57 protein-coding genes, 1 tRNA gene and 1 other RNA gene (2 of these 59 only partly in view) are annotated in these 57,671 nt (G+C 49.1%); 42 read left to right on the plus strand and 17 right to left on the minus strand.

Features of this window, described 5'->3' with window-relative positions:
- Both WC764_03385 and WC764_03390 read right to left on the minus strand, forming a co-directional pair.
- Window positions 1–715, minus strand: the start of a protein-coding gene (locus tag WC764_03385) for a fibronectin type III domain-containing protein (GenBank protein ID MFA6006739.1). The gene continues 1,592 nt to the left of window position 1, outside the view; only the first 715 of its 2,307 coding nucleotides appear in the window; its start codon is at window positions 713–715; the stop codon falls past the left edge of the window.
- A gap of 1 nt (window position 716) precedes the next feature.
- On the minus strand, window positions 717–1,325 hold the full coding sequence (locus WC764_03390) for a hypothetical protein (protein ID MFA6006740.1): 609 nt from the start codon (window positions 1,323–1,325) through the stop codon (window positions 717–719).
- 531 nt (window positions 1,326–1,856) lie between these two features.
- On the opposite strand from WC764_03390, the gene WC764_03395 reads away from it, so the two are divergent.
- The 8 genes from WC764_03395 to WC764_03430 all read left to right on the plus strand — a co-directional run bounded on the left by WC764_03395 (window position 1,857) and on the right by WC764_03430 (window position 7,820).
- The gene (locus tag WC764_03395; GenBank protein MFA6006741.1) at window positions 1,857–1,991 is read left to right on the plus strand and encodes a hypothetical protein; all 135 of its coding nucleotides are present in this window, start codon (window positions 1,857–1,859) and stop codon (window positions 1,989–1,991) included.
- A gap of 66 nt (window positions 1,992–2,057) precedes the next feature.
- Window positions 2,058–2,417: a phosphomannose isomerase type II C-terminal cupin domain gene (locus tag WC764_03400; GenBank protein MFA6006742.1), complete on the plus strand. Its 360-nt coding sequence runs from the start codon at window positions 2,058–2,060 to the stop codon at window positions 2,415–2,417.
- Window positions 2,398–3,519 (plus strand): hypothetical protein, encoded by a 1,122-nt coding sequence (locus tag WC764_03405; GenBank protein MFA6006743.1) that lies wholly within the window; start codon window positions 2,398–2,400, stop codon window positions 3,517–3,519. Before WC764_03400 ends, WC764_03405 begins: the two co-directional genes overlap by 20 nt.
- 64 nt (window positions 3,520–3,583) lie before the next feature.
- Window positions 3,584–4,357 (plus strand): nucleotidyltransferase domain-containing protein, encoded by a 774-nt coding sequence (locus WC764_03410; protein ID MFA6006744.1) that lies wholly within the window; start codon window positions 3,584–3,586, stop codon window positions 4,355–4,357.
- 46 nt (window positions 4,358–4,403) lie between these two features.
- Window positions 4,404–5,315, plus strand: a complete 912-nt coding sequence (locus tag WC764_03415) for an EamA family transporter (protein MFA6006745.1) — start codon at window positions 4,404–4,406, stop codon at window positions 5,313–5,315.
- A gap of 48 nt (window positions 5,316–5,363) precedes the next feature.
- Window positions 5,364–5,753, plus strand: coding sequence for an S-adenosylmethionine decarboxylase (locus WC764_03420; GenBank protein ID MFA6006746.1), 390 nt, complete (start codon window positions 5,364–5,366; stop codon window positions 5,751–5,753).
- Window positions 5,750–6,682 (plus strand): phosphatidylglycerol lysyltransferase domain-containing protein, encoded by a 933-nt coding sequence (locus tag WC764_03425; GenBank protein MFA6006747.1) that lies wholly within the window; start codon window positions 5,750–5,752, stop codon window positions 6,680–6,682. The genes WC764_03420 and WC764_03425 overlap by 4 nt, the downstream gene beginning before the upstream one ends.
- 25 nt (window positions 6,683–6,707) lie before the next feature.
- Window positions 6,708–7,820, plus strand: coding sequence for a hypothetical protein (locus tag WC764_03430; GenBank protein MFA6006748.1), 1,113 nt, complete (start codon window positions 6,708–6,710; stop codon window positions 7,818–7,820).
- A 57-nt stretch (window positions 7,821–7,877) separates the two neighbouring features.
- On the opposite strand, the gene WC764_03435 is transcribed toward WC764_03430, so the two are convergent.
- Entirely contained in the window at window positions 7,878–9,134 is a 1,257-nt protein-coding gene (locus WC764_03435) for a radical SAM protein (protein MFA6006749.1), read from the minus strand.
- A gap of 488 nt (window positions 9,135–9,622) precedes the next feature.
- Between WC764_03435 and WC764_03440 the strand changes: the two genes are divergently transcribed.
- The 18 genes from WC764_03440 (at window position 9,623) to WC764_03525 (ending at window position 33,868) form a co-directional block, all read left to right on the plus strand.
- Window positions 9,623–10,576, plus strand: coding sequence for a 50S ribosomal protein L11 methyltransferase (locus WC764_03440; GenBank protein MFA6006750.1), 954 nt, complete (start codon window positions 9,623–9,625; stop codon window positions 10,574–10,576).
- The gene (locus tag WC764_03445) at window positions 10,569–12,278 is read left to right on the plus strand and encodes an ATP-binding protein (GenBank protein ID MFA6006751.1); all 1,710 of its coding nucleotides are present in this window, start codon (window positions 10,569–10,571) and stop codon (window positions 12,276–12,278) included. Before WC764_03440 ends, WC764_03445 begins: the two co-directional genes overlap by 8 nt.
- Window positions 12,279–12,338: 60 nt before the next feature.
- Window positions 12,339–14,255 (plus strand): hypothetical protein, encoded by a 1,917-nt coding sequence (locus WC764_03450; GenBank protein MFA6006752.1) that lies wholly within the window; start codon window positions 12,339–12,341, stop codon window positions 14,253–14,255.
- 7 nt (window positions 14,256–14,262) lie between these two features.
- Complete coding sequence (locus WC764_03455; protein ID MFA6006753.1) at window positions 14,263–15,009, plus strand: HAD-IIB family hydrolase; 747 nt, start codon at window positions 14,263–14,265, stop codon at window positions 15,007–15,009.
- Window positions 15,010–15,020: 11 nt separating this feature from the next.
- Entirely contained in the window at window positions 15,021–15,200 is a 180-nt protein-coding gene (locus WC764_03460) for a hypothetical protein (GenBank protein ID MFA6006754.1), read from the plus strand.
- Entirely contained in the window at window positions 15,200–15,589 is a 390-nt protein-coding gene (locus tag WC764_03465; GenBank protein ID MFA6006755.1) for a M48 family metallopeptidase, read from the plus strand. Before WC764_03460 ends, WC764_03465 begins: the two co-directional genes overlap by 1 nt.
- Before the next feature lie 31 nt (window positions 15,590–15,620).
- Window positions 15,621–16,319 (plus strand): peptidylprolyl isomerase, encoded by a 699-nt coding sequence (locus WC764_03470; protein ID MFA6006756.1) that lies wholly within the window; start codon window positions 15,621–15,623, stop codon window positions 16,317–16,319.
- Window positions 16,320–16,487: 168 nt separating this feature from the next.
- Complete coding sequence (locus tag WC764_03475; GenBank protein ID MFA6006757.1) at window positions 16,488–18,122, plus strand: AAA family ATPase; 1,635 nt, start codon at window positions 16,488–16,490, stop codon at window positions 18,120–18,122.
- 16 nt (window positions 18,123–18,138) lie between these two features.
- Window positions 18,139–19,050 (plus strand): D-alanyl-D-alanine carboxypeptidase family protein, encoded by a 912-nt coding sequence (locus WC764_03480; GenBank protein ID MFA6006758.1) that lies wholly within the window; start codon window positions 18,139–18,141, stop codon window positions 19,048–19,050.
- 18 nt (window positions 19,051–19,068) lie between these two features.
- Complete coding sequence (locus tag WC764_03485) at window positions 19,069–19,986, plus strand: M14 family metallopeptidase (GenBank protein MFA6006759.1); 918 nt, start codon at window positions 19,069–19,071, stop codon at window positions 19,984–19,986.
- Between the two features lie 3 nt (window positions 19,987–19,989).
- A complete protein-coding gene (locus WC764_03490) occupies window positions 19,990–20,949 on the plus strand; it encodes a M14 family metallopeptidase (protein ID MFA6006760.1) in 960 nt (319 codons plus the stop codon).
- Between the two features lie 9 nt (window positions 20,950–20,958).
- Window positions 20,959–22,800, plus strand: a complete 1,842-nt coding sequence (locus WC764_03495) for a cation-translocating P-type ATPase (protein ID MFA6006761.1) — start codon at window positions 20,959–20,961, stop codon at window positions 22,798–22,800.
- 9 nt (window positions 22,801–22,809) lie between these two features.
- Complete coding sequence (locus WC764_03500; GenBank protein MFA6006762.1) at window positions 22,810–23,526, plus strand: ribonuclease H-like domain-containing protein; 717 nt, start codon at window positions 22,810–22,812, stop codon at window positions 23,524–23,526.
- A gap of 55 nt (window positions 23,527–23,581) precedes the next feature.
- Complete coding sequence (locus WC764_03505) at window positions 23,582–24,655, plus strand: nucleoside monophosphate kinase (protein MFA6006763.1); 1,074 nt, start codon at window positions 23,582–23,584, stop codon at window positions 24,653–24,655.
- A 345-nt stretch (window positions 24,656–25,000) separates the two neighbouring features.
- Window positions 25,001–26,371: an MBL fold metallo-hydrolase gene (locus WC764_03510; protein ID MFA6006764.1), complete on the plus strand. Its 1,371-nt coding sequence runs from the start codon at window positions 25,001–25,003 to the stop codon at window positions 26,369–26,371.
- Between the two features lie 67 nt (window positions 26,372–26,438).
- Complete coding sequence (locus WC764_03515) at window positions 26,439–27,077, plus strand: hypothetical protein (GenBank protein MFA6006765.1); 639 nt, start codon at window positions 26,439–26,441, stop codon at window positions 27,075–27,077.
- A gap of 75 nt (window positions 27,078–27,152) precedes the next feature.
- On the plus strand, window positions 27,153–32,387 hold the full coding sequence (locus tag WC764_03520) for an immunoglobulin-like domain-containing protein (GenBank protein MFA6006766.1): 5,235 nt from the start codon (window positions 27,153–27,155) through the stop codon (window positions 32,385–32,387).
- Window positions 32,384–33,868 carry a LamG domain-containing protein gene (locus WC764_03525; protein MFA6006767.1) on the plus strand — a complete coding sequence of 495 codons (1,485 nt, stop codon included), beginning with the start codon at window positions 32,384–32,386 and terminating at the stop codon, window positions 33,866–33,868. The genes WC764_03520 and WC764_03525 overlap by 4 nt, the downstream gene beginning before the upstream one ends.
- 8 nt (window positions 33,869–33,876) lie before the next feature.
- Here the strand turns inward: WC764_03525 and WC764_03530 are convergent, their stop codons facing one another.
- The 6 genes from WC764_03530 to WC764_03555 form a co-directional block, all read right to left on the minus strand.
- Window positions 33,877–34,746: a deoxyribonuclease IV gene (locus WC764_03530; GenBank protein ID MFA6006768.1), complete on the minus strand. Its 870-nt coding sequence runs from the start codon at window positions 34,744–34,746 to the stop codon at window positions 33,877–33,879.
- A 175-nt stretch (window positions 34,747–34,921) separates the two neighbouring features.
- Window positions 34,922–35,407: a hypothetical protein gene (locus WC764_03535; GenBank protein ID MFA6006769.1), complete on the minus strand. Its 486-nt coding sequence runs from the start codon at window positions 35,405–35,407 to the stop codon at window positions 34,922–34,924.
- Window positions 35,408–35,499: 92 nt separating this feature from the next.
- A complete protein-coding gene (gene rplT / locus WC764_03540) occupies window positions 35,500–35,853 on the minus strand; it encodes a 50S ribosomal protein L20 (protein ID MFA6006770.1) in 354 nt (117 codons plus the stop codon).
- Between the two features lie 63 nt (window positions 35,854–35,916).
- Window positions 35,917–36,102: a 50S ribosomal protein L35 gene (locus WC764_03545; protein MFA6006771.1), complete on the minus strand. Its 186-nt coding sequence runs from the start codon at window positions 36,100–36,102 to the stop codon at window positions 35,917–35,919.
- Between the two features lie 2 nt (window positions 36,103–36,104).
- Complete coding sequence (gene infC, locus WC764_03550; protein ID MFA6006772.1) at window positions 36,105–36,617, minus strand: translation initiation factor IF-3; 513 nt, start codon at window positions 36,615–36,617, stop codon at window positions 36,105–36,107.
- A 60-nt stretch (window positions 36,618–36,677) separates the two neighbouring features.
- Window positions 36,678–37,406, minus strand: coding sequence for a hypothetical protein (locus WC764_03555; GenBank protein MFA6006773.1), 729 nt, complete (start codon window positions 37,404–37,406; stop codon window positions 36,678–36,680).
- Between the two features lie 119 nt (window positions 37,407–37,525).
- Here WC764_03555 and WC764_03560 point away from each other — a divergent pair, with 119 nt between their 5' ends.
- A complete protein-coding gene (locus WC764_03560; GenBank protein ID MFA6006774.1) occupies window positions 37,526–38,566 on the plus strand; it encodes a hypothetical protein in 1,041 nt (346 codons plus the stop codon).
- Between the two features lie 555 nt (window positions 38,567–39,121).
- Window positions 39,122–40,027 (plus strand): hypothetical protein, encoded by a 906-nt coding sequence (locus tag WC764_03565; protein ID MFA6006775.1) that lies wholly within the window; start codon window positions 39,122–39,124, stop codon window positions 40,025–40,027.
- 224 nt (window positions 40,028–40,251) lie between these two features.
- Here WC764_03565 and WC764_03570 read toward each other — a convergent pair whose 3' ends face one another.
- From WC764_03570 to WC764_03580, 3 genes are read right to left on the minus strand one after another with little or no spacing between them, the layout of a single operon-like run.
- Window positions 40,252–41,043, minus strand: coding sequence for an ABC-2 family transporter protein (locus tag WC764_03570; GenBank protein ID MFA6006776.1), 792 nt, complete (start codon window positions 41,041–41,043; stop codon window positions 40,252–40,254).
- A 9-nt stretch (window positions 41,044–41,052) separates the two neighbouring features.
- Entirely contained in the window at window positions 41,053–41,853 is an 801-nt protein-coding gene (locus tag WC764_03575; GenBank protein ID MFA6006777.1) for a hypothetical protein, read from the minus strand.
- Window positions 41,828–42,826 carry an ATP-binding cassette domain-containing protein gene (locus WC764_03580; GenBank protein MFA6006778.1) on the minus strand — a complete coding sequence of 333 codons (999 nt, stop codon included), beginning with the start codon at window positions 42,824–42,826 and terminating at the stop codon, window positions 41,828–41,830. The genes WC764_03575 and WC764_03580 overlap by 26 nt, the downstream gene beginning before the upstream one ends.
- A 26-nt stretch (window positions 42,827–42,852) precedes the next feature.
- Between WC764_03580 and smpB the strand changes: the two genes are divergently transcribed.
- From smpB to WC764_03595, 3 genes are all read left to right on the plus strand, one after another.
- Window positions 42,853–43,296, plus strand: a complete 444-nt coding sequence (gene smpB / locus WC764_03585) for an SsrA-binding protein SmpB (GenBank protein ID MFA6006779.1) — start codon at window positions 42,853–42,855, stop codon at window positions 43,294–43,296.
- 101 nt (window positions 43,297–43,397) lie between these two features.
- Window positions 43,398–43,828, plus strand: a transfer-messenger RNA (tmRNA) gene (gene ssrA, locus WC764_03590).
- Between the two features lie 100 nt (window positions 43,829–43,928).
- The gene (locus WC764_03595; protein MFA6006780.1) at window positions 43,929–44,201 is read left to right on the plus strand and encodes a GIY-YIG nuclease family protein; all 273 of its coding nucleotides are present in this window, start codon (window positions 43,929–43,931) and stop codon (window positions 44,199–44,201) included.
- Between the two features lie 41 nt (window positions 44,202–44,242).
- Here WC764_03595 and WC764_03600 read toward each other — a convergent pair whose 3' ends face one another.
- Window positions 44,243–44,653 carry a hypothetical protein gene (locus tag WC764_03600; GenBank protein ID MFA6006781.1) on the minus strand — a complete coding sequence of 137 codons (411 nt, stop codon included), beginning with the start codon at window positions 44,651–44,653 and terminating at the stop codon, window positions 44,243–44,245.
- Between the two features lie 176 nt (window positions 44,654–44,829).
- Here WC764_03600 and WC764_03605 point away from each other — a divergent pair, with 176 nt between their 5' ends.
- Window positions 44,830–45,084, plus strand: coding sequence for a hypothetical protein (locus WC764_03605; protein MFA6006782.1), 255 nt, complete (start codon window positions 44,830–44,832; stop codon window positions 45,082–45,084).
- Window positions 45,085–45,129: 45 nt separating this feature from the next.
- Here the strand turns inward: WC764_03605 and WC764_03610 are convergent, their stop codons facing one another.
- The gene (locus tag WC764_03610; GenBank protein ID MFA6006783.1) at window positions 45,130–45,522 is read right to left on the minus strand and encodes an adenylyltransferase/cytidyltransferase family protein; all 393 of its coding nucleotides are present in this window, start codon (window positions 45,520–45,522) and stop codon (window positions 45,130–45,132) included.
- A 118-nt stretch (window positions 45,523–45,640) separates the two neighbouring features.
- On the opposite strand from WC764_03610, the gene eno reads away from it, so the two are divergent.
- Entirely contained in the window at window positions 45,641–46,957 is a 1,317-nt protein-coding gene (eno, locus tag WC764_03615; GenBank protein ID MFA6006784.1) for a phosphopyruvate hydratase, read from the plus strand.
- Here the strand turns inward: eno and pyk are convergent.
- On the minus strand, window positions 46,938–48,353 hold the full coding sequence (pyk, locus tag WC764_03620) for a pyruvate kinase (GenBank protein MFA6006785.1): 1,416 nt from the start codon (window positions 48,351–48,353) through the stop codon (window positions 46,938–46,940). The genes eno and pyk overlap by 20 nt on opposite strands.
- Window positions 48,354–48,473: 120 nt before the next feature.
- Here pyk and WC764_03625 point away from each other — a divergent pair, with 120 nt between their 5' ends.
- The 6 genes from WC764_03625 to WC764_03650 all read left to right on the plus strand — a co-directional run bounded on the left by WC764_03625 (window position 48,474) and on the right by WC764_03650 (window position 53,407).
- Window positions 48,474–49,070 (plus strand): PH domain-containing protein, encoded by a 597-nt coding sequence (locus WC764_03625; GenBank protein MFA6006786.1) that lies wholly within the window; start codon window positions 48,474–48,476, stop codon window positions 49,068–49,070.
- 8 nt (window positions 49,071–49,078) lie between these two features.
- Window positions 49,079–51,016 (plus strand): ATP-dependent zinc metalloprotease FtsH, encoded by a 1,938-nt coding sequence (gene ftsH / locus WC764_03630; GenBank protein ID MFA6006787.1) that lies wholly within the window; start codon window positions 49,079–49,081, stop codon window positions 51,014–51,016.
- Window positions 51,017–51,020: 4 nt separating this feature from the next.
- Window positions 51,021–51,968, plus strand: a complete 948-nt coding sequence (locus WC764_03635; protein MFA6006788.1) for an N-acetylmuramoyl-L-alanine amidase — start codon at window positions 51,021–51,023, stop codon at window positions 51,966–51,968.
- Window positions 51,969–51,989: 21 nt separating this feature from the next.
- A tRNA-Ile gene (locus WC764_03640) sits at window positions 51,990–52,062 on the plus strand.
- Between the two features lie 16 nt (window positions 52,063–52,078).
- Window positions 52,079–52,663 (plus strand): alpha/beta hydrolase, encoded by a 585-nt coding sequence (locus tag WC764_03645; GenBank protein ID MFA6006789.1) that lies wholly within the window; start codon window positions 52,079–52,081, stop codon window positions 52,661–52,663.
- A gap of 6 nt (window positions 52,664–52,669) precedes the next feature.
- A complete protein-coding gene (locus WC764_03650; GenBank protein MFA6006790.1) occupies window positions 52,670–53,407 on the plus strand; it encodes an NTP transferase domain-containing protein in 738 nt (245 codons plus the stop codon).
- 7 nt (window positions 53,408–53,414) lie between these two features.
- Here WC764_03650 and WC764_03655 read toward each other — a convergent pair whose 3' ends face one another.
- Window positions 53,415–54,527, minus strand: coding sequence for a glycosyltransferase (locus tag WC764_03655; GenBank protein MFA6006791.1), 1,113 nt, complete (start codon window positions 54,525–54,527; stop codon window positions 53,415–53,417).
- 65 nt (window positions 54,528–54,592) lie between these two features.
- Between WC764_03655 and WC764_03660 the strand changes: the two genes are divergently transcribed.
- The 3 genes from WC764_03660 (at window position 54,593) to WC764_03670 (ending at window position 56,285) form a co-directional block, all read left to right on the plus strand.
- Entirely contained in the window at window positions 54,593–54,964 is a 372-nt protein-coding gene (locus WC764_03660) for a hypothetical protein (protein ID MFA6006792.1), read from the plus strand.
- Between the two features lie 62 nt (window positions 54,965–55,026).
- On the plus strand, window positions 55,027–55,698 hold the full coding sequence (locus WC764_03665; GenBank protein ID MFA6006793.1) for a transposase: 672 nt from the start codon (window positions 55,027–55,029) through the stop codon (window positions 55,696–55,698).
- A gap of 146 nt (window positions 55,699–55,844) precedes the next feature.
- Window positions 55,845–56,285 (plus strand): hypothetical protein, encoded by a 441-nt coding sequence (locus tag WC764_03670; GenBank protein MFA6006794.1) that lies wholly within the window; start codon window positions 55,845–55,847, stop codon window positions 56,283–56,285.
- Window positions 56,286–56,368: 83 nt separating this feature from the next.
- Here WC764_03670 and WC764_03675 read toward each other — a convergent pair whose 3' ends face one another.
- Window positions 56,369–57,671 carry the 3' portion of an ATP-dependent DNA helicase RecG gene (locus WC764_03675; protein MFA6006795.1) on the minus strand. 920 nt of this gene lie beyond the right edge of the window, so only the last 1,303 of its 2,223 coding nucleotides appear in the window; its start codon lies beyond the right edge, outside the window; its stop codon occupies window positions 56,369–56,371.

Below are 57,671 nucleotides of genomic sequence, written 5' to 3' on the forward strand. Positions count from 1 at the left end.
CCAAGGACTTCTGAATGGCCGAGACGATTTCTGCTCCGCGATATTTGAGATAGACAGTGGCGAAGCCGTGGCCGGTCTCGTCCCTCTCAAACTCGAGATCGATGTGCGTGTTGGGCGCCATTATAGTACGTGAAAGGGTAGAATTGACGATGCCTGCGATGACTTTATCGGTGTCGGAGGTGAGCCATTGCCCTCCGCCGGCTACGCGGGATGACGGCGTGGCAACACTGTACACGCCAATGGACTGTGGCGGAACATCCGGCCCCTCCCCAGCCCTCCCCGAAGGAGAGGGAGATGATGCCGTAACTTTGTCATAAAAGCTGTTGGCATAAAAATTGCCCTGTGAATGGGCAACGAGGAGGAGCTTTTGCGTTGTTACTTTCTGACTCGCGGAGTTCAGTATCTCCGTCAAGTCATAATCGCTCACGACCTCGTCGTCAAAGTACTTCTGATTTGCGGCATCCAAAATATCCTTAACCCCGGCAAGGTTGGTGTCGTTGAGGAGATATTGATAATCCAGACGTTCGTTTTTATAAGAAAGACCTAGAGTATCCCTAAGTGCTTTCATGTTTACTCTAGCTCCAGCGTCGTCTGTAAAAACACCGTTGACGGTTGCTACAGTGTATCCATCTTTCGTGCATTGGGTAACTACCGAGGCAAGAACAAAATTTGGTAGTAAACAGATACCTAAGATTAAGCCTGTTTTAACATTCATTTTAGTTAGGCAGTGTGGTTGGTTGTATGTCACACCCACCGTCAGATGGCCCCCCGCTTTGTAAATTATTGTTGATAAGGTCTTTAAGATATTTAGTTCTTGCTGTTGAGTTAAGCTGAAGTTTTTCAACAAAGCTTCTGTATTTATTTACATCAGCAATAAATTTTGTCATATCGGATCGCGAACTAAGACTCCACAAACATACATCTGCGTGGCCTTCTAAATCCTCAATTGTCGCCGAAACTGTTCCTCCGTTCACAAGCTGTAGCGTCATTTCGGTTTGTAATGCTAAGGCATACTGAAGAAGTGGAGAACGTATCTTGGCACTATCGGGATAGGTTTGGAATATTGCCAGTTCGACGTCGTCGCGGATGCCGTTTTTGTTGGCGTCTACGCCAGCAATAGTTGCATCCGGCGAGGCGGGGACAGGCGGCAAATTTTTACCCATTACATCATTCAGTGTAAGCTTGGTCGCATGGATGCGCGCAACTTGCACGGCTGTCTGCTTGGCTCGTTCGAGCACGTACATTCTGTAGAAGACCAACACCGCGAACAGCACAAAAATAACCGTCCCCGCTCGGGAAAGGTAAGTTGTAAGAGATTTTTTCATTTGCCGACACTATATACCTTTCATTCGATTTGCGCCACATTTTTATGCACCATAAAAGAGAACAAGCCCCGGAGTCTTGGGAGACTGGGGGCTTGTTCAGGTTGACGACGAATCTGATCATTCCAAGTTGGAGTGTCACCCGCCGAAGAGAAGAGAGAAGGCTTGCTAGCGTTCCTCCTCCTGTTTGCAGGCAGTGTTCTCGCTCTAACCGGTCGTTTCAAGTGCCAAGAACGACCGGGCTCACGTGTCGCCATGACGGGCGATTACACTGTTGACACTAGAACTCGGCCAGCAACCATCCTATTCTACTTCCGACCGCAATGGCTCGCTCAACGAGCACGCGCGGCGGTGGGGAGGGTGTTTTTTGCTGGTCTTATGACCATGCCCTGTTACGGGCAGATTCGTCTATTTCCTGAAAGAACGTAACCCGAAGATATTATACCCAAATTAACGTTCGGTCAAATCGCTTTTTGTGCTATTATATCCCCAGAATTTATTTATATATTAAGTACAAGTAATAATAAGAATAATATGTCAGAAGAAAATATGCCGGAGCCGGAGTTGGAGATAGTGCCGGAGCCCGAAAAAACACAAGTCCCTGCGCCCGTTATCTTCCCGGACATAGTGCCCAAAACAGACGAGCCGGAAAAGCCGACGATACACTAAATATTCTTAGCCTCGTTGTCCACTGTTTTATTTTGCGCGGCATACTCGGCGTTATATAATACAGGGATGGAAGGCTCACCGAAGCTCTATAAAGAGTCGCGCCCGTGGGGGAACTTCGAACGCTTCACCCTGAACGAACCGACGACAGTCAAGATAATCACGGTTAACCCCGATGAGGCCTTTAGTTTGCAAACACATGATCATCGCAACGAATTCTGGCGCGTGCTTAATGGCTCCGGCTTGGTGCAGATAGGGGAGGCGGAGCATGAGGCGCAGGAAGGCGATTCTTTCCTCATCAAGGCGCACGAGAAGCACCGCGCAACGGCCGGTACGAACGGGCTGGTTATGCTGGAAATTGCCTTCGGCGAGTTCGATGAAAAAGATCTTACTCGAATAGAAGATCGTTATGGGCGCGCTCAACAATAATCCTAATAATTTTTGGCCGGTCGTTTTATTCTTCCTCGCGATATTCGCCTTAGCCTTTTTCTATCATTGGCTCACACGCAAGAAAATTTCGGCGCCGGTCATACTCCTTCGCTTGCCCGAGAATCCCATCCTCTCGCCCGTCAAAGAACATTGGTGGGAGTCAGAGGCGGTCTTCAATCCCGCAGCGTTCGTGGATGACGGCAAAGTACACCTCTTCTATCGCGCCTTGGGCCGTGATGGCATTTCGCGCATTGGCTACGCCTGGAGTACGGACGGCTTGCACTTCGAGCGTTTGTCATACCCCGTATTCTCTGCCGAGAACGTGCAGGAAGTGAAGAGCCACTTCCCCTACACCTCGCCGGTGCGCTTGTCCTATGACACGGTCAACAATCCATCCGGTGGCGGCTGGGGAGGCTTAGAAGACCCGCGGGCTATAAAGATTGACGGCCGTATTTACCTTACCTTCAACGCTTTCAACGGCTGGGAGTCGATGCGCGTCGGCTTGACCTCGATAAGCGAAGAAGATTTTAAAAATAAGAATTGGAACTGGCGCAAGTTCGTCTACCTTACCGACGAACGCAACAAGAATTGGATGTTCTTCCCCGATAAAATTAACGACAAGTTCGCGCTCCTCCACAGTATCTACAGCGAGAATGGCGAACGCGTCCAGATTAAATATCTTGATAGCTTGCATATTCACGGCCCGCTCCAGAATCTCAAGTCCGCCGACCCGCACAGGCTTAAGGACCAGAAGATAGCCTGGCACTATCGCATCCGCAGTGCCGGCACGCCGCCGTTGCGCACCAAGTACGGCTGGCTGGTCTTGTACCACGCAATGGATCCGAATGAGCCGAGCCGGTACAAAGTCGGCGCCCTGCTCCTCGACCTCGCTTCGCCCACCAAGGTCATCGCGCGGAGCGACCATCCTATCCTCGAGCCGGACATGTGGTACGAGAACGATTGGAAGCCGGGGATAGTCTACGCCTCCGGTGCTGTAGTTCTCGGTGAAGATCTCATGGTCTACTACGGCGGCGGTGACAAATATGTCGCCGGCGCAAAAGTGAATTTGGAGTTGCTTATCAAGAGCCTAATGCGACAGTAGTTCTCGCCTAGGCCGGTCTGTCATACGGCGGCCTTTTTTGCTATACTGTCGTCGTCAGAATTATATGAAAAAGTGGGAAATAGTCGTGGAAAAGTTTCTTGATGAATGGCGGGACAAGCCGGAGGTTTTAGGCGCTATTGTCGGAGGCAGTCATGCGGTGGGGAATGAGACGGACCTTTCGGACATTGATCTTCAGGTGGTTTTGAAAAACGATATTCCGTGGAGAGACCGAGGGCTTACATGCATCGATGGAATTATTATTGAATATTTCCTTGTACCTATAGGAAACTATAAAATCTATTCCGAGCAGGGAATCAACAGAGACCAGATCAAAGTAGATGCCAGAATATTTTCGACCGGAAAGGTTGTATTAGACAAAGACGGCAGTATGGCAGAACTGGTCAAAGAAGCTTATGAGAAATTGAAGAAAGAATTTCCCGTCTATCCGGACGAGGCAAAAGCCTTGATGCAAAAACACCTTTGGGACACGCATGATCATTTGGAAGAATACACTAAATATCCCTCACCGATGTTCGGTATCCTATACGGCATTTTACTGAATGATATTCTAGAATTCTACGCGCGAGTTACTCGCACGGAAAGATTGCCTTTAGAAAGAGCCCATAAATTGATTACAAATGAAGTCTATAGAGAAAGATATGGATTCCCAAGAGTATCAGACAAAAAATTCGAGACACTTCTACTGTCGGCGATAGAAAAGCAAGATTTCGCAAATATTGATGCGCTCTATACCTATGCCCAAGAACTCGGTGGGGGCTTCGACCAGTGTAATTGGTATTTAAGACGGAAATCACTGGTGCAAGTGGTGAATAAATAATAATGATTGATATTGCGCCGGATTGCTAGTATTATGTCTGATATTCATGTCTTGGTTACTCATTGCCCTTATTGGGCCTATACTCTACGCTGTCGCTAATCATATCGATAAGCATGTTATCGAGCGATACTTGAAGGGAGGGGTCGCAGGCGCACTTATAATATTTTCATCCCTCTTCAGTATCGTGGCGTTGCCGGTGCTTACTTACTTCGAGCCGTCGGTACTTGATGTTACTCTTTTGCAGGGGGTTTACCTTGCTCTGAACGGCATGCTCGTCGTGTTTGCCTTCCTCGCTTATTTCTACGCGCTCACTTATGATGAAGCATCATATGTTGTCCCATGGTATCAGACCATACCGATCTTCGGATTCATTCTCGGCTATTTTATATTAGGCGAGAAAATTTCCCAGACTCAAGCTCTGGCGTCCGCATTCATTCTCGCCGGTGCAATAATTCTATCGCTCGACTTCGGCGGCAAAAAGATGCACTTTAAACGCGAGGTTGCTTTCCTTATGCTCGGCGCCTCGCTACTTTATGCAATCAATGGAGTTGTATTTAAAGTTATTGCAACCGACGCCGGTTTCTGGGTCAGCGTATTCTGGGGGCTCGTGGGCAAAGTTATCCTTGGCTTCGCCTTCCTCGCCTTCATTCCCTCATATCGCAATCAATATTTATACTTGTTACGACATAGCGGTTTGACAGTACTGGGCTTTAATTCTTTAAGCGAATTTCTCTCGATGATTGCAGAAGCGGCCATGCAATATGTGACCCTGCTTGTACCCGTCGGGATAGCGCTTCTTGCCAACTCGTTCCAGCCATTCTTCGTTCTTATTATCGGTAGTCTCATCGCATTCTTCTGGCCGAGCAAAGAGGCCGAATCGCTCCGAGCCGGCAAAATGACCCAAAAAGTTGTAGGCATAGCCATTATGGTCCTGGGGAGCTATCTGATCGGGGTATAAAAGATTTTATTTGCGATGATTTTTAAATCCTAGTATACTGTCCTCACTATGCATTTTGGCGAACATCTGATGATTGACGGTTATGGTGGCGACACGGAACTTTTGAATTCCGAGGCACTCGTCCGTAAAATTCTGACAGAATTACCAGTGCAGTTAGGGATGCAAACTTTGGCGGCACCCGTAATAATTTCTGCTCCCGACAACGATAAAAAAGACCCCGGTGGCTGGAGCGGCTTCGTCGTTATTGCCGAGAGTCATGTGAGTATTCATACTTTTCCCAAGCGCGGTTTCGTCAGTATCGATGTGTACACCTGTAGGAATGGACTCGATATTGAAACTATCAAAGCCTATTTCACCGGCTCATTCGCGCTCGCCGAACTCGAGACCAACTTCGTCTTACGCGGTAAGAAGTATCCGCAACAAAACATTCATGCATGACAGAGCTTCCAGCCTTTCCCGAATTTAAGCAGATAGAGCTGGCAGACCGATCGTCGGTAGAAAAACTGACAGAAAAATTTCCGCCATATTCAGACTTTCATTTCTCCAGTTTGTATTCTTGGGACATCAACAAAAAAATGGGATTATCCGTGCTGAACGGCAATCTGGTGGTTTTGTTCAATGATTATATTTCCGGAAGTTTTTTCCTGACATTTATTGGAGATTCAAAGATTTCTGAAACAGCCTCCATACTGCTAGATTTTTCAAAACAGAATGGTTATGAAAGCTCCCTAAAACTTATTCCCGAAGAAATGGCAAAAGTATTGTCGGAAACAGGATTCTCTGTAGAGCCCGATGCCGGAGCTCATGATTACATCTATTCGATTGAACGTCTCGCAAACATGGAAGAATGGAGTAAGAGCACACAAAAGAAGCAGATCAGAAAATTTATGGATACGAACCCTCAGTACTCCGCTCGGATATTACCCACTAAGGAATTAGACAAACGAGAATACCTCGAACTTTTTAAACAATGGGCAACCAACAAAAATCTCCTTGATCACACGGAGTTGAACGAGTATAAAGCCTTTAGCCGGCTTCTGGCCGAAAACAATGGCGATGTTGAAATGTTGTCTATATATAGCGACGAGTCGTGTAAAAAAATGATCGGATTTACATCGTTTGAAACGATATCCGATGACTACGCCATAGCGCATTTTTCTAAAGCCGATATTAAGCATCACGCCGCAATTTACTGCGTTTTGATATGGGAAGAGGCGAAATATCTTCAGAAAAAGGGTATAAAGCACTACAATTGGGAACAGGACCTGGATATACCTGGACTACGCACTTTCAAAATGTCCTACAAGCCGGAATTTTTCTTAAAGCAGTACACGGTGAGTTTACCTGTGTTGTCGTCACAATCGTAGCCAACCTCGTATTAAATAGCCCCAAATGATAATCATTGACCTGAAATTTCTTGTTAGAAAACGAGCGAATTTATTTTTTCTTATCGACAATCTCTCTTTTCCTATTGATTCAATGCACCGAGATTACAACCGTGAGTGGCTGGAGCTTTTCGGACAACTGTCGGATAGCGAGAATAATGCGCTCGAAAAATACAGGTTGTTTAAAAAGTCTATCTGGGACAGAGGGGGAGGCAAACTACTTACTCGTTTTGAATCTGCCTTTTATCAATTTTCAGAATTAGACCTGAGAGAAGAAAAATTATTACTAAATATTCTTACCGAAGAAGAGTCTGGCGAATTAGATAAAATCTTTAGCTATTTTCAAGGCAGGTTTGAACTAATGTGGGAAAATTATTGTCGGATTCTCTCGAATAATCTTATCTTTCTTGAAAACGATTTTGCTTCCGTTCAACAAGTGTTTAGTGAGACACTCTCTGTAATTGGCGGGTTGTATGGGGTTAATAATTTTAACGATCGAATCGAAGTCTTTCTTATGATGCGACCGGCCACCGGGTTTTCCGGAGGGAGAATGATTAGCCGAAAGCCCCCTATAGTAATGATCGAGAGCGGGATTTCTAAACCACAAGATCTTGACCAAATAAATCATCTGCGGCTATTACTTTTTCATGAGCTCACTCACGCCTGTTTTGAAAACGAACGTTTTTTAAAATTTCTCGGTGAATATATCGAAAAGAAAACTCCACTCACTCACTTTCTTGAGAAATACCCCTCAACAAAGACTCCAGCTTTGGCCACCCGCCGAGCAATGCGAGAAATGATTATTAACTCCATTGAATATAGTACGTACGTTCGAGGTCGGCTTGAACAAGGTTGTGAGATAAATTCCAATAATGGGGAAACTATTCTGAACGAAATTCGAAACAAAAAATCTTTTAAACTCGCGAAAGGCACCCAAGAGAAACGCTCTATTATTTTGACCAGCGGAGAGGATACTTACCGGTATGTCGCGTGGAAGCTAGAAGGAATTGTGCGACCATATCTTGATAATAAAAAGCGCATAGATGATGAATTCTTAGACGGTGTTTATGATGTCTTAAAAGCATTTCCGGATAACCTTCTTGATGATTTGAAATTGTGAACAAAAAGGCTGGCTCCCTAGAAACCCAGGAACCAGCCAAACTCCTCATCCTTTCTGTTAGTGATCAAGGATGTGTCTAAGGAGGTTCTTCGAAAATTCCCTGATTGCTTCGCATCGATAGCTCCTCTCTTTCCAGAAAGCTTCTGGTGAGACTTCGGCTTTATTGGCAGGGCAGTCTCCCTTACAACCAAATTGAGCGAAGCAGTTCTGGCAGTCGGGAATACTCCTGACATTGAATTGCCGGAGGTGTCTGTATCGGTCTGCATCGAACACGAAAGCCTGTTGTTTTGGATCGTACTGTCCGAAACAAAATAGCAAAGCAGCGTCGTTTGCGCCCACACCGGCCATTCTATGGCAGGAAACAACTCGGCCGTCATAGGTGATTGTGAAGTTCTTGCCAGCGGCTCCACAAAAAGCGCTACCCGTTGTCCGCCACGCCTGTGCAAGCGATGTTCTTATGCTAACGTTCAACGTTTTGGCAACTTCAGACGCCTCAGTGAATTTCCCTAAGAATAGGGAGTCCACTGGTGGTTGAGCAAGCGGATTGACTTTCGCTCTCCCCATCGCGAAAAGTGGTTCGTAGGTTTGGACGCAACCAGGGAATCGTTCCCCGAAAAATCTCACCATTTCAGTCAGACGGTGAACGCTTGCTGCGGAAATGGTGGAACGGAACCTTAGTTTGTGCGGTGCAATCTGATAGATTTCCGTTGCCGCATCGAACACGCGGTCGAAACTCTTGCCCCGTTGCGCATCGTGGATATCCTTGGGCCCATCCACGGATAGTAGTATGTTGTCCATGTTCTCGGCGAGCCACCTGGCCTTTTGAGACGACATACAACCGTTGGTAGTGATTCCTGCCGAGCTCTCGAGACCCTGTTCTGACGCTTGCGCGTGGAGGTACTGTACCGCTCCGACCAAGGTAGTCCAAGGTAGTGTCGGTTCACCGCCGAACATCCATGCACCGACCTTGCGCTTTCCTGAGTCTCTCGCAGATTTTATGAGATGGTCGACAGTAGCTCGGACAACCTCAGTCGGCATCGTTATGGTTTCTGTCGGCCGCGGGACGTAACCTCCAAAGCAGTAGATGCACCCAAGCTTGCACTGGTTAGTGAGCATCAAGGTTGCACCCGTAAAGAGGTAGTTCGGTTCTTCCGCTACCTCTTTTTGTATCGTCGAAGTCGGGGCGGTTACAAAATCTGGGATTGTTTCTGCAACATTCGCTTCGACCCGATACACCTTTCGCATTGTGGGAACGTAAATAATGACGCTATCTCCGTCTTGAATCTTGAAGAGTCGGTGTTGAACAAGTTCCATGGATAACCTCCGTTATTATGGATCGAGGGTGGAAGCTATACGCTTCCACCCTCGATCTTCTTCGAGTCAACGACAGTTAGTTGTTACTCGCCGCAGCTGTCTCCATCTCCCCAGCAACCGTCTTGGTCCGAGTCGCATGCACTGCAACTTCGTGACGTGTCGGATGGAAGCGATGCGCTTGCGCAGGCAAGCCCTTCCAGCTGCTCCAGGGTCAAAGTCGGCTCTCTCATAGGCACCTCCTTTCGTTGTCGAAGATCATTGTCAAGCTGATTCTACCCCCCCCCTATTGCAATTTGTCAAGTCCTTCGACTGAGCGAATTCCAAAGTGATTCCAAAACCTTAACTGTTAGACGGGCATGTACACCCGGATACTTACTAACCTACGCCATTGGGGATATATAGTCGATTTACCAACTTCTCTCTGTTAGGTTCTTGTGATACGATTAGTGTATGGATAGAATCTCAAAAGTGTTACTGGGTGCGATAGTATGCCTAGTTGTATCTTCGGTATTATATTCATTTTATTCGACAGTCGTTCGACAAGATTTTCAGGTGAGCGACACGACTCCCGCAACCGAATAATTACATATATTCCCATGCAATCAGATCAAAATCAATATTGGTCAATGACAGAAGGTGTCTTTAACTGTCTCATTGACACCGAGCGAACCGAAGCCTTTCAAAAAGCTATACGAAATACGGTAAAAAGGGGTGATATTGTTGTCGATCTCGGGTCTGGCTCCGGGGTCATGGCTATGTTCGCCGCCGACGCAGGTGCGGCAAAGGTATACGCCGTTGAAATAGATTTGCGCAATATAAAAACGCTCCGAGATACGTTTGCAAAAAATGGATATGCAGACGTGATTACAGTTATCGAGGGGGATGCCACAAGTGTTGTGTTGCCAGAAAAAGTTGATGTGATTATCGCAGAGATGGTTGCGACTGGCCTGATTGAAGAACTACAAATTCCAGCGATGAATAATGCGCTCATGTATAAAAAGGAGAGAACACGCGTTGTTCTAAGCCGAATTGATAACTATATTGATCTCGTTTTTAATAATCCTGTATTTTATAATCACACGTTCAATATCTTCCGTTACGAATATCCGGACATCGAGCAGCTACGATCAAATAGTTTTTCTGACAGGATTATATATTCTTCTATAGACTTCAACCATGTATGCAGTGAGAGGAATGTGGATGCAACATACGAAGTCTCGATTACTAACGACGGGGTGATTAATGCGCTCAGAATAAGCACCGACACTTTTTTTGCTGACAATTCAACACTTGGTCCTACCTATGCCTACGCATATCCGTTAATTCTCCCCATCCCCGAATCCAAGGTTAAAAAAGGAGATATTTTTTCGGTAAAAGTGTCCTACGAGCTCTGCGGAGGTTTCGATGGGTTCTCATACTCGGTAACTAAAAAAAATGTTTAGCAACTACTATTGCCCGGGAAATCTCTCCGTGCTCGGGGCCTTTGATTTCAGTTATGCCCCCACGCTCATTTTTTATGCTTACATACCAATAATTCTTGTCTCGATATTTTTCGGATTATTGCTTATTTTCAGAGATAAGTTTTCTATTCAGGGAAAGCTTATCTTTCTGCTTTCACTCTTCTTTTCGTTTTGGAATCTTAATGTTATTGCCGAGTGGATAACCGTCCCCGTCAACCTAAATCATTTTTTTTGGCAACTAACCATGCTGTTTGAGATGCCGATTCCGCTACTCGCGATATACCTCACTCTTGTTTTTATCTACAAAAAGGATATTTCGAGCAAGTTAAAAATATTACTGACTATATTTTTCCTGCCGGTCCCACTGCTTCTGGCGACCGTCTATAATATCGGCGTATTTGATGTGCAAAATTGTCAGCCAGCAGTCGGTTGGTTAACGTATTACGTCTATGCGATCGAGATTTTTTCCATTCTATGGATTGTTATAGCCGCGTATAGAAAATACCAGATCGAATCAAGCCCCTCCGAAAAAAAACAAATTCTTCTGATGGTTTCTGGTATATCACTATTTCTCCTTACCTTTTCTTTGTCGAATATTCTCGGCGAGTGGACTCAATTTTATCAAATCAACCTTATCGGTCCTATTGGTATGGTGGTGTTTCTGGCGCTCATGACTTACCTTATCGTCAAGTTCAAGACCTTCAATATCAAGCTTATTGGTACACAGGCTTTGGTGTGGGCGCTTATTATACTTATCGGGTCGGAGTTTTTCTTCATCCAAACAAACGTCAATAGAATTCTCACTGCCGTTACCCTTGTAATATCGGCTTGGATGGGTCTCATAATTGTGAGAAGCGTAAAGAAGGAAATTGAGGCTCGTGAGATTATCGAAGGTATGGCGAAGAAACTTGAGGGGGTTAACACCGAGCTCGAGGGTGCCAATGCCAAGCTCAAGGTACTTGACCAACAGAAGTCGGAGTTTGTCTCTATTGCTTCGCATCAGTTGCGGTCGCCGCTCACAGTCATTAAGGGCTATTTATCCATGATGATCGAGGGCGAGCCGGAGTTGGCCGACCTTAAGGCGGGGACTATCACGCCGAAGGGGGTGGAGGTCATGAACACGATGTTCCAATCGACCAACCGCTTGGCGCATATTATTGAAGACTTCTTGAACGTCTCGCGCATCGAGCAGGGCAAGATGAAATACGAGATGAGCGACTTCGACATCCGCCAGATGGCGCGGGAAGTGGTGGGTGAATTCCAAGCCGAGGTGGGCGAGAGGAAACTGACGCTTATCTGCACCGACAAGTCGCCAAACGCGAGCTATATGGTCTACGCCGACGCGGGCAAGCTCCGCCAAGTCATCGGCAATATTATTGACAACTCTATCAAGTACACGCCGCAGGGCGGGATCACTGTCTATCTTGAACGTCTGGCGGATAGTACTAGACTTTCGGTGAAGGACACCGGCATCGGCATCTCGGCCGAGAACCTTAAGAATTTGTTCCAGAAGTTCTCTCGCGCATCGAACGGCGGTAAGGTCAACGTGACAGGATCCGGCCTCGGCCTCTTCGTCGCTGTCGAAATTATGAAGGCGCATAAAGGCAAGCTGTGGGCAGAGTCGGATGGAGAAGGCAAGGGCTCAACTTTCGTGATAGAACTTCCAATTAAAAAACGGAATTAAAGAATTTGAGAATTAAAGAATCATTCCAAAATTCATAAATTCTAAGATTCCGTCCAAATTATGTATATCATCAAGCGCAGCACGCACAATCCGCTCATTGCACCATTGAATGACAAGCAGTGGGAGTCGCGCGCGACATTCAACCCTTGCCCCGTCCGGCAAGGCAAGACGACGCACATGCTCTATCGCGCCTTGAGCCGGCCGGATGCCTTGCGCGAGCCCGAAGGCTTATCAACGATCGGCAAGGCAATCACAATGGACGGTGAACACTTCCAGGCGCGCAGGGCGTTCATCGTGCCGGAGCAGCCGTGGGAGAAGTATGGCTGTGAAGACCCGCGCGTTACATTCTTCGAGGGGAATTATGTGACGTTCTATACTGCTCTGGGTGGGATGCCCTTTGGCCCCGGCAATATCAAGGTGGCAGTGGCGCTGTCTAAAGATATGGAGCGCATCGACGAGAAGCATCTGGTCACACCCTTTAATGCCAAGGCGATGGTGCTCTTCCCCGAGCGAGTCGGCGGCAAGGTTACGGCAATATTCAGCGCGCACACCGATGAGCCACCGGTCAAGACTGTAATCGTCCAGGCCGACAAGCTCGAAGACTTTTGGGATTTGAAATTTTGGGAAAAGTGGCACGCGGAAATTGACGAGCACATCGTTAATCCTTTGCGCTTCAGCCACGACCATATCGAGGTTGGGGCGCCGCCATTGCGTACCAAAGACGGCTGGCTCTTGTTCTATTCTTATATCCAGAATTATTTCGGCGGAGGGGAGCGCGTCTTCGGCATCGAGGCATTACTCCTCGACTTCGATGACCCGCGCCAGATAGTCGGCCGGACGAAGGGGCCGATCATGGTGCCGGAAGAAACTTACGAGAAGTACGGCATGGTGCCGAACATCGTCTTCCCCACGGGCGCGCTCCTGAACACGAACGGCCGCGTGGATATTTATTACGGTGCGGCGGATACTGTCTGTGCGCGAGCCTCGTTAAGTTTACAAGATTTACTCAGCGCTATGGTGCCGGAACGGCGCGCCCAACTCGCCGTGCGCGCGAAGGAGAATCCGATTCTTAAACCTGCTGAGGGCCACTCGTGGGAAAGCAAAGCGGTCTTCAACCCCGGGGCTATCGAGATAGACGACACTATCTATTTGCTTTACCGCGCGATGGGTAACGATAATAATTCTGTTCTCGGCTATGCATCGACCAAAAATGGCGTGAAGATAACAGAGCGTCTGGATCAGCCAGCCTATGTCCCGCGTGAAGACTTCGAGAAGAAAAGGGGTGGCAATACCTCGGGCTGTGAGGACCCGCGCCTGACCAGAATAGACAATACAATTTACTTGGCTTACACGGCGTTCAACGGCGTCGACCCATGGCACGCGGCACTCTCCTCGATATCCGTAAAAGATTTCTTGGCCAAGCGCTGGGATATGTGGGAGAAGCCTCAACGTGTTACTCCGCCCCAGATACAGGATAAAGACGCCTGCCTTCTGCCAGAGAAAGTTGCTGATCAATACATGATCTTCCATCGCATCGATCCGATGATTTGCGCCGACTTTGTTGACTCTCTCGACTTCGCTAAGACTCCGCTCACGCGTTGTATCGAGATAATGGGGCCGCGGCCGGGTATGTGGGATAGCGCTAAGATCGGTATCGCCGGCCCGCCTATAAAGACAGATGCCGGCTGGCTTTTGCTCTATCACGGCGTGTCCAAGACCTCTACATACAGACTCGGTGCTGTACTATTGGACTTGAAGAATCCCTCGATAGTGCTCTCGCGCTCTGTGGACACTATCTTCGAACCGCTTGAGGAGTACGAGCGCGTCGGCCAAGTACGCAATGCTGTGTTCTCGTGCGGGGCGGTGTTGCGCGGCAAGACCATCTATGTGTATTATGGCGGGGCGGATACGGTCGTGGGCGTAGCGAAGATAGCACTCGACAAGTTGCTCAAAATCCTGGCGCCGAAGAATTTATAAAACACACATGAATATACCGAAGCTCGTCGCTTTCGACCTCGACGGCACCATTGCACCAAGTAAACATCAGACGGAGGCCGACATGGGCTTGCTTCTCGCGAGCTTGCTGGCGAAGTTGCCTGTCGCTATAATGTCCGGCGCTTCGTTCCATCAGTTCGAACGGCAATTTTTGCCAGCCTTACCGGTTGACGCAAATTTTTCCAATTTATATTTATTCCCAACGAACGCGGCGGCCTGCTATGTGTACAAAGACGGCAAATGGCAGGAGCAATATAACGAGAAGTTTACCGATATTGAGCGTGAGAAAATTATGAATGCACTGAATGAGGCGATGACAGAAACTAATTTCCAATCTTTCGTGCCGCAAACTTGGGGTGAGCAGATAGAAGATCGCGGGGCGCAGATTACTCTCTCTGCCCTGGGCCAGCAAGCACCGCTTGAGGAGAAGCAGAAGTGGGACCCGACACGAGAGAAGCGCCAGCCGCTCTATGATTTGCTTTGTGAAAAATTACCTGATTTCTCCATCGGTTTGAACGCCACGACCTCAATAGATATTACGAAGAAGGGGGTGAACAAAGGCTACGGTGTGCTCAAGCTCGCAGAACTGACGAAAATTCCCGTAGGCGAGATGCTCTATGTTGGCGACGCACTCGGCCCGGGCGGTAACGATGCGATAGTTATCCCAACATGTATCCAGACGTATGCAGTAGCTGACCCGGAAGATACAAAAAAGTTTATTAAAAGCATAATTTAATTTTTATTATCATGACCGCGAATATTTTAAACGACGGGGAAGAGGATGTGCTCTCTGACGAGGCGGAGGAGGAGCTGACAGAGCTTATGGACGAATATAGCATTGACCGCGATAGAGCTTTGCGCGTAAAGAAGCTGATGGATCGCGAAGGTCTTGACTCCGACAAAGCCATTGAAGCTCTGGAGGACTAATGTTCTGGCGGATTATCCGAAGAAGATTGCGCCGGCGGCCGAAACGGCGGAAAGGTTCGACCAAGCACTATATAGCCCACAAGGAAAATGCTCGAGCGCTCGTGCATGAACGCTTAGCGCATTTTAATACGCGCTATAGTTTTGCGATCGGCCGAGTGGCGATACGCAACCAGAAGAGCCGATGGGGAAGCTGTTCGAAGAAAGGAAACTTAAATTTTAATTACAGAATTGTCTTGTTGCCGGCGCATCTCGCCGATTATGTGATTGTCCATGAGCTTTGCCACATCGGTGAGTTCAATCATTCACGCAAATTCTGGGTGCTCGTCGCGCAAGCCGCGCCCGATTGGCGGCGACACAGAGCGGAGCTTAAACGAGTGCGTTTGAAATAATTATGCAAATAATGCTATTATTGCAAAACATATGAGCATCCAATCAAAAGCCTATCTTTTAATTCTCGCTTGTATCGTCGGCGCGGGAATTTATTTTCTCCAAGAACCGCCAAAGGAGACTATTGCCGGCGACCAAGTTGCCCAAGTGTCGGCCATATCTCCTACACCAGATGCAAACGCATCAGCAACGACCACTAATCAAGAACAAATAACACAAAATAATCAAGAAAGTAATAAAGAAAAAGTCATGACCAAAGCAACATTAGAGACGAATTACGGGGAGATAGTTATAGAATTCCTGCCAGCGCAGGCGCCGAACACGGTCGCGAACTTCATTAAGCTGGCAGGGGCCGGCTTCTACGACGGCACACGCTTCCACCGCGTCATGAAAGATTTCATGATCCAGGGTGGCGACCCATTAAGCAAAGACGAGGCTCAGGCATCACGTTGGGGGACGGGCGGCCCGAACTATACCTTCGCCGACGAGATAAGCGCAAGCAACCACGATGTCGCCGGTACGATAGCGATGGCGAACGCCGGACCGAACACGAACGGCAGTCAGTTCTTCATTAACACCGCAGATAATAATTATCTGGACGGCAAGCATACTGTCTTCGGCAAAGTGACGGCCGGCATGGACGTTGTCGACGCAATCCAGAATGTGGAAGTCGACGACATCTCAAGTAGGCCGGTGAAAAGTGTGACTATAGAAAAAGTCGTGTTACAATAGTAGTGTTATTAAAGCCGACGTTTCAGTCGGCTCCCCGACCAGAGCGTCGGGGCTAAAAACTAATACAATGGCAAAAGGTAACAACCGCCAGCAGAAGAACAAGAAGAAGCCGAAGGCTGACAAGAAAAAATAGTCCAGAAGAAATAAATTTTGTGCTAGACTAGCCTGATGACACAGTCACAGGCGTTGGATATTTTAAAGACCGGAGCGAACGTGTTCCTCACAGGCGAGCCGGGCGCGGGCAAGACTCATACTATCAACGAGTACATCTGGTATCTGCGCAGTCGCGGGATAGAGACGGCCGTAACGGCTTCGACCGGCATTGCCGCGACGCATCTATCCGGCATGACGATACACTCATGGAGCGGTATAGGCATCAAGCCGAAACTTTCGCAGTATGATTTGGACAAACTCACAACCAATGAGTATTTGGTAAAGAGAATTGCGCGGGCGAAGGTCTTGATTATCGATGAAGTGTCGATGCTCGGGCCGGACACAGTGACGATGGTGGATCAAGTCTGTCGCGAGATACGGATGTCGGGTGAGCCCTTCGGCGGGTTGCAAGTGATATTTGTGGGTGATTTCTTCCAATTACCGCCAGTCGTTAAAGAAATGCCCAAAGCAAAAGCAGACGAATTTTCACAAGAAATACTTTTTGACGAGATGTCCGAGGTCTCGCCTCGGACAGATAGATTTGCTTACTCTTCTCCCGCATGGCAATCAGCTAACGTGATTACTTGCTATTTAACAGAGCAACATCGGCAGGATGATAACGATTTTCTAGAGCTACTTTCGGCGATACGGCATAACGAATTTACCGAAGATCATTTATTACATCTCGTAAAGCGCAAAGTTGATAGAGAGAAGATTCCGGCCGGGATCCCCAAATTATATTCGCACAATGTGAATGTCGACGCCGTGAACGACGGCACGCTTAAGAAAATAGAGGGCGATGAGAAGGTGTACGTGATGCAGACAGAGGGTAAAGAATGGCTTGTGGAGGCGCTTAAACGCGGTTGCCTATCGCCGGAGAAACTCGTGCTCAAGATCGGTGCTGAAGTGATGTTCACAAAAAATAAACCTAAAGATGGTTTCGTGAACGGCACACAGGGCGTGGTCGAGAAATTTTCCGAATTTACGAACAATCCGATTGTAAAAACGAAATCAGGCCAGCGTATCGAAGTTGAGCCGATGATGGGCTGGTCTATCGAGGAGAACGGCAAGGTCAAGGCGAGCTTGACCCAGTTACCTTTACGTCTGGCTTGGGCTATCACGGTGCACAAGAGCCAAGGTATGAGTATGGACGCGGCGGTCATGGACTTGGGCCAAGTCTTCGAATACGGCCAAGGGTACGTGGCGCTCTCTAGGGTGCGCCGGCTCGCCGGCGTGCACCTCCTCGGCTGGAACGAGCGCGCCTTCCAAGTTCACCCCGAAGTGCTGGCGCAAGACGAAGTTTTCCGCGCGTCGTCGGACGAAGCGGAAGAAGCCTTCACTAAACTAACGGCCGAAGAGCTCAAGAAGATGCACGATAACTTTATCATCTCATGCGGCGGAAAGGTGAATCGAAAGTTGAAAGTAGAAAGTAGAAAGTTGAAAGGGAATACCAAAACGAATACAGGCAAACTGGCAGAAATTAGAGAGAAGCATACCAATGCTTATAGACCGTGGGACAAGGCGCAAGAGAAGATGCTCAAAGAACTTTTCGAAAGTGAAGTGAAGATAAGCGCGATAGCAAAGCAACTTGGCCGCAAGCCGGGCGCCATCAGAATGCGGCTGGAGAGGTTGGGGCTGATTTCGAAATAATGATATACTGGTGACTATGATAAATGCTTTTGTCGGCCATATACGGCGTAATATTATTGTTCTCGCGCTTATCCTCGTTGTCGGCGGGTTTGTCGCGTATCAATATACGCAGATCAATAGCTTGACCGGCAAGCTTGCCTCGCTCCAGACGCAGGTCGCCTCGACGACAGCCGAGCAAACACAGAAGGCCGACGAACTCGCGCAGGGTATCTCGGGTCTGACATCACAAACGGCCGGGCTGTCGAACACCCTTAATAACGCCCAGCAAAATATCGACGCGGTCAAGTCGCAAGTCGGTGGCGTGGCGCAGACTGTCGGCGGTTTACAGAAGCTTGCAACGATTGACCCGCAGCTGCTGAAAAAATATTCCAAAGTTTATTTCTTGAACGACAACTACACACCGGCGCATCTCTATGGTGTCCCCAATGACTATCTCTACAGCAATAAAAAGCCCGAGCAGTACATCGTCGAGGCGTGGCCATTCCTCAAAGTGATGCTCGACACGGCGAAGGCGAACGGCATCACCATCTATATCAACTCCGCGTATCGTTCATTTGCCGAGCAGAAGTTGCTCAAGTCAACTTACAAGGTGGTCTACGGTGCCGGCACGGCCAACTCGTTCTCGGCCGACCAAGGATATTCCGAACATCAGCTCGGCACGGCGGTAGACCTCATTATGCCGGGCTCGGCCGGCGTGCTCGAGGGATTCGACAAGACGCCCGGTTATCAGTGGATGGTGGCGAACGCGTACCGCTTCGGTTTCGAATTGTCGTATCCTAAGGGTAATCAATATTATGTCTCCGAGCCATGGCACTGGCGCTTCGTCGGCGTCAAACTCGCGACCTATTTGCACGACAATAACAAGAATTTCTATGATATAGACCAGCGCGACATCGACCCGTACCTGATTAATATTTTTGATAATTAATTTAATAACAATATTATTATGAAAAATTGGATAATTGGCATTCTTGTTCTTGTTGTTGTCGGGGGTATCGGATATTTCTTAATGACCAACGGGTCAAAGAGTTCTGAACCTGTAAATCAGGAGCAGGCAACGAGCACAACCGGTGCGCAGACAGCGACAACTACAACAACAACGGCGGCACAAGAAAATTCAGGGCAGACTGTCATCGGTAAGTCGGTCGAAGGGCGCGATATCATTGCGTATCACTTCGGCACGGGCCCTGAAGAAATTCTTTTGATCGGTGGCATCCACGGCGGGTATGAATGGAATACTACCTACCTTGCAAATACACTCGTTGATTACTTTCCGAAAAACTCGAAGTTGATTCCTGGTAATCTAAATATCACAATTATCCCGACAATGAACATAGATGGCTTCGCTAAGATTGCTGATGGTCAATACCTTGGCGACGCCCCGATTTTCACTGCGGCCTCCTCCGCGCAGCTTACTGAGGCTCGCTTTAACGCCAATACCGTCGACTTGAACCGCAACTTCGATTGTAACTGGCAAGCATCCGGCGTTTGGCAGAATAAGAAAGTTAGCGGTGGCAGTGCGCCGTTCTCCGAACCGGAAAGTCAGGCTATTAAGAATTATATCGAAGCAAATCACCCGAAAGCAGTTGTCGTCTATTACAGCGCGGCAGGTGGGGTGTACTCGTCGAGTTGTGGTAACGGTATTTTACCCGAAACCAAGGCTCTCACCTCACTTTACGCTAAAGCATCCGGCTATAAAGCCTACGACAAGTTCGATGCCTACCAAACATCTGGCGACATGGTCGACTGGCTGGCGAAAATAAATATTCCGGCAATCAGTGTTTTGCTCACTAATCACACTGATATTGAACTTGATAAAAATCTCGCGGGAGTGAAAGCTGTTTTCGCAAAATACGCGAAATAAGTAATGACGAAGATTTTCCCACGGTGGGTCGTTATCACGATTATTGCAGTAGTGGCGCTTGGCCTAGGCTTCTCTGTTGTCGCATTATTACAAAAACAACCAACGCCGGCGCCGAACCCTGTCGCGCAAAAAGTTGAAAAGGCAAATCCCGAACGCAAAGTCATTGGCAAGTCTGTCGAAGGTCGTGATATCGAGGCGTTTACTTACCGTTCAAACCTCACCCCTGACCCCTCTCCGAAGGAGAGGGGAGGAATCAGTATTTCCCCCTCCCTTTCGGGGAGGGGGCCGGGGGGTGAGGTGCTTCTCTTCGTCGGCGGTATCCACGGCGGGTACGAATGGAATAGCGTCGTGCTCGCTTATGACTTGATGGACTACCTCGTCGCAAATCCAGACGCAATTCCCGCGAACGTGCATGTTACTGTGATTCCGAACGCCAACCCCGATGGCGTCTTCAAGGTCATCGGCAAAGAAGGGCGCTTCACAATTGCCGATGTGCCGGCTACTGGTGATCAAAGTATCGGCCGTTTGAACGCTGACGGCGTAGACTTGAACAGGAACTTCAATTGTAAGTGGAGCCCGAAGGGAGTGTGGAAGGGTAAGTCTGTCGGCACCGGCACCGGTCCTTTCTCGGAGCCGGAGGCGATGGCGCTCCGCAATTATATTTTAGAGAACAAGCCCAACGTCGCAGTTTTCTATCACAGTCAGGCCAACGCTGTTTACGCATCGCAGTGTGAGAAAGGCATCTTGCCAGAGACAACGAACATCATGAACACCTACGCCAAAGCGTCGGGTTACAAGGCCGTCCCGACCTTCGACAGCTACGCGGTCACGGGCGCGTCGGAGGATTGGCTCGCGTCGCAAAACATTCCCGCGATTACCGTAGAATTATCCTCGCATAAAAAAGTCGAATGGGAGAAAAATCTGCTTGGCATCACGGCAATCATCGATTATTATAGAAGGTAAGTTGCGACCATGAACCCCGCGAAAATCTTCGACCAGCCAATGCGCGAATACGTCATCATTGTGGCGGTTTTTATTGCGCTCACTTTTAACTTTTTCGTGCCCGGCACACAAATGTTTCTCATAATCGCGGCGGCTATCGGTGGCATACCTACCGCAGTGGCGGGCTTGCGCGGATTTTTAAAACTTTCCATCACCATCGAAGCTTTCAACTTGGTCGCGCTTGTTATTTCGTTTATGACCGGGGAGTATCAATCGGCGGCGTTCATTGTACTTATGCTCTCCTTCGCCAGTTTGCTCGAGTGGCGCACGCAGTCGCGGACGCGTAACGCGGTGGCCGAACTTCTCGCTCTCAAGCCACGCACGGCGACCGTCGAACATGATGGTGCGACAAGTGAAGTCGAGGCAGACACGCTCAAAGAGGGCGACATATTCATCCTCATGGCTGGCGCGCGCGTACCGGCAGACGGCGTTATTGTGCAAGGCAGTGTCTTCGTTAATGAAGCATCGGTAACCGGCGAATCGGTGCCGATAGTTAAGGATATTGGCGAATCGGTGCTCTCCGGCACATTGGGCGACTCCGGTGCCGCCAAAGTGCGCGTTACCCACATCGGCAAGGAGTCTACGCTCGAGCGTATGGCGGTACTTATCGAAGAGGCGCTTAAACATAAATCCAAGACCGAGCGATTGGCTGACAGGTTTGCCACAATATTTTTACCCGTCGTTTTGTTGCTTGGCGCGGGGACTTACTACTTCACCCACAACTTGATGATGGTGGCCTCAATCTTTCTCGTCGCTTGCGCTGATGATATGGCGGTGGCGATACCCTTGGCGGTTAGCGCGGCCATCGGTTCGGCAGCCAAGCGCGGAGTGGTCGTCAAAGGCGGGGAATGGCTCGACGCCTTGAGCCGAGTGAAGACAGTGGTGCTCGACAAAACAGGAACTCTCACCTACGGCAGCTTCAACGTCAGCACGGTTGCCATCGAGCCCGGCGTTAATGAAAAAGAATTTTGGACGCTCGTCGCCTCGGCGGAGAGATATTCCGAACATCCGGTCGCCCGCGCAATATTCAAAGAGGCGAAGGAGTGGGTGGAGAAGGTGCCGGACTACAGCGAACTCAAAACAATCAAAGGTTGCGGAGTCACGGCGAAGGTGCACGGACATGATGTGGCCGTGGGCGACGAAGGAATCTTAGAACTTTCGAAAGTCGTGAATGAAGACCGGGCGCGCACCGCGCTCGATGTCCTGGCGAAGAAAGCGGAGACTGCTGCCATCGTCGTCATTGATGGCAAATTCGCCGGGAGCTTCGGTATCTCGGATATGCCTAAGCCCGAAGCGCGTTTAAGCATCGACGCTCTGCGCCAAGCGGGTGTGGCGCACGTGGTGATGTTTACCGGTGACAACACGGCGGTGGCGAATGCGATGGCAGACGCTATGGGTATTACGGAAGTATCGTCGGCGATGTCACCCGCGGATAAATTAAATAAACTGGAATCTTTGCCAGGGCCTGTGGCGATGGTAGGCGACGGTATCAATGATGCACCCGCTTTGGCTCGCTCGGATGTCGGCATTGCCATGGGTATCGGCGGGACGGCAGTCTCCGTCGAGGCGGCGGACATCGTGGTGATGACAGATAACCTCTCGCGCATAAGTGAGATGATCGCCTTGGGTCGACGGACGCGATCGGTCGTGCACTGGGACGTTATAATCTGGGCGGTGACGAATGTCATCGGCTTCGTTTTAGTATTTACCGGTGTGCTCGGCCCAGCTCTCGCGGCATTCTATAATTTTATCACCGACTTCCTCCCGCTTATCAACTCCGCGCGATTATTTAGAGAAAAATCTAATGTATAATTTATTTTTATGCGCACAGTAATTTTCGATATCGAGACAATCGGCGAGGAGTACGGCAAAATGGATGAGTCAACACAGGAGCTTATCACGGCTTCGCTCAAAAAGTCGGCGGCGAGCGACGAAGAGTACGAGGCCGAGTTGGAACAGCTTAAAGACGGCTTGGGCTTCTCACCCCTTACCGGCGAAATTGTTGCCATCGGCGTGCATGATTTGGAACTGGAAAAAGGCGTCGTCTATTTTAATCCTGGAACTGGCCCGGCGAAAAATGATACAGAAGGCGCCTATCAGCTCAAACCGATGAACGAAAAAGAAATGCTCGAGGCGTTCTGGGACGGTCTCAAGCAATATGACGTCATCGTTGGCTTCAATAGTCGTGCCTTCGATGGGCCATTCATGATGATTCGTTCACTCGTGCACGGCGTCAGGCCAAGCAAAGATATTTTAGCAGGCAGATATTTGTACCAGCAATTTAAGTCCGGCATCACGCACATCGACCTGATGGACCAGCTCTCGTTCTACGGTGCCTCGCGCTTCAAGGGTAGCAGCTTGCATATGTTCTGCAGAGCGTTAGGCGTCGAGAGCCCAAAGGTAGGCGGTGTCACCGGCGACGACGTGACTGGCCTCTTCAAAGCCGGCAAATCTTTAGATATCGCCCGTTATAACACCAGAGACATCAAAGCCACGGCAGAATTATATAAAAAGTGGCGAGATACAATCGCGTTTTGATTTTTCGACATTTTCTGCTAGAGTGAGCGTTCTCTATTAAATAATTTTGAACATTATGGCGACTCTAGGATTCCCTGTTTTTAAGACTAAAAAGAGTGGCGGTGAGAAGAAATACGACCTTGGCGATCCGAAGGGGCGTCAGAAATACTTCGAGTTCAAGGCAGGGAAGGAGATTAAGGACTTGCGCAAATTTTTGAAGAAGAACACCTTCGTCGCCTTCATGATGGGCAAGAAGAACTCGGGCAAGGGGACTTACACCAAGCTCTTCGGCGAGCAAGTCGGCCATGAACACATCTTGCATTTATCTGTCGGCGATGTCGTCCGCGATGCGCACAAAGAACTCGCTTCACCGGCGAAGAAGAAAGCGCTCGTGAAGTGGCTGAAAGAAAATTATCGCGGTATGATGCCACTTACAACCGCCGTTGATGCGCTCGAAGGCCGCAGTACGACGACGCTCGTGCCGACCGAACTTATCTTGGCTCTCGTCGAACGCGCGATAGACTTGCAAGGCAAAAAGAAAGCGGTCTTTATTGACGGCTTCCCCCGCGGGCTCGACCAAATTTCCTACGCGCTCTACTTCCGTCACATTATGGGCTACCGCGACGACCCGGACTTCTTCGTCTTCATCGATGTGCCGACATCCGTCATCGCCGCACGCATGGACGGCCGAGTCATCTGCCCAATCTGTCACGTACCTCGCCATCCGCGACTCATGCGCACCAAGGAGATTGGATATGATACCGCAAAAAAAGAATTTTATCTGAAGTGTGACAACTCGTCCTGCAAAGGCGCGCGCATGGGTGCGAAGGAGGGTGACACACTCGGCATGGAAGCTATTAAAGGCCGGCTCGCGACCGATGAAAAAATTATGCGCGACCTACTTGTCTTGGAAGGTGTACCGAAGTTGTCTGTCAGGAACACCGTACCGGTCACCGATGCGAAGAAGATGGTGGACGATTACGAAATAACACCAGGCTACGAATATTCGCTTGACGCAAGTGGCAAAGTTGTGGTCGGAGAAGTACCTTGGACTGTCAAAGATGATGAGGGAATCGACTCATTTAGCCTCCTGCCGGCCGCGCCGGTGCTCGCTCTTATCAAGCAGATACACGCTATTTTGGGATTATAAATTCCGCTGGGGAAAACTTGTGAATAAGTGCTGGATAACTTCTGTATAACTTGGGGATGGATTAGCGCTACCGTGGCTAACATTTCTGTGGTCTGATTTGACACACATTTGACACGCGCCGTGCCGGGTCTACAATGGAGGCAGATCGTAAAGCTGCGTTGACTAGCATAAACATATTCAGGGAGCTCGCCAGTTGCACTGCGCCTTGGCGCATCGCACAGAGCACCCACTTAGAATTTCTAGTACAATGTAACTTGACGGTTCAACCCTAGACACAAACCTTCGCTCCGGCGGGGTTTGTGTTTTTTCAGTTTGTTTCGTTCGTTTCTGTGGTATAATTATTTTATGCAAAAGAAAAAAGCGACAATTTATTTTCACTCCGGAGCGGGGACAGTGACGGGCGCGAACTTTCGATTGGTAGGTGACGAAGGGACACAAATACTTTTAGACTGCGGGATGTTACAAGGCTCGAAAGTGGCAGACGACAAGAACTGGGACCCGTTCCCATATGAGCCGAAGGATATAACCGCGCTCTTTGTCAGCCATCCGCACATCGACCACGTTGGCCGTATCGCGCGCCTCGTGCGCATGGGCTTTACCGGCACTATTTATTCGACCGCACCATGCAAGGATATCGGCCTCCTTTTACTCGAAGATAGCTTGGGCGTCATTGAGAAAGAATGCGTTCATGATTGCAGATTAGAGCCTCTCTACGCCATAGAAGACGTGAAGAAAGCCGAGACGATGTGGAAGACTCTTGACTATCATCAGACTGTAAAAGTTGGGGATTATAATGTTCTATTTCGCGATGCCGGCCATGTGCTCGGCTCCGCCATGACGGAGGTGGAATGTAACGGTACGAAGCTTCTCTACACTGGTGATCTCGGCAATTCGCCGTCGCCCATCATGCACGACACCGAGATAGTGAAAGATGCTACGTACCTCATCATGGAGAGCACTTACGGCAATCGCAATCACGAGCACAAAGAAGAACGAGCAGAAAAATTAAAAGAGATAATACAGAGTACCATCAACTTGGGGGGCACTCTCATGATACCGGCCTTCTCTGTCGAGCGCACACAAGAGTTGCTTTATGAAGTGAACGAGATGTTCCGAGATAAAAAGCTCGCACCAGTCACGACCTATCTGGATTCTCCCCTCGCGATAAAGGTGACGGCGGTATATGAGAAGTATAAGAATATGTTTAACGACCAAGCGCGGGCAGATATTCTTAAGGGCGATATCTTTAAATTCCCCGGTCTCAAGATGACGATGACAACCGACGAGTCGCGCGCCATTTTGCATGACACTCGTCCCAAGATAATCATTGCCGGTTCCGGCATGAGCAACGGCGGGCGCATCATCCATCATGAACGCATTTATCTGCCCGACCCGAAGAACACACTTCTTCTTGTGAGTTATCAGTCTGCCGGGACACTTGGCCGTGTGATCCAAGACGGCGCCAAGGGCGTGCGTATATTGGGCGAGATGGTACCCGTGCGAGCTCAAGTCGTCTCTCTCCCGGGCTATTCTGCACACAAAGATTCCGACGGGCTCTTCAACTTCGTTGAGCAGTGCGACGGCAATTTGCAAAAAGTGTTCGTCGCACTTGGCGAGCCGGCCTCGGCGCTATTCATGGTCCAACGTATTCGCGATTATCTCGGCTATCAAGCCTACGCACCGTCAGCAGGAGAAAAAGCCGAATTAGAATTTTAAAAACTACCTGCCCGCCAAAGCCTGAGCTTCAGGCGATGGCAGGCGGGAAAACTACCAACTAAAAACTATGGAAAAAACTCCTCCCGCCTCCAAGCATATTCACGAGAAGATCAAGATAGCCATCTCCGGCGCGGCCAAAACCGACTTCCTCCCGCAAGGTGTGCTTGATAGTGTTGAAATAGTGGGTGGCGAGATAGCACGCCAAGGCGCCATCATGATTTCTGGCGCTACGACGGGTATCCCGCTCTGGGCGGCCAAGGGGTGCAAAGACGCTGGCGGTTTCTCGATAGGCATCTCGCCGGCCTTCAACGAGGCGGAGCATGTTGATTATTACGGTTTGCCTTTAGACTATCTAGACTTAACAATTTACACTGGCCTCGGCTATCCCGGCCGCGACATCCTGATGATACGTACAGCGGACGCCATAGTCATCGGCCCCGGCCGCGTGGGAACCCTGCACGAGTTTACCGTCGCCTTCGAAGATAATAAACCGATAGGCATTTTGACAAGCTCGGAATGGGAGACGGACGACATCATCAAGCTCATCATTGAGAAAAGCCATCGCGCCGAAGATAATAAAAAAGTGATCTATGATGCCGACCCCAAGAAGCTGGTCAAGCGTCTCATCGATCTCATAAAGATAGACAAAGCCGCCGTTCATGAGCCTGTCCCCGGCGCCTCCACCCAACCCGCGAAAGGGATGTAAATTTCTAACGGGACTTATCCCCAATATTCTTGAAAAAACGTTTCTAGCGAAGCGTTTTTTTAGTACAATATAACCATGGATTTATTAAAGCAACTCGCGGTGCTTGGGGCTTCGCTCTTGGCCTCTCTACCTGTTGTACCGACTGTGAATAATCCGCTTCCGACACGTACTGTGCAGGCGCCCGTCCTGACCGCCAGTGTCGTCCCGCCGGTCTACACACCGCCAGCGCCGGTGATTAACCCCGCACCCGCTCCTGCTCTTTCTCCTACTCTTGCGCCGGTTGCTCCGCTCGCGGCTGTTACCGTATTCAATCCGCTAAATTCTCTGTCGAAAAATCTCTCGGCCTTACAAAAGGCGATGAACCTTCTCACTTCCACTCTGGCGAAGCAGAAGACAATCACAAAGACTACTATTATTGCGAAAAGTCCGAGCACTATTTCCCAATACGATTTCCAAACCCAACTCAACCAGCTCGAGAATAAACTGACGGCGCAGATATTCGCCAACTCCAGATCAAGCAGTCTGCAGACGACTGCTATTTATCAGACCATCGGCCAGGCCACCAGAATAGACGCTTTGAACAGCGTTGATATTTCGGGCAGTACTATCACGAGCTCAAGCATTACAGGCTATCTGCCTACCGGCGGAGGCAGTCTCTCCGGGTTATTGTCTGCACCGTACGCAAGTACTACAATGATTACCGCCGAGACAGCCTCGACCACCAATCTCACAGTTTCGGGTTCAGCAACTTCAACATTCGCAAACGGCATCAGTATCGCAAGCGGTTGTTACAAATTGCCTGATGGTTCGTGCGCCGGCAGTGGGGGCTCATCCGCATCATCTACAATATTCTCTGTGGCGAACAGATTGTGGGTAGGCGGTACTGCCACCACGACCATCGATTCAACCGGGCTTCTGACCACACCAAATCTGCTCGCAACCGGTTCCACCACCCTCCAGAATTTCACCGCTGTTAATTCGACGACTACCAACGCGACTACGACGAATATGTATTCGTCTTCGCTCGTTGCGGGCAACGCAACAAGTACCAGCTTCTTCGCTACCAATTTCTGGGCCACGACCGCTTCCACCACCAATCTTACAGTTTCCGCCACCACCACCACTTCCGCCCTCGCCATCACCGGTAACTCTACCTCGACCGGCGCGAATGGTATTAATCTCTCGGCCGGATGCTTTGCGGTCAACGGCACTTGCGTTGGCGGGGGAGGTAGTGCAACGCCTGCCGGCTCCACGGGTCAGATACAATTTAACACCGCAGACGCTCTTGATGCTACATCGTCTCTGGTCTGGGACAACACGAACGGCCGTTTCGGCATCGGCACATCATCTCCGCTTCACGGCCTAGACGTAAACTACCGCACCACAGCCTTGAACTCCACAAACGATGGCGCGCTCGACGCTTGGAGGACGAATGGAACGGTCCTACCGAGCATAATCGAAGGGCATAGTGTGGTTGTGGCGAATGGTTATATATATTCGATTGGTGGCACTAATAATACCGACGTCATTTACGCCAAACTCAATAGTGATGGCAGTGTTGGGGTTTGGAGTACTACAACATTTTTACCGGAAGCGTTTTTAAACGGTGGTTCGGTCGTCGCAAACGGATACATCTATATAATAGATGGCACTGGCTCTGGTAACACCTATTATTCTAAGATTAACGGAGATGGCACACTTGGCGCGTGGAATGCGACGACCGTTCAGTCGGCAGGTAAATATGGTGTTTCTGCGGTATCGGTCAATGGTTATATTTTCGCCTTCGGTGGGTCTGATGCGATCTACTCGGCTAAAATAAATGGCGACGGCACTGTTGGAGCATGGGCGACCGGAGTAAATCTTCTGCCAGAGCCAATATCTTATCAAACATTCGTTACTGCAAACGGTTATATTTATGCTATTGGTGGTTGTGGAGATGTAAACTGTTCCTCGAATAAAGTTTATTACGCCAAGGCGAACAGTGATGGCACGACCGGCGCGTGGGCTACGGCAAGCGACTTGCCCGACACCGCAGATGGGTCTACAGCCGTTGTTGTTAACGGCTATCTATATGTCATGGGCGGGTATAGTGATATTGTCGGTACACCAGTGAGTACTGTGTACCGAGCAAAATTGAATGCCGGTGGCAGTGTCGGTGCGTGGAGTGTCGACACATCTATGCCAGGCACTTCCTACTACGGCGCTTCGGTTACTGCCAATGGATACATATATACTCTCGGAGGAGAAGACGTGGCATTCAATGCCGTCGACACCATATTCTACACCTCCACCGCTCGTACGCAGATTGCTGGGGCACTTGATTTGATAGGTCTCTCTGCCGCTTCAAGTACTCTGGCAGACGCAGGACTTGCGGCAAGCTCTATTTATGCCGGAGACATCTTCAGCACACACGACCTCTCTGTCGCCGGTAACACCTCGCTTTGGAACGGACTCTCGGTAAACGGCGTCAGCGCTATGGCTTCGACCTCTGTTACGGCGCTTACTGTTTCCGGCGCGGGCAACGGCGCTACCACTCAATGTTTGCAGGTTGATTCTGCGGGTGTCGTCTCCGGTTCAGGCAATATCTGCGGTGCCGGTACATTTATATTCAATCCGGTGCAGAACTTCGGTGTTAATGTCAACTCGACGTCAACTCCAATGTGGCTGACAGCCGGGATAATGGCATCGTCTACATCCTATTTTGGAGATGTTTCTGCCGCATACGCAACCTCATCCCATCTGGCTCTCACCAATGTCACCGATGGGCTCTCTTGGTTCCCGGACTCCAACAATCGTGCGCACCTTTCTCGCGACGGCCTCGGCACCATGAATTTCGATTTCTTTGAGTCTTTGGTCAGAATTGGCACTATCGGGGGTGCATATCCATTGGTTCTCAAGACTAACGATACGGAAGCATTGCGCATCGATAGCTCCCAGAATATCGGCATCGGCGGTGCGCCGTCGGCAGATAAATTAAGAGTTGTTGGCAACGAGACGGTAACCGGCATTTTGACAGTCTCCGGCGGAGCCGCTATAGGAACTGTTACCTCCGGTACATGGAACGGAACTGCTGTAAGTTACGCGAATGGTGGTACAGGTCAGACAAGCTGGACCAAGGGCCAGCTCCTCTATGCAAGCGCCGATAATGTACTCGACAAACTTGATATAGGGAGCTCGGGCAAGGTGCTTACCGCCTCCGTTGCCGGCGTGCCGGTGTGGGCGGACGGCATTGCTGGCGGGGATGCTATCGGCGGCGGTTGGTCTACGACAACAGATAATCTAATCGCTTATCCGACAGATCCGGGTGAAGTTATAGTTGTCGGCAACTCCGGTACGTCTACGCTCGGCACCGACCTTAGTGCCAGATTTGAATTGTTTGGCGGGTTAGCGCTATTCCATAAAAATATAATAATGACCGACAGTGCGATGATTGGTATTGGTACTTCCTCGCCCTACGCTCCTCTTTCTGTCTTGGGTCAGATAGTTTCATCATACTTCACCGCGACCACATCTACGGCTTCATTGTTCCCGTACGCGAGTACGACCATGTTCACCTTTGTAACAGCTTCGACCACCAACCTTGTTGTGTCAGGCACGGCGACCACAACCGGTCTCGCTGTTATCGGCAACGCCACCTCCACGTTCGCAAACGGCATCGATTTGGCTGCCGGATGTCTTCTTATGAACGGCGAATGTTTCGTCGGTGGAGCCACCCCAGCGGGCGTATCCGGCAACATCCAATTTAATTCCAGTAATGCCCTGGCGGCAAATTCTAATCTGACATGGAATAATACTGCCGGCATGCTCGGTATCGGTACCTCTACTCCATATGCTGCGCTCTCTGTTTGGGGCAACTCTACGACGACGGGCCGAGCCTTCGAGATATCGGACAGCGCATCCACCACTATTTTCTCCGTTGATAATTCCGGCACGACCACCATCAGCTTTTTGAATGTCGGTGCCGCTAGCTTCGAGGAAGATGCCGGCGCGGTTTCGTGGATAAATATGCCGACCTCGACGACCACGGCAAATATCCAGCTCTCATATTCTGCACAGATAGCGGATACAGACCTGCTCACGGTGTTTGCGAGCACGACCGTGACGGCTGGCTCGCCAACCAACTATAAGATTGTCGTTGGCACAACTTCGCCTGACATTCTGGGTATAAACAACAACGAAACCACACCTCTCATTGTGAGCAATGGCGGGCTGTGTATTGGATTCGGCAGTACCGATTGTGCGCGAGCGCTTACGGCGGGGGATATCTATTACAACAGCGCACATGCGAGTTATGGTGACGTCGCGGAGCGATATCCTTCGATGGGGAGCCCTGTGGCCGGAGAGATTGTCTCTCTTGACCCACTGCATCCCGCCTTTGTCGAGCGCGCGTCTAAGACCGCCAGTACCACACTACTTGGTATCGTGACAACAGCGCCCGGCATGGTTCTAGGTGGAAGGGATCTCGATACGAGCGGTGCTTCGACAACCGTCGGCGTAGCACTTTCCGGTCGCGTACCGACGAAGGTTAATCTTGAAGGCGGAGAGATTAAGATTGGCGACTACATAACTTTATCATCAGTAGCGGGCGTGGGTATGAAGGCGACAACTTCCGGTCAGACTGTCGGTATCGCGCTAGAAAATTATAACGGTAACGGTGGCAGTGATATTGGTAAAATCTTGGTATTCGTCAATCTCGGCTATCAGAAGCTTTCGCCTAATCTTGCCGATGGCAACTTGGACCTCGCCGGCCAAGCTATCACGAATGTTTCTAAGCTCACTTCAGTATCAGGCAATTGGAGTTTGGACGAGAACGGTAAACTTGTAATAAAAGATTTGACTGTTGGCTCATCAGCACGGCCGGCCGGCGTGACGCTCTTCGATAAAGCTACCGGCGCCGCTTACTGCTTCTATATAATGAACGGTGCGCCGGCGACTGCCTCTGGAGATTGCGCCACAGCGAATATTTCCAATTCTAATTCGACTCCGGCAGTTGAGCCTACTGCTTCGGGTACGTCATCTGCCGACACATCCGCCTCATCGGCGGACAATGAGGCTCCGGTTGTTACGATAACAGGTCTTAATCCTTCAACGATAGACGTAGGTTCAAGCTACAGCGATATGGGGGCGACAGTCACAGACAATGTAGATCACAATCTCGGCATAATTACAACGGGCGATCAGATAGACACCAGTATATTGGGCGCACATGAAGTTATGTATAATGCCACGGACTCGGCGGGGAATAAAGCAATAGAGCAGATACGAACGGTAAACGTAATAGATCCAAATGCAACTACAACCACACCATGAGACTCAAACTGGCAATTTTTCTCCCCCTTGTTTTCATGGCCTTGCCCGCTCACGCCGCATTTGTTATTTCACCTACGCTGGGCAACATCACCAGTGGGCTTGTTGGCTGGTGGACATTCGACTCAAGGGACATAACGAGTGGTACTGTCACGAACCGAGGAAGTCTTGGTGGAACCGGCACTCGTGTTGGCGGCACGGCTGGGGTGGGAAAGATTGCACAGGCTTTGAGTTTCGATGGTTCGACCGGTTACGTGGACGTCGGTAATAGTGGTAGTTACGATGCGGGTGCAAACTGGACGGTATCATCGTGGTTCACAAATACGCAAAGTTCTTCAGAGGAGCGATATATTGCAACTAAATACAATGGCCAACAGGCATGGTTTATTGGTACAAAAATAGATGGTTTTGCGGGAATTGGTTGTGAGGTTAGGTCCGGTTCTCCGGAGACTTTTACATACGCAATCGATAGTAGTAGCGAATATAGGGACTCAAAATGGCATTTCGTCGCCTGTACCAAATCGGGAACTACAGTCAAGATTTACATAGATGGCATATTGAAAAACTCATCGACCAACGCAAGTCTCGGTAGTTCCAACACCGGAACGCGAGAGGCTGTCATCGGTGGCGTTGATACGGGTAGTCCCAGCGCAAGCTGGCTCGGCAAAATAGATGATACGCGAATTTATAATCGCGCACTCTCCGAGAGTGAGGTTTATACATTATATCGATATGGAAGCGCAAAAATAGTTATTAACTCTGTGGCCGCCATGGGTCAAACAGCAAGTGCGAAAATCACAACTAATTCTTCACAGATTTCACAGCCGAATAATCTAAAAACCGGATTGATAGGTTACTGGACGTTCGACGGCAAAGATATGACGGCAACGGCGGCGCTGGACAAAAGCGGCAATAACAATACAGCAATAGCGACAGGATCCCTTCTGCCTATCGCAGGAAAGATCGGTCAGGCAATGAAGCTCGATGGGTCAACAAATTGTTTTACGGTAACTCAGACAGCCTCATTAAACAGCTTCAGCAGTCAAACAATATCAGCTTGGATTAAACCTACGAGTGTGATTGCCAGTAAAAATTTCGTATATAAGGTTCATACAGACGGCAATGTTATGTATGTATTATGGCGAAATGGTTCTAGTTGGAAGTATTCGGTTGCCCCTGTTGATACTCAATATGACGCTGTTGCTACAGGTAAAGCCATCTTAAATAAATGGTCTCATGTCGTAGGCGTTTATGACGGCTCTAATATTTATATTTACATTGATGGTATAGCTATAGGATCGCCCGTAGCGGTAACAGGGACAGTCGATACGGGAACTGCCAAAAATCTCGCAATCGGTGGCAACTCTGCAGTCGCCGCGTGCCCAGCTAGTTCATCAGCTAATGGAATAATAGATGACGTCCGCATCTACAACCGCGCACTGTCGGCAAACGAAATATATCAGCTCTATCGGTTGGGTAAATAGCAGAATTATTAAAACCAGCTTCTGATTTCCTGCATCTGCTGTTTGTACTGATACGATGGCGACTCGGCCGGTGTTTCTAATAAAAGAGGAATAAATCCGCCGGTTTTTTTATTCAAGAGCTCGATGAAGTTTTTCAATCCTTTTTTACCAATTTCGCCTCGATCTATATCTGCATGTCTGTCGAGCCTGGAGCCGCACGGGTTTTTAGAATCGTTAAAGTGCGCGCAGGCCAGATGTTCCAGCCCGACTGTTTTATCGAATAAATCCAGTGCTTCGCTGGCAGATTTTTCATTCGTCCAATCATAGCCGGCGGCGAATGAATGTTCGGTGTCCAGGCAGGCTTTGAGATGTTTAGACCTATGATGCTTCAGAATATTCTTGAATATCGTGCCGTAATCTTCAAACGCAAAGCCGATTTCTGTGCCTTGGCCGGCGGTGTTTTCTAATATCAAATCTACTTTAAGTTTTTCGGCTGTAGGCAAGATACTCGCAATTTGTTTCTCGAAATTTTCTCGCGCCACAGCCGGATCCTGACCAACCGTCTTACCCATGTGAAGGACGACACCGTTTAATCCACAGGCCGAGGCGATGGCCAAATCTTCCTCCAAGAGTTGGAACTGATAAGAATCGCGAGGCTGTTTCTTGGCGAAATTTAAAAGATACGAGGCATGCAATACGCCGTACGTAAGTGGGCTAGTCTTGAAGTAGGCGAGAGCCTCGGCCGCTTCTGATTTAAATTCGCCCTTAAGTTTTCCCGAGCGAGGACTCTTGCCGAACATGTGTAGGGCAGTGGCACCATCGGCCACGGCACTCTCAAAAGCGCCCTTGTACCCCCCGCCGGCGATAGAATAAAAAGCACCAAGTGGGTTCTGAAGCATGCAATTACTATAACATATTGATTAAAAGAGGCGAGCGAAATTTAAAGTTGCTATCAAAAACCGGCTGTGATAGAATACCAATGTGCTTGTGGGGCGTCAGCCCTGTTCGGCTAATACATAAGCTGAAGGCAGGCACAACAAAGATACTCCGTAACAACGGGGTGTTTTTGTTTTTTTAATCCTCGTCCGGATGCCCCTTCATTGTCGTAAAAAACTTTGTGTCGCGATACCTATTTGTGACCCATGCTGGAACGATACTCCAGAAATGAGGAAGTCCATTGTCGCCAACCCTTCTAATTATAACCTTGATTTTTCTACCGTCGATTATCGCAATAATTCCCCAATAATGTACCGATTTTGTTTTTTGGATTCGTGCTTTATGACTTTTGACCGAGAATTCCTGTACAGTTTCCTCGAACTCTTGATAGGTAGTAGAAAGGCCAATTAACTTTATTGCCAATGGTAGCAGCTTAAACCGAAGTATTTGAGACGGACGCTCTCTTTCGGTTCGATGATTTTTGAACAAAATATGATTGAACCCTTCTGACGGAAGGTGAATTTCCTTATTGAGAGCAGGAGAAAATACAATATGAACGTTTCTGTAATAGTTAAATGCGTTTTCCTTCAGTTTGGCATAGTTCAACAGGTCGTCCATGCTCATATTTTAACACGAACACAACAAAAAAGCCCTTGATTTAGTGCCCTTTGCATTTGTCCCTTCTCCTTCGGAGAAGGCCAGGATGAGGTGGTATCTTAAATCCCTGAAATTGCCAATTGCGCCACGGCTTCGAATACCTTCGGATAGTCTGCGGCTAAGGTGGCGAGGACTTTGCGGTCGAGTTCTACGTTCTTCTTTTTGAGGTTGCCCATCAGCTTGCTGAAGGAGATGCCGTGTTTCTTCGATTCTGCGCCGATCTTGGTCTGGAAGAGCGCGCGCATATCACGCTTCTTGTCGCGGCGATGGCCGAAGGCGTATTGGTAGGCGTGAGCGAGGGCCTCCTTGGCAGCGGCCTCCTTCTTGGAGCGGCCGAAGCGATAACCCTTTACCTGCTTGAGTACGTTTCTGCGGCGCTTCTGCGCGTTTAGTCCTTTCTTGATTCTGGCCATATCTTTAGTTTAAAAATTAAATATCAAAAATCAAAATTTGAACTTTGATTTTTTATTTTTGATTTATGGAAGTACGAGGTAGCTCGATAATTCCTTGCGGCGCACTTCGAGCTCGACTCCGCGCTTGTTGCGAAGCTGTTTCGAACGGCTCTCTTTGGCATTAAAGTGATTTTGCCCGGGCTTGCGACCGATGACCTTGCCGTTCTTGGTCACGCGGAAGCGCTTGGACATTGATTTCTTTGTTTTCATGATTATTGTTTTTCTATAGTTACTGCTAAACCCTTCATACTTTTCTTTATCGGGTCAGTGACCTTGAACGGCTCGGTGATAAGAACCAGAATTCGTTCCAAACGCTCCTTCAAGAAGTTGAACTCCATATATTTGGAACGGCCCTTGAGGAAGAGCTCGATGTGAACTTTGTGCCCTTCCTTCAGGAACTTGGAGGCGTTCTTGGCCTTGAGCTCTAGGTCGTGGTCGCCGGTGCCCACCTTCACTTGGAGCATCTTGAGCTCCGAGACATGGGCGTTCGCCTTGGCCACCTTCTGCTTCTTGTTTTCGAGGTACTGATACTTGCCGAAGTCCATGATCTTCGCCACCGGGGGTACGGCGGTCGGGGAGATCTCGATCAGGTCTAAGCCCTGCTCCTTCGCGACTCTTAGCGCCTCGCTTATGGAGATAACGCCCAAATTTTGACCATCACCCATAACAACCCGTAATTCGGGCGCGGTAATCTGGTTATTTATGCGTATTTTCTTATAGAACAAGGTAGGCAAATAATAGTACAGAATGGGGGAAAAAGCAAGCGGGCGAGGCTTATTTGGGCTCTATGCTCTTAGCTTGGGGCGTATCATAAATAGTCTGCGTGTTGCGTTCTCATAATACGCATCGTCGCGCCCATGACTTGCCTTTGGCTCAACCATGATACTCGGTTTAAAGCCGAGACCCTCTTTTACAACATTCGTGATAAGTGCCGTAGATTCATCATGTACCTTTTGGTATGAGTTGCCGGTATGAGGCGATATGCCCGGTAAATATGAACCGGAAAATATTACGGCGTCTATTGTCCCCGGCTCGCAACGCTCTTTTATTTCTGTCAGGCTGTTTGATAGGTCTGCGATAAATTTATTTTTATTCTCGTCGCTCTTCAAAAAGAATGTCGGGTTTTGATGGGTTAGGAATGAAATATCGACGCCGAGCTCTTTGTCTTGGCCGGTTACAACGAGCCCGGTGCAGTCGGCGTATTCTTTCGACAGCTTATCCCGTCCGTCGACAGGGGAGATGACATAACTTTTCTCGCCGGCATTCTTGATACGCTTTTCTGTCAGTTTCTTCGGGTCGGCATAGAAGCTTAGTTCTATAAGTTTATTTTCTCTTTCCGCAAGTTCTGTCCGTATAACATTTTCAACCATATTAGATAGGTGCAATGTCGGTCCAGGCTGTTCTTTATAATCCCACCAATCGCCAAGGCAAGCCATGATAGGTTTAATATCAGGATTCAGATGTTCCAGCCCGGGACGCTTCTCTGTTTCTGTAGAAATGTTTTCACTAGTCATATTCAGTATTATAACAGAGCAAGGAAGCACCAAAAAGCAATTTCGAAATCAGTTTGACTTAGAGTCAACAGCATGGTATAGTATAACCGACTAAGAACTTTGACAGACAGGGAAAGGAGGTGAGAAATTTGTCTGTTTCGGTCGAAATCCTGCAGGGTGCACACCAGCACATCCTGCCAGCCGGTATGCTCAAGCTGATCCGCGTACTGTTGCGGATAGCTGGCTACCGCGGGCGGTGGTTTGTAATGCACGGCCCGGCCATCACCGGTACCCACCACACGCAAGGTGTACGGGTGAAGGAGGAGTTGGCACCGGACACAGTGGGCACCGTGGAGCTGGATTGCCAGCCTGGCGACAATAAGTCCAGGCGGACTATGTGGCTCCACATCCAGAACGGCTATCGAAAGGAGGAGGTGATAGCCAAACTCAAGGCGGCAACCGCGAAGCTGCGCTGGCCACCTACCAAAAACAAGAAGCGAAAGAAGCTAATACCCAAGGTTTCTTTCGCGGAATTTCTGGCGCGTGCAGTGCCGGAACAAGGAGGACATACCATGGAAGATCCCAACAAAACCGGCGTCCCAACGCCGGAGGCACCGAACACAACCGAGGGCGAGACCGGCAACAAGCCGGCCAGGCCCAAGTACCAGGGTAGCCCTGCCGACGACCCGGTGTGGGTCAAGCGAGCAGTCGAGGCTTTCTTGAAGGCAACTGCCGGGGAGAAGGTGATCAAGGCGAATCTCCTCGGGAAGTTTCTCGGGAGAGAAGTGGATCGGTGGTCGTCCCGGACCGTCAAGGCCCTCGTGAACAGAGGGTACTTGGTTCGGGTCCACGCGCACGGTGACCCAAAGAAGGCTGTGGTCGCCTACGAGGTCACAGATAAGGCGCTCGCGCTCGTGCGCGGCGTCGAGCCGGAGAAGGATGACGCAACCAAGCGCCGGCTCGAGCGCCTCGCCAAACTTGAGGAGAAGGCGAGACCCATTCTCGAGCTCGAGAAGGAGCTCGTTGTCGCCGAGGATGAGATTTCGCGCCTAGAGTGTGAGTTGCCCGCGGCCATGTATGTGGCCGAAAAAATCAAGAAGCGCCTCTCGGAGCAGGAAGACGAGGCGAAGCAGGCGCGCGAGCTCCTGCGGGTCCTCGATGGCAAGGACGACAAGAGCTAGCCTTTCCCCGTGTGCCCACCCCGACGAAGTGTCGGGGTGGGCGAGGCAAGCGAGTGAGAGCCTGATAGATTAAGAACCTATCTTAATCTCGCTCAAATAACAAAACAGATCACGCAAAATACGTGGTCTTTTTTGTTTCTAATATACATCATTTCTGTGCTATAGCAGAGCGGTGATGTATGTGTCGGAGGCGAGACCTCGGACAATAAAGAGATTCTGAAACTGGTTTAATCAGGTCGACATTTGGCCATAAATATGGTAGATGTAAAGGCCGTACTCGCTGTTTTGACATAATAATACTGACTGAAACTATTTAACATAAAACACTACAGAGCTTTGCTCGAAAGGGGACTCATCATGGACTTTACGCTTCAGGAAAAAGATGGTCTGCCGGTTTTGCTCGCAGTCATGAAGATTGTCCGGATGGTTCTCTCGATGCTCCCCGGAATTTTCGGGGAGTTCTTCATCGAGCCGGCAGGAGACAAGCGGGTAGAGAAGGACACGCCTGATATGTCCGTCGCCCAGTACGTCCCGGGTGTCGTCTATATCAAGGTTGTGGTCAGCCGACCCACGACTGGCAAGAGGCTTTACACCAGCCGGCTCTATTTGCCAGCCGGCATGGAAACCTATAATTTCCTTGCCGTATGCAAGGCGATTATCGACTTCATGTTGAAAGCCAAACCGCCACCACCAGACCTGTGCATTAAGAAGATCGAGGTGGAACCACTGCCTCTGATGGCGGAGGTTAAACCTCCGACGGACGCGGAAGATCCAGAAGAGAAAGACCTTCTGGCTGGTCTAGAACATCCGGCCGACAAGGTCGAGATTCCGACTCCTGTCCCCGCGCCCGCAACCGAGCCAGCTCCGGTCATGATGGCGGAGGTTAAACCTCCGCCAATCGACCTCGGTATCCCGCTCGAGGAGATCGAGGCGCAGTTCGCGCCGGATATTCCCGAGATTGTCGTGGAGCCGGAGGTTGAGTTGCTGCCGATGTTAGAAGTGGCGGAGGAGCCGGCAGAGCCGAGGGCGCTCACACCGACGGAACGCCTTGCCCTAGTAGCACGAGGCGAAACGGAGAAGGCACAGGCGGCAACGCCTCCACCGCCAAAGCCGACGAAGGTTGACTTAGGCCTCCGGCTCAAGAGATGGTTCGGAAGCGAGGATAACTTCGCCTCCGTTTCTCTCATGATGGCGGCGCTCGTGAGGGAGGCGGGGTATTCCGACCACGTGCTGAAGTATGGTGTGGAGGATTTCCCCAAGGCTTCCACCCTCGAGCGGCAGGAGATTGAAATCCTTGGCCGCAACGAGTGGAGTGCCGAAGTCGATCTCCACCTTCGGATTGGTGGGAAATTGGTCAACTTCAAGACGAAGCTCAACTTCGGCAAGCCCCAGCGCGGGGAGCGGATGTTTCGCAATCTGCAAACTGCGGCGCGCCGACTCAACAAGTACTTTCGCCGATAGAGGTGGGTCAGTCAGAGCGCCCGCCCCGACGCAGTGTCGGGGCGGGCGAGGTCAAGAGAACAGTCTGAATGTAGCCAAGGAGAGACCTCCGCTCGAAACCGGAGGACTCACCTTCGCTTCAAAATAATTCGGGCTGTTTTTTTAGTTTATACTCCAAAGAAACAACATCTCGTTTTCCAGAAATTCTAAATAAATAAGCGGTCGCTGATTAATTTAGACAAACACTAGCCGCCGAAGGTCATGAAGTTGGCGCTTTCATATTTGCGTACGCCGTACTTGAAAATATTTATTGATAGGAAGAACCAGAATATTGATAGTGTAAAAAGTAAAATTATTTTATCCGGCGTGAAGTTCCTAATCGCCTCAATAGGTAAGGCGCCGACCAGTAGTGACGGAATAATAAATGTGTAAACGAATCGCATCCCGCCTTGGAACGCTCCGCCATGGAATAATGTCGGTGTCATAAAGAGCTCGAAGAGTCCGGTCGTAACAGTATTCGCATCGACGAAGAAGAAGCTGAAGGAGTATACAGTAACCACAGCAGAGAAGAACACAAGTGTTGAAATAATTATAAGCGGTATCGCCAACAGGATTTGGAAAACAGAGGCATGAATTAAAAAGGCATAGGCAATAAGTCCGACAATGCCGAAGGTCAGATCGCCGAGCGCAGAAGCGCCGAAGGCCGACGTGGCTATTCGCAATAGTAAATTTTTTGGCGAGAGCATAAATCGATCGAATGAGCCGGACGACACATAGTCAGCAAGTTTGCGCAGACCGCCACAGGCAGAAAATACGATACCGTAACTGATTGCCAAGAACCCTTGCATGCCGATTATGTCTGACGCTGTCCATCCGCCGATGATACCGACAGATTTAACGAAGAATACCCAGAGAATAATGAAGGCGATATTATTAAGCGCCATGCCGATGACGTTCATAAGGAAGCTGGTGCGAAGTTCCGCACTGCTCTGGATATTCTTCTTTATTGCATATAAGGCGAATTTAAGTTCATTCATATTTTTATTCTAACCGCCGTTTACAGAAACATTAACTTTTGCTTTATTGAACATAAAATATACAGCGATAGACAGCACGATTATCCAGACAGCCTGAATGCTTAACAGTCTCGGCCAATCGGTTTGCCACGTTGCGTAGACGGTGTGAGTGATAAAGAATGAAGCGCCGAATGGGCTGTATGTGGCGAGCTTCTGCATAAATTCCGGGAAGAGGGCGACAGGGAGGTATGACCCGCCCAGTATCATCACGGCTTTGTTTACTATCCAAAAGACCGGTACAACATCCTCTATCCAGAAGGCCAAAAGCCCGACGACAGAGTAAATGAGGATATTAAGGACAGTGCAGAATAGAAGCGTGATGACAAGCGTTGGCAAGAAGATATTTACAGTCATTGTGTCAGGGATGCCGATGAGGAGAGCCAGAATTATTGTAGAAAGTATTGTGATGAAGGCGAATGAATACAAGCCGGCGCCGATTTGCCACCATATTCTGTATGAGAGATACGAAATGGGTTTAGAAAGCAAAACCTCAACGTTGCCGGATTGGACGTCTTGCATAATTAGCCGAGCGATATCGCGCAGACGGAAGACAGAGAAGGTGAAGTAGAAAAAGATGCTCCACGCGGCGTAGGAGAATGGTATGCCTTTTATTATTCCGCCATTAAGTTTGTAGACGTACCAATACAAGCCAAGTAAGACTCCGCAACGCGCCACCATCGTCATAGTATCTATTGCCAACCGGCCCGGGTATTGGATGTGGTCTCTGACTTGCGTCGTAATTATTTTATTGGCCAGCCTTATCGCTTTCATAGATGTGTCTGATTACCGCCTCAAGGTCGGCGTTGTTCACGTCGATGTCCTCAACTTCGAACAGGTCGAGCAATTTACGGAGAGCGTTTTTTACCGAAATTTTATTTATATCTACGATGACGGAAATTTTATTCACGTCTTTAGAGGCGTAGCGTATGCCATCCGGCAGTTCGGGGAAGTTCCGGAAATGTTCATCGGCGATAAGGTCGATGTATTTCTCGTAAACGAAGGCCTTGGCCAGTTCATTAGTCGGCAAGTTCTTGATTATCACGCCATGATTGATGATGATGGTCCTGTCGCAGAGAGTTTCGACATCACCGACATCGTGCGAGGTTAGGAATATTGTCGTTTTCTCTTCTTTATTTATCTTAAGAAGCAAATCGCGCAGAGATTTCTTGGCCACCACGTCGAGGCCGATGGTTGGCTCGTCGAGCAGAATTATCTTAGGCTTATGGATGAGGGCGGCTGCGACTTCTGCCCGCATACGCTGGCCGAGCGATAATTTCCTAACCGGTTGAGTGGCAAACGAGCCTAGGTCGAATATTCCGACCAATTCTTCAATCCGCTTTTTTATTTCCGTATCGGTCATGTCGTACATCACGCCAAAGAATTCGAACGAGTCTGTGATGGGCAAGTTGGGCAGGAGTTGTGAACGCTGGCCGAAGACAGTACCTATCTGATAAGCGAGTTTCTTTCTGTCCTTTGCTGGGTCAAGGCCTAAGACGCTTATTTCTCCCGCAGTTGGGTATAATATGCCCGTAAGCATTTTAATCGTAGTGGACTTGCCTGCGCCGTTCGGGCCGATAAAGGCCACTCGCTCGCCGCTTTTGACCGAGAGGGAGATGTTGTCCACGGCTATTATCTCTTTGGTCACGGGCGCAAAGAGGTTTCTGACCCATCCACGAGAAGAGTCTCTGGCCGAAAAGGCGAACTTTTTCGTCAGATTAGTAACAGTTATCGAATTGGATTTCATGCCAAATTAGTATACACTAATTCAGTATGTTTACCGAAATCCGCAACAAGAAGGCCCACTTTAACTACGATATCCTCGAGAAATTTGAGGCGGGGATAGAGCTTTTTGGATTTGAAGTAAAATCAGTGAAAGGCGGGCACGGGAGCTTGGAGGGAACACGCGTTATTATTCGTGATAATGAGGCATATCTAATAGGCGTAAATATTCCGCCGTATCAGACGGGCAACACGCCGGCTGGGTATGACCCAACGCGCACGCGCAAGCTTTTACTGACTAAGAAGGAAATTAAAGAGCTGATTGGTAAGGGCGAACAGGCAGGCTTGACTATCGTGCCACTGGCGTTGTATAATAAGAGCGGACGGATCAAAGTAAGCATTGCGGTCGCCAAGGGTCGTAAGAAGTACGACAAGCGCGAAGTCTTAAAGAAGAGAGACGCCGAACGCGACATTCGCAGAACTTTGTCATCGTAACAGGAAACCTCACATGTGCCTCCCTCGCGTCTTTACCCAGCTAACGCTGGGCTCCGACGCCGACTCGGGAAACACAAGTGAGGTTGCCTGTTGCAAAATACGGGAGTGCCAGGCATAGACAAGGTGCGCAACTTTGCATATGCGAAGCCGATACTGCTCGAGACATCGTAAAAATTCGAGCAAAAGATAAATGCTAACTTATCTAAAGTAGCAAAGCGAATGGTATCCCCATTTATGGCCTTTGCTCCGGCATTAGCGTAAGCTCGTGCTGATTCCCAGCTTTACGTTGGGACGCGTACCAGACCAATATCTCATAGGCCGGGACCACGTGTCATACATTGAGGTTTAGTTCCGAAAGGTCTCGAGTCGGAATGAAGCCCGAAAGGGCAAGAGACTAGCGCGAGTCATCGTTTGTCTGTTTACAAATGACTTGTGCGAATCACCCGGCAGCTCCGGGAAAAGCAGACTACGCTTCGTAGAAATAGTAAGGCCAACACTTTGCACTCGGGTTCGATTCCCGACACTTCCACTCGACGCGCCCCGCCCCAAAAAGGCGGGGCTTGCTCGTGGCAAGCCACCCCGACGCGCGAGTGCCCTGAGCGTAGTCGAAGGGCTTCTGTTATAATACAATTATGTATTGTCTGTATATGATTAAAAATTCAAAAAACGATTTATACGTCGGCATCACTGAAAATCCGGACACGCGTGTTCGCACACACAATAAAAATTGTGGTGCGTGGTTTACAAAAAATAAACCAGACTTTAATTTGGTTTTTCTGGAAGAATACGACACGCTAATACAAGCCAGACAAAGAGAAATCCAAATTAAAAAATGGCGGCGAGAAAAGAAGGAACTCCTGATTGAGAGATACAAACTCGGATCCGATACAAAAGTTAAAACATGAAGGCCACATGAAGGAGGCCTTCATGTGGCCAAAAGCTTGCTCTAAGCCTCAGGCGGATAGTACCTGATCAACAAGTAGCTTCTCGTGGCGGAGAGTAGAAATCCCAGATTGTTTTGGGTGAACGAATAGGTTTTCTTGTTCGCGCCCTGCGCCCTTATCACCGTCTCCATTTCGCCAAGCAGGTCTCCCAGCTCGAGCTTGACTGTTCCGCTCGTGAACTTGAGCCTGAGGATATCCTTCGCCCACCGATACTTTCCAGCGAGTCGCAACGTCTCGAGTGTCTCCCTGAATAGTTCTCCAGGGAGAGTCCCGTCTTCGGACCTGTTCTCCCAAAGAGCTAGAACTGTGGATTTCACGAGTTCTCGTTGAGTGGATTCTTGCCCGATAATCTCGTCCATGTTGACCTCCGCACCAATCCCCTGGTTATTTGGCCAATAAGTAGTTGTTGGCATCAATATCGGCATCCATACTAACGATTATTTGGAATTAAGCAAGTCTGTTCAGTTTGGTGTTCTGTCTGTGGCAGATTACTTGTAAGCCTCGACATTAATTTTCCCTTTACATCTATTCTGTTGTCGTGATAGATTTTTAATGTTGTTTGAACGGTCACTTTACGTTAGGAGGCGCGATGAAGGCAATCAATTTGCCCGACTACTGCGTTTTCACGGTTGTGGGGGACGCGAGCACCACTTACCAGCGGGTGCCCGGAGTCCTCGGCAAGAATCCGGGAGACGAGAGCATCCCCGCGACCATCTTCTTTGAGGGTCTGCGCGGGCAGATAATCTTGATCCCCGCCGACGCCGAGGCTAGGGTCTGTAACACCGGACCCAAGCCTCGGCCGCGCGTCCGGTTCGAGCCGGACGACAGTATCTCGTCCACGTGACCACTTGCCCCGGTTCGCAATCCTGCGACCGGGGCGTCCCGTTTCTTATTTTTTATTTAGCAAGCTGGACTTGAATTTCTTCGGATGGTGGGCGTTTATGAACTCGTACTGGATTTTCATTTTTTTTAATTCGCTCACGATGTTCTCTTGGTCATAGCCGAGGAATACTATATCGGGTTTATATTTCTTCAGAATCTCCCATGAGCCGAGATGTTTGTCGCCCATGACGACTTTGGCCTCCGGCATACTCTCCTTCACGCCACGCATTCGTTCGCGGGCGGATTGTTTAGGAGAGTGATCTTTGAGTTCGCGGACGAGCGTGTCGTGCGTAACGACGACAATAAGCTTCTGGCATTGGCCGGCCGCCTCGCGGAGGAAGTACTCGTGCCCCGGGTGCAAGTGGTCGAAGACCCCGAACAGCATTCCTGTTTTTGGCATTATTATATAATATCACAGTTGTTCACAGATTGCTTTGGCCTGCAAGGCAGAAACTTCCAACATATATTAGTCTATAGTATACTGCGGGCATAAGCAGATAGCTTTTTATATTTGATATATGAACAAAATACAATCAATACACGCGCGGGAGATACTTGACTCGCGTGGCAATCCGACGGTGGAGGTAGACCTTACGCTGGAAGGTGGCGCGATGGGGCGAGCCTCGGTGCCGTCCGGTGCATCGACCGGTACTTATGAAGCGCTGGAGCTCCGCGATGGCGACCCGAAACGATATGGAGGCAAAGGAGTATTGAAGGCGGTCAAGAATATTAATGAAGAGATCTCCTTTGCAATAATCGGCAAGACCGTTGACCAGACCCTATTAGACCAAACTCTCATAATGCTCGACGGTACGCCGAACAAGTCCAAACTCGGCGCCAACGCTATTCTCGGCGTCTCGCTGGCTTATGCTAAGACGTCTAAGACGCTCGGCGTCTCAAAACAGGACCCGGACGCCGAGCGTCAAATTCTTTTACCGGTACCGATGATGAACGTGATAAACGGCGGAGCGCACGCAGCCGGCTCGACCGATATTCAGGAATTTATGATCGTTCCGCATGGTTTGCCAACTTTTCATGATGCTTTACGCGCAGGTGCAGAAATATTTCATGCATTAGGGAAAATTCTTAATAAAGAAGGTTTTCAAACTACCGTCGGTGACGAAGGCGGTTACGCGCCAGCCTTGGGTGGCAACATGAGTGCGGCCAAATTTATTGTCGAAGCGATAAATGCGGTAGGTTACGTTCCGGGTAAAGATATAAGTATTGCGCTAGATATCGCAGCAAGCGAGCTCAAAGTCGTGTCCGAGGAGAGACCTCTCTCTGGAGGACTCACCTCGGACTCTATATACGAACTCAAGATTGCCAAGAAAAAAATGACAACAGAAGAGATGGTAGACTGGTATGCGGAGATGATTACGAACTATCCGATAGTCTCTATAGAAGACCCGCTACACGAAGATGACTGGGAGGGCTATAGTAAACTCACAAAACGTCTGGGTGATAAAATACAAATAGTTGGCGACGATCTCTATGTTACCAATATGACCCGCCTAGAGCGCGGTCTAGTAGAGAAAAGCACGAACGCAATTTTGATAAAATTAAATCAGATCGGTACAGTATCGGAGACGCTAAAAGTAATAGATAAAGCGAAGGCGGCCGGTTGGGGCACAATAATCTCGCATCGTTCCGGCGAGACGGAGGATACAGCAATAGCCGACCTGGCAGTAAGCACTGGAGCTGGCCAGATTAAAACCGGCTCACTCTGCCGAGGCGAGCGTACGGCGAAATATAATCAGCTTCTTAGATTGGAAGAATCGGCGGGCGACAAGGCGGTGTACGCCGGACTAAAATTATTTAAATCTCCTTCACGATAAGCATATTGGTTGGAGTCCCCTTGGTGTCGAACGGAGCGCCGGCGGCTATCACAACCTTGCCACCTATTTCACAGATACCATGCTTAAGGCAGTGGCTACGGACGAGATCGAAGGCTTCATCAATAGTCTTGAAGCGGGGGATGATTAGCGGATAACAGCCAAAAGAGAGCATCACTTTCTCCGACGCGTGTTCATTCGGGGTCATGGCGACGATAAGCCTGTTGGGTTTGAAACGCGATATCATCCTGGCGGTAAAGCCAGACTCTGTCAGGGCGACAATGAGCTCGGCGTTAATATCATGAGCAAGTTTTACCGCAGAACTGGTGATCGCGTCCGGGATCTCGGTGTTGTCTGATTTATATTGGAGATCGCGCTCGGGATAATTCTGTTCTATCTGTAGCGCGACGCGCGACATTACTCGCACCGCTTCGGCCGGATATTTGCCGAGTGCGGTTTCTTCCGAAAGCATCACGGCGTCGGTGCCGTCTATGATGGCATTGGCGATGTCTGACACTTCAGCGCGCGTTGGTACTGGTGAATTTATCATCGACTCGAGCATCTGAGTCGCAGTGATGACGGGCTTGCCGGCGTCATTACACTTTCTGATTATCATCTTCTGGATCATTGGCACCATCTCGGCTGGTACTTCTATCGCCAGGTCGCCACGCGCGACCATGACGCCATCAGAGAGGGCAATTATCGCATCGATATTGTCGACGGCCTCCGGCGTTTCGATCTTGGCGATTATTCCCGCATCACTGCCGGCCACGTCTAGGATAGCGCGCAACTCGGCAATGTCGTCGGCGTGGCGGACGAATGAGAGTGCGAAGTAGGTAACTTTGTTATTCAGGCCGAATTGCAGGTCTTCTTTGTCTTTTTCTGTAAGCGCGCTTATAGACAGGTTGGCGCCCGGCAGATTCACTCCGCGTCGGCCCTTAATTTCTCCGCCGACTATCACTTTACAATGCACTTCTTTGCCTTTAATACTCGTTACTTCCAAGCGCTTCTTTCCGTCATCCAAGAGTATCTGTCCGCCAACCTTTACTTCTTTCGGTAAGAGGGGATAATTAACGTAAGCACGAGTGGTGTCGCCGGTTATTTGTTCGGTCGTAAGTGTAAAGGGCTCGCCAGAGACAAGTTGTACGTGTTCAGTACTAAAATCTCCAATACGTATTTTGGGCCCGCTCAAGTCTTGAATAACCGCTATTGTTTTACGGGTCTTACTTGCAGCGGCTTTAACTGCCTCCAGGCGAACTTGATGCTCTTCGTGAGAGCCATGAGAGAAATTAAAACGGGCGACGTCGAGCCCGGCTTCTATGAGATTCGTCAGAATTTCCGTCTTCTCTGTTGCCGGCCCGATAGTGGCGACTATCTTAGTTTTTTTTCTGAGTTCCATGACTACTTTTGACTGTTATTTATACCGTCTTATTTTACACCATGTATCCGCTCGCGTCTATACTAATTGTCAAATTTAGTGTATACTTTAGGCGGTTCTTTTATATTAAATAGTTCGCCTATGACCGCAGATTACATCCATCATGGGGGGCACATAGAATTACACGGCCATAAGACAGTACCGAAGCAATACCGTGGCGCCCTAGAAGTCTCCAACCGCACATTCCCAAGTGCGCCGAATTTCTTCGTCGTTCAACTCACCAGGATGTCTGTTGTTATACTTTTTATGTCGGCGGTGTTCGTTTTAGGACCGTTATTGTACATTAGGCGACTCATCGGCGGATGGGAAGTGTCACTCATTTGTGCTGGTCTTATCCTCGGTATTCTTGTCGTCTTGTATGCAATTTACCTCAATTTCTGGATGCAGAAATTTAAGTTCAAGTTCTTTCCAGATTATATCGATGTGACAGCCGGAGTATTTCGCAGAATCGAGAGAAGCGTGCCGTTCTCCGGCATTCGGAATATCCGCGTCAATCAAGATATGTTTGAGCGGATGGGCAACGTCGCCCATATTCGGGTAGAGAATGCCATCACGGGAGGAGTGCTGGAGGGCGACCAATCAACCACACTTACTCTTATGGGTTTTCCTGTAGACGAGGCGTATCGGTTAGCAGATATTATCAACTCTTGCATTCGTCCTGAGCACAAAAATAAATAATAGATCGCATGTTAAAAAAGGACAAAAAAGAAAAAAAGAAGAATAACGGATCGAGCCCCCTCGAGCAGCTTTCTGGTCAGATTCTGATCGCGATCGTGGTTCTAATGATCTTCACCAGTGCTTATTCGCTATTTTCTCCTGAAAAAAAGACTCAAACGGAAGTGCCGGTATCTGACGTTGCGAAAGAAATAACGCTTGGTAATGTAACGAAGATAGCAGTAGAAGGCGATCAGCTTAATATCACGTTAAGGGATGGTAAGACAGAGTTCGCCAAAAAGGAACCGGGGAGCACCGTGTACGAAACAATCCAGGCTTACGGCGTAAGTCCCGACAGATTATCCGCTGTGCAGATAGAAGTGCTCGGCCCTTCCGGCTGGGACTTTTTCTTCGGTCTTGTGTTGCCCTACATTCCGCTTATAGCACTGATTCTACTTTTCATCTGGTTTCTTTCTAGGCAGGTTAAGGTATCTTCGATGCAGGCATTCTCTTTCGGCCAGTCCAAGGCGCGCATGATTGATCCTAACGATGAGAAGCAAAAGGTTAGATTTTCTGATGTGGCCGGTGCCAAGGAGGCAAAAGAAGAATTGATGGAGATTGTCGACTTTCTCAAGAACCCAAAGAAATTTCTGGATATTGGCGCGCGTATTCCGAAAGGCGTAATACTAATGGGACCACCGGGCTCGGGTAAGACTCTGCTAGCGCGCGCAGTTGCCGGCGAGGCTGGCGTGCCGTTTTTATATTTATCAGGATCCGAATTCGTCGAAATGTTTGTGGGTGTCGGAGCTTCACGCGTACGCGACCTCTTTAATATGGCGAAGAAAGCGGCGCCGGCAATAATATTCATAGATGAGATTGACGCAGTTGGCAGACATCGTGGTGGGGGTGTCGGTGGTGGCAATGATGAACGCGAACAGACGTTGAACCAAATTCTCGTTGAGATGGACGGCTTCGAGCCGAACGATAAAGTTATCGTGATGGCGGCGACGAACAGGCCGGATGTGCTTGACGTGGCACTGCTCCGCCCGGGCCGATTCGACCGCCGCGTTACTATCGACTTGCCGGACATTAACGATCGTGAAGCGATACTAAAAATTCATGGCGCCAAGATGCCGTTTGCTGAAGATGTTAAGCTCCGCACAATCGCCGAACGCACCCCGGGATTCTCCGGCGCCGACCTTGCGAACTTGATGAACGAGGCATCAATCCTCGCCGCTCGCGAAGAACGTACTAAGGTTGGCCAATTCGATCTTATAAGATCGGTAGAGAAAGTCATGCTCGGTCCAGAGCGCAAGAGCCACGTTCTCGGCCCGAAAGAGAAAGAGATAACCGCTTATCACGAGATGGGCCACGCTCTTATCGCTTCTGTATTGGAATATTCCGATCCTGTGCACAAGGTGTCAATCATTTCTCGCGGTCGGGCGGCAGGGTATACTCTTAAACTCCCACTTGAAGAAAAAAGGATGCACACCAAGAAGCAGTTTATGGACGACATCGCGGTTTCCTTGGGCGGCTATACGGCAGAGCAGATGATATTCGGTGATGTCACGACCGGAGCATCGAATGATATTGCTGTCGCTTCGGCGCTCGCAAGAGATATGGTGACGCGTTACGGTATGTCGGACAAAGTTGGCCCGGTGGATGTGGCCGGCGACGATCATATGCTCATTGCCGGCGGTAGAATTTCCGGCACTGGCGTATCCGAGAATACTGCCGCGATTATCGATTCTGAAGTTTCTAAAATCATGAACGATGCAGGAACGCGCGCCAAGAGGATTCTTGCCGAACACGAGAAGGCGCTCCACAATATGTCGAACGAGCTTACCAAGGTAGAGACGATAGAACGCAAAGAGTTCGAAGACCTGCTCATCTTGAACGGCATCAAGCCGAAGAAACTCCCTGATAATCTGCCCGTGTCAGAACCGGTGGTTATAACGCCGGAAACATAAAGCGATGCGCGTCCGTTACGTGTACGCTTTAGTGTTCGTACTCATTGCCTCAATAGGCTTTTTCGGTTTGCAAGATGCCGGTGTCGTAAATCTAAGTTCCGCCTATTCCTATCTTGCCGGCATTTTCTTCGCCGAGAAGATTACTCCCGACGCGATACGTTCCGAATACGCAAATAGCTCGCTTAAAGTTCTGATTGTACCAGGCCATGAAAAAGACACCGGCGGTACGGAATATAAAAATCTCAAAGAGCGCGAACTCGTGCTCCAGCTCGGGAAGTATCTCCAGGAGGAGTTGAATAAAGACACTCATCTCACGTCTCAAATTACCAGAGACGGATCCGGCGACTTCACTCAATGGTTCAAAGATTACATAGCGGAGGGCAGTATTGACGTTAAGGTTTTTACCACCTCGGCAAAAGTTAAGACTGCGCAAGCTATAATTCAAGGACTTTTCACGCCGACTACAGGGGTCGAACATAACACCGCGCCCGGTCCGACCGCGCTTGTTCTCTACGGCATCAATAAATATGCGAACGAACATGCTGTCGATTTGGTACTACACTTACATCTGAACGATTACCCGAGACGATATACAAATCAGCCCGGTAAATATACCGGATTCGCGATTTATATACCAGAAAGTCAGCTTCCGAACACCCGTTCGAGTAAGGCCATAGGAGATAGTATTGCCAGAGAATTGGCGCATATCGAGCCTAGGAGCAGTTATAAAAAAGAGCAGCCGGCCTTGGTCGAAGACCAAGAGCTCATCGCCATCGGCTCCTATGGTACGCGCGATGGCGCGTCATTGCTTATCGAGTACGGCTATATTTATGAGAAGAAATTTACAGATCTCAAACTCCGGGACAAAACTTTGCGCGACCTGGCCCACGCTACCTACCTCGGAATCGAAGATTACTTTAATCAAAAGGTCGCATTGTCTACGACGCGATAGTTTGATAAGCTTACATCCTAACCGCCCTTAGCTCAGTTGGTAGAGCAAGCGTCTTATACACGCTGGGTCCTTGGTTCGAGTCCAAGAGGGCGGACTGATTTATTAAAGAAATGAAGAAAATATTTCTGATACACGGATTTGAAGGTGAGCCGAACGGAGGATGGAGACCATGGCTCATGGGCGAACTTGCCAAATACGGCGTGTACGCTTGCGCTTTACCAATGCCATCGCCAGAAAAGCCTATCTGTAAAGACTGGCTTGCAATGATTGATTACTGCATCGGTAAACCGAATAAAGATACGTATTTAGTCGGCCACAGTCTGGGTGTGCCGGCGATTCTAAGATATTTGGAAAAAACAAAAGTAAAAATAGGCGGTGCCGTTCTGGTCTCCGGACCTATTAAAACAAAAAAAGGATACAGGAACGGTAAACTCGATACATTCTTTGCGCAACCTTTTGATTTAAAATTGATAAAAAGGAAAGCGAGCAAGTTCACTGTAATTCACGGAGACAACGATCAGCTTGTGGATATTACGCAAGATGAGGAGCTAGCAAAATTGCTTTCGTGTGAATTGATAAAAGTGAAGAACGGAGGACACCTGAACGGATCAAGCGGCTTTCGTGAATTACCCCAGGCGCTTGTTGCTCTCAAAAAAATCGCGTCATTAAAACCGTTCAAGGGAACAATCTACTGATATATTATGAATGTAGTTGTATTGGCGGCGGGTGAGGGTAAACGCATGGCGGCAGACGGGATGCCGAAGGTTTTGGTACCCTTGAAGGGCAAGCCGCTTATTTCGTACGTGCTCGAGGCGATACGCGCTTCGGGCGCCGATGCTCATCCGACATTGGTTATCGGTGTCCACGCCGAGCTCGTCGAAAAAACTCTAGGCACGCAATATAATTATGTCATCCAAGCAGAACGTCTCGGCACCGGCCACGCGGTACAATGCGCGCAGGCCTTGCTTGAGCCGGAGGCCGATGACGTGCTCGTGCTCTACGGCGATCATCCGCTTGTGTCGGCGAAGATGATAAAAGATTTGGTGCGTGCACATAAGTCCGGCAATAACACGCTCACAATGGCGACGACAACCGTCCCTGATTTTAAAGATTGGTACGCCGGCTTTTACGACTTCGGCAGGATTATTCGCGCCGAGGACGGCACTTTGGAAAAGATTATAGAGAAAAAAGACGCAACGACAGAAGAACTTGAAATAAAAGAAGTGAACCCAGGCTATTATTGTTTCAAGTCTGCCTGGCTCTGGCCGGCTCTCAAAAGCATAAAGAACGACAATGCGCAGAAAGAATATTATCTCACCGATTTATTGGCGCTTGCGGTAAAAGATGAAGAAAAAATCGGCAGTGTCGAGATAGACCCCGAAGAAGCGCTCGGTGTTAATACTAGAGAACAGCTTGCCCTTGTCGAGACCTTACTTTAGCCTCACTCTAACTTTTGTAAACTCCGAGCAGTTTATCGGTGCAGGATTCTATGCTGAAATCATTTGCTCTTAACTTAGCTTCTTTAGATTTCGCTGTGCGAATCTCCGAGTTATTCAAAAGCAGAGAAACTTTTTCCGCGAATTTCTCGAGATCCTCTGGGACAAGATAACCGCCATTGTCTCCAGCCAAGGTGTCTTCGACGCCGCTTGCTTTGACGGCCACGACCGGCGTACCGCAAGCGAGCGCTTCGAGTGTGGTTAAGCCTTGAGTCTCTGTCGTCGAGGCGGAGAGAAATACTTTGGCACCCGCGACCAGAGGGAAGAGTTCGCCATGCTTGATGAATCCTGTCAGATGAATCCGGTCATGTACAGGAGAAGCTTTGACTATCTCGCGCAACTCATCTTCATACGGCCCGCCGCCGGCTATTATGAAATGAATGTCGGGGTGAGATTTCGAAACAAGCACAAAGGCCTTTACCAAAAACGCAAGATTCTTTTCTCTGCCTATCCGACTCATACTCATAATATAAGGGTAGGCTTTTGGTTGTGGTTGCAAATTATCGAAATCATCAAAATTGACCCCCGATGGCAAGACATGCACAGGAACACTCACGCCATAATCCGTAAGCAGGCGTTTGACGGCGGTTGAGGGAGCGATGCAGGCATCGTGGCGGTTCATATAGATAGCCACGAACTTCTTTACGCCGTACTTGCTGATTATCTCCGGCGCAGGGAAGTAGTGCAGATATTCCTCAAGATTTGTGTGATAAGTGTGCACAGAACGGATACCGAAGAGTCGGGCCGCGCCGATACCAAGCAGGCCGATAGAACCCGGCGTATGGGTATGAATAACATCGAACTTCTCTTTCCTGATATTATTGACGAGTCGCGGGTCGTAAGGCAAGCTTAGTCTGAAGTCGGGGTAGGCGTAGTATGATAAAGAGGGAATGCGCGTGTTGTCCGGATGTGCAGTATGTTCTTCTCTAAAAAAAGCATTCTTGGGCGAATATATCTTTACCGTGTGTCCGCGCTTCTCCAACTCGGCCGTGTAAGTCTTAATGGAGCTGACGATGCCGTCGATCTTGGGCTCGTAAGTGTCCGTGAACATCCCGATATGCATGGGGTAATAATACCATAAAATCAGTGCCTTTTCTCGCCAATAGAATTCATGGTAGGATATACCATATGGCCAATATAGAAGGCAATAATCAATCAGAAACAAAGTGGGCTATTTGGGGCCCGCTAGTGAATGGCGTAGAAACCTTTATAAGAGACGGCCATCTTGATGACATTAAGCCAGAATTACCAAAAGAACAACAAGGGTATTTGTCACATATCGGGCTACTGATGTTGGACTATCAGCCAGTTGTCGACAAAGGCGAGACAGAAGAAGAAAAAAGAGCTTCCGCAAGCATGCAGAGATATACGAAAGTCATTGCTGACATTTTCCAAAAAGAAAATCATAAAATCAGCGCAGAGGAACTCTCAGAATTAAAAACCGCTCTGGCCGAACTCCGCGAATCACTACGAGAGCTTGTTTCTACTCCAAATGGGTAAGTTTTGAGTTTTTCCCCAATTTCGGAGGTCCGACCTCCGAAATTCGTGTTATCATGATGGATATGGAGCGCATATTGGAAACCGACTGTTTTTACCATATCTATAACCGAGGCACGAACAAGCAGGAAATTTTTCACGACGAAAGTGACTATCTTCGGTTTGTTCACTATCTTTATGTTTGTAACGACCGCGCATTGATGGAGAAGGTCTTCGCCGAATCAATAATCGGAGGTCCGACCTCCGAAAATTCTCATAAACGGGAATTGTTGGTTGATGTTGTCTGTTTCGCTCTTATGCCGAACCACTTTCATCTCATGCTGAATCAGAGGAAAGATGGCGGAGTAAGCAAGTTCATGCAAAAGCTTTGCACTGCGTACACCATGTACTATAATCATCGTTATAAACGCACCGGCGTATTATTCCAGGGAAAGTACAAAAGCATACCCGTACTTGATGAGCAGTACCTGCCAATCCTAGTGCGATACATTCACTTAAATCCTGTCGAGCTTGATGTGTCAGCAACAAAAACCGAAGGCGGAATGATCTCATATCTGAAAAATTATCGCTGGTCAAGTTGCCCAGATTACCTTGGTCAGGCAAACTTTCCCTCAATCATATCAACGGACCAGTTTGCGGAGATATTTGAAGATTATGAAGAACACCAGGAATTTTTGGTCGAGAATATTGGAGATGGGTTTATGAGTTCAGAAAAGAGGCTGTTTATCGATTTATAAGAATAATCGGAGGTCGGACCTCCGACAATTGGGCACAAGGGTTGTTGTAAGGACAAAAAGCGTGCGATTGCGTAAATTTTCACTTGTGATAGCCTTTTGTTAATACTGTACCAATCACCCGCAACGAAAGAGAGGGAAAAGGTCTCATGGTTGACATCAACAAACGACTGAAGGCCGAGGGCGTTGACCTGACTGGAGGAAACGCCACATTACTTGTGGAGCTTGCCAAGGATCTGGCTGTAATCGAACGCCAAATGAATGGCTTGTTCTGCAAGTTTCGTGAAGAGTTTCACGGCTCAAGCTTCGACCTATCGTTTCGGCCGATTACCAAGGGCAGACTCTTCGACAGTTTCAAGATTGAGGGTGTCCAGGTGGACATTCTCCTCTCGTCAGACATAGGCAGCTCGGATGCCAAGAGTATTTTCTGGGCTTTTGGCAAGCGAGTCGATTGCGAATGGAAGGATGGGCGACTCACGCTGCCGAAGATGCACTACTGGGTCCACGGGGGGAAAGACGACTTCGATCTCGCTGGCTGGGCCGAGAATCTCGAGAAGATCAACGGGCCTGCGAACGGAAAAAAGGAGTGATTGGAAGCGGTGGCCGCGGGCAGAGCAATCTCCCGCGGCCGAAGCATTTCTACAGTGAATAATTCGGAGGTCGGACCTCCGAATTATTCCAGATGGGTAAGTTTTGAATTTTGGATGTGGGTCGCTAACGCGGGATACTTTCTGAGTTCGGGGTCTTTGAAGATAAGCGCTTTGGCTTCGGCTCTGGCGGCTTCGACCATCTTTATATTTTTTATTGCTTCCATACCTAGATCAGAAATGCCCCATTGTTTACTGCCGGAGAGCTCGCCGCCGCCTCTTAACATCAGGTCTTGCTCGGCTAACTCAAAGCCATTTTTGGCATCTTTAAGCGCCAGCAGGCGCAATAGAGATTTTTCTGATTTAGAATCGGTGAAGACATAGCAATACGGCTGATAACTGCTTCTTTGCACCCGGCCTCTTAATTGGTGGAGTTGGGCTAGACCGAATCTTTCCGCACCTTCTATAATAATTATTGTGGCATTCGGTACGTTCACGCCGACTTCAACGACCGATGTTGCGACTAATATATCCAACTTGTGTTCAGAAAAATCATGCATTATTTTTTCTTTCTCTTTCGGGTTCAATTTGCCGTGCATGACGCCTACTGCATATTCTTGAAATATAGTTTTTTGCAATCGTTCTGCCTCGGCAGTCACCGACTTGGCCAGTATCGCCATTTCTTTGGTCGGATCAGGCTCGTTAATTCTCGGGCAGATTATGTAGAGTTGGCGTCCGGTCTTCATTTCTTTCTTTATCTTCTCGTAAACTTCATCTCTTTGCGCTGGCAAGACGATGTCGGTGACGATTTGTTTGCGGCCAGCAGGGAGTTCGTCGAGTAAAGTTAAATCTAAATCGCCGTAGATTGTTAAAGCAAGCGTGCGCGGGATGGGCGTTGCTGTCATGGAAAGTAAATGCGGAACAGGAGATAGGAGATGGGAGTTTGGAGATGGGGTGGATTCCCTAACTCCTAACTCCAAACTCCTAACTTCTGCGCGCTTGTTTGCAAGCGCGCGTCTCTGCATGACACCGAAGCGGTGCTGTTCATCTATAACGACAAATGCTAGATGCTTAAATTTTACTGATTTTTGTATTAACGCGTGCGTGCCGACGAGGATTGCGATCTCGCCGTTCGCCACCCACTTGAGGAGTTGGGTGCGTGAGATATCGGTCCAACCGTCGGGATTAATTTTCGACGGGAATTTTTTACAACCACTGCCGGTGATGAGGGCGATGTTTACCGGCAGATGTTTAAAGTAAGAGATGAAAGATTCGAAGTGTTGCTTGGCCAGAATCTCCGTTGGTGCCATATAGGCTGTTTGCAGAGTGCCGAAGTCTTGCTTCCCGGGCTTGGTGTTCATTGCGGCATACGCTGTTGTAGCCGCCACA

This window comes from Candidatus Paceibacterota bacterium (genome assembly GCA_041660505.1).
In the GTDB taxonomy this organism is placed as follows: domain Bacteria; phylum Patescibacteriota; class Minisyncoccia; order Phycocordibacterales; family JACRKE01; genus JBAZWG01.

What these genes read in the sequence shown, in the direction of transcription:
- WC764_03390 (MFA6006740.1), bottom strand. Translation starts at nt 1,325, where the DNA reads ATGAAAAAATCTCTTACAACTTACCTTTCCCGAGCGGGGACGGTTATT.
- WC764_03395 (MFA6006741.1), top strand. Translation starts at nt 1,857, where the DNA reads ATGTCAGAAGAAAATATGCCGGAGCCGGAGTTGGAGATAGTGCCGGAG.
- WC764_03400 (MFA6006742.1), top strand. Translation starts at nt 2,058, where the DNA reads ATGGAAGGCTCACCGAAGCTCTATAAAGAGTCGCGCCCGTGGGGGAAC.
- WC764_03405 (MFA6006743.1), top strand. Translation starts at nt 2,398, where the DNA reads ATGGGCGCGCTCAACAATAATCCTAATAATTTTTGGCCGGTCGTTTTA.
- WC764_03410 (MFA6006744.1), top strand. Translation starts at nt 3,584, where the DNA reads ATGAAAAAGTGGGAAATAGTCGTGGAAAAGTTTCTTGATGAATGGCGG.
- WC764_03415 (MFA6006745.1), top strand. Translation starts at nt 4,404, where the DNA reads ATGTCTTGGTTACTCATTGCCCTTATTGGGCCTATACTCTACGCTGTC.
- WC764_03420 (MFA6006746.1), top strand. Translation starts at nt 5,364, where the DNA reads ATGCATTTTGGCGAACATCTGATGATTGACGGTTATGGTGGCGACACG.
- WC764_03425 (MFA6006747.1), top strand. Translation starts at nt 5,750, where the DNA reads ATGACAGAGCTTCCAGCCTTTCCCGAATTTAAGCAGATAGAGCTGGCA.
- WC764_03430 (MFA6006748.1), top strand. Translation starts at nt 6,708, where the DNA reads ATGATAATCATTGACCTGAAATTTCTTGTTAGAAAACGAGCGAATTTA.
- WC764_03435 (MFA6006749.1), bottom strand. Translation starts at nt 9,134, where the DNA reads ATGGAACTTGTTCAACACCGACTCTTCAAGATTCAAGACGGAGATAGC.
- WC764_03440 (MFA6006750.1), top strand. Translation starts at nt 9,623, where the DNA reads ATGCCTAGTTGTATCTTCGGTATTATATTCATTTTATTCGACAGTCGT.
- WC764_03445 (MFA6006751.1), top strand. Translation starts at nt 10,569, where the DNA reads ATGTTTAGCAACTACTATTGCCCGGGAAATCTCTCCGTGCTCGGGGCC.
- WC764_03450 (MFA6006752.1), top strand. Translation starts at nt 12,339, where the DNA reads ATGTATATCATCAAGCGCAGCACGCACAATCCGCTCATTGCACCATTG.
- WC764_03455 (MFA6006753.1), top strand. Translation starts at nt 14,263, where the DNA reads ATGAATATACCGAAGCTCGTCGCTTTCGACCTCGACGGCACCATTGCA.
- WC764_03460 (MFA6006754.1), top strand. Translation starts at nt 15,021, where the DNA reads ATGACCGCGAATATTTTAAACGACGGGGAAGAGGATGTGCTCTCTGAC.
- WC764_03465 (MFA6006755.1), top strand. Translation starts at nt 15,200, where the DNA reads ATGTTCTGGCGGATTATCCGAAGAAGATTGCGCCGGCGGCCGAAACGG.
- WC764_03470 (MFA6006756.1), top strand. Translation starts at nt 15,621, where the DNA reads ATGAGCATCCAATCAAAAGCCTATCTTTTAATTCTCGCTTGTATCGTC.
- WC764_03475 (MFA6006757.1), top strand. Translation starts at nt 16,488, where the DNA reads ATGACACAGTCACAGGCGTTGGATATTTTAAAGACCGGAGCGAACGTG.
- WC764_03480 (MFA6006758.1), top strand. Translation starts at nt 18,139, where the DNA reads ATGATAAATGCTTTTGTCGGCCATATACGGCGTAATATTATTGTTCTC.
- WC764_03485 (MFA6006759.1), top strand. Translation starts at nt 19,069, where the DNA reads ATGAAAAATTGGATAATTGGCATTCTTGTTCTTGTTGTTGTCGGGGGT.
- WC764_03490 (MFA6006760.1), top strand. Translation starts at nt 19,990, where the DNA reads ATGACGAAGATTTTCCCACGGTGGGTCGTTATCACGATTATTGCAGTA.
- WC764_03495 (MFA6006761.1), top strand. Translation starts at nt 20,959, where the DNA reads ATGAACCCCGCGAAAATCTTCGACCAGCCAATGCGCGAATACGTCATC.
- WC764_03500 (MFA6006762.1), top strand. Translation starts at nt 22,810, where the DNA reads ATGCGCACAGTAATTTTCGATATCGAGACAATCGGCGAGGAGTACGGC.
- WC764_03505 (MFA6006763.1), top strand. Translation starts at nt 23,582, where the DNA reads ATGGCGACTCTAGGATTCCCTGTTTTTAAGACTAAAAAGAGTGGCGGT.
- WC764_03510 (MFA6006764.1), top strand. Translation starts at nt 25,001, where the DNA reads ATGCAAAAGAAAAAAGCGACAATTTATTTTCACTCCGGAGCGGGGACA.
- WC764_03515 (MFA6006765.1), top strand. Translation starts at nt 26,439, where the DNA reads ATGGAAAAAACTCCTCCCGCCTCCAAGCATATTCACGAGAAGATCAAG.
- WC764_03520 (MFA6006766.1), top strand. Translation starts at nt 27,153, where the DNA reads ATGGATTTATTAAAGCAACTCGCGGTGCTTGGGGCTTCGCTCTTGGCC.
- WC764_03525 (MFA6006767.1), top strand. Translation starts at nt 32,384, where the DNA reads ATGAGACTCAAACTGGCAATTTTTCTCCCCCTTGTTTTCATGGCCTTG.
- WC764_03530 (MFA6006768.1), bottom strand. Translation starts at nt 34,746, where the DNA reads ATGCTTCAGAACCCACTTGGTGCTTTTTATTCTATCGCCGGCGGGGGG.
- WC764_03535 (MFA6006769.1), bottom strand. Translation starts at nt 35,407, where the DNA reads ATGAGCATGGACGACCTGTTGAACTATGCCAAACTGAAGGAAAACGCA.
- rplT (MFA6006770.1), bottom strand. Translation starts at nt 35,853, where the DNA reads ATGGCCAGAATCAAGAAAGGACTAAACGCGCAGAAGCGCCGCAGAAAC.
- WC764_03545 (MFA6006771.1), bottom strand. Translation starts at nt 36,102, where the DNA reads ATGAAAACAAAGAAATCAATGTCCAAGCGCTTCCGCGTGACCAAGAAC.
- WC764_03555 (MFA6006773.1), bottom strand. Translation starts at nt 37,406, where the DNA reads ATGACTAGTGAAAACATTTCTACAGAAACAGAGAAGCGTCCCGGGCTG.
- WC764_03570 (MFA6006776.1), bottom strand. Translation starts at nt 41,043, where the DNA reads ATGAATGAACTTAAATTCGCCTTATATGCAATAAAGAAGAATATCCAG.
- WC764_03575 (MFA6006777.1), bottom strand. Translation starts at nt 41,853, where the DNA reads ATGAAAGCGATAAGGCTGGCCAATAAAATAATTACGACGCAAGTCAGA.
- WC764_03580 (MFA6006778.1), bottom strand. Translation starts at nt 42,826, where the DNA reads ATGAAATCCAATTCGATAACTGTTACTAATCTGACGAAAAAGTTCGCC.
- smpB (MFA6006779.1), top strand. Translation starts at nt 42,853, where the DNA reads ATGTTTACCGAAATCCGCAACAAGAAGGCCCACTTTAACTACGATATC.
- WC764_03595 (MFA6006780.1), top strand. Translation starts at nt 43,929, where the DNA reads ATGTATTGTCTGTATATGATTAAAAATTCAAAAAACGATTTATACGTC.
- WC764_03600 (MFA6006781.1), bottom strand. Translation starts at nt 44,653, where the DNA reads ATGCCAACAACTACTTATTGGCCAAATAACCAGGGGATTGGTGCGGAG.
- WC764_03605 (MFA6006782.1), top strand. Translation starts at nt 44,830, where the DNA reads ATGAAGGCAATCAATTTGCCCGACTACTGCGTTTTCACGGTTGTGGGG.
- WC764_03610 (MFA6006783.1), bottom strand. Translation starts at nt 45,522, where the DNA reads ATGCCAAAAACAGGAATGCTGTTCGGGGTCTTCGACCACTTGCACCCG.
- eno (MFA6006784.1), top strand. Translation starts at nt 45,641, where the DNA reads ATGAACAAAATACAATCAATACACGCGCGGGAGATACTTGACTCGCGT.
- pyk (MFA6006785.1), bottom strand. Translation starts at nt 48,353, where the DNA reads ATGGAACTCAGAAAAAAAACTAAGATAGTCGCCACTATCGGGCCGGCA.
- WC764_03625 (MFA6006786.1), top strand. Translation starts at nt 48,474, where the DNA reads ATGACCGCAGATTACATCCATCATGGGGGGCACATAGAATTACACGGC.
- ftsH (MFA6006787.1), top strand. Translation starts at nt 49,079, where the DNA reads ATGTTAAAAAAGGACAAAAAAGAAAAAAAGAAGAATAACGGATCGAGC.
- WC764_03635 (MFA6006788.1), top strand. Translation starts at nt 51,021, where the DNA reads ATGCGCGTCCGTTACGTGTACGCTTTAGTGTTCGTACTCATTGCCTCA.
- WC764_03645 (MFA6006789.1), top strand. Translation starts at nt 52,079, where the DNA reads ATGAAGAAAATATTTCTGATACACGGATTTGAAGGTGAGCCGAACGGA.
- WC764_03650 (MFA6006790.1), top strand. Translation starts at nt 52,670, where the DNA reads ATGAATGTAGTTGTATTGGCGGCGGGTGAGGGTAAACGCATGGCGGCA.
- WC764_03655 (MFA6006791.1), bottom strand. Translation starts at nt 54,527, where the DNA reads ATGCATATCGGGATGTTCACGGACACTTACGAGCCCAAGATCGACGGC.
- WC764_03660 (MFA6006792.1), top strand. Translation starts at nt 54,593, where the DNA reads ATGGCCAATATAGAAGGCAATAATCAATCAGAAACAAAGTGGGCTATT.
- WC764_03665 (MFA6006793.1), top strand. Translation starts at nt 55,027, where the DNA reads ATGGAGCGCATATTGGAAACCGACTGTTTTTACCATATCTATAACCGA.
- WC764_03670 (MFA6006794.1), top strand. Translation starts at nt 55,845, where the DNA reads ATGGTTGACATCAACAAACGACTGAAGGCCGAGGGCGTTGACCTGACT.